This is a genomic window from Pseudomonas boreofloridensis (assembly GCF_030580795.1).
Lineage (GTDB): Bacteria > Pseudomonadota > Gammaproteobacteria > Pseudomonadales > Pseudomonadaceae > Aquipseudomonas > Aquipseudomonas boreofloridensis.
The window spans coordinates 1-43,429 of sequence record NZ_JAUQOQ010000027.1; the positions used below are offsets into that span (position 1 = coordinate 1).

Genomic DNA, 43,429 nt, shown 5'->3' on the forward strand with positions numbered 1-43,429 from the left:
GTGGAAGGTATGTTTGCCGATGTCGATGCCGATCAGGGTCACGTTGCTCATGATGACGGTCTCCGAAGTAAAAACACCCTACGAAAGCGTACGCCTCGTAGGGTGCCGGGGTGACCATCTCATTAAGAGGGTCGCCGTAAAGGCGAAAAGGTGAATCAGCCCCACCCCAAAATCCGGATAATCACATCGCCCCTCAAAAAACCCAAAACCCACCCCTCACCCCACAATCCCCCGCACACAAAAATACAAAACCGAAGGCCCCATCAAACACCCCAACCCCGTATGAAAGGTCGCCGTCAAAGCCCCATAGGGCACCAACCGCCGATCAGTCGCCGCCAACCCCGCCGTCACCCCCGAAACCGTCCCCGCCAGCCCCCCAAACACCATCGCCGAACGCGGGTTATCCAAGGCCAGCACCCGCGCCGAAACCGGCGTGAACACCATGACCAGAATCGCCTTGATCAACCCAGTGGCAATCGACAACGCCATCACCTCGGAACTGGCCCCCAACGCCGCCCCCGTCACCGGCCCGACAATATAGGTCACCGCCCCCGCGCCAATGGTGGTCAAGCTCACCGCGTCGCGATAACCAAAACTCCAGGCCACAACCACCCCGACGATGAACGGCAGCACCGTTCCCAGCAGCAAGGCCACCGCGCCGATCACCCCGGCCTTGCGCGCTTCGGTCGCCTGGACCTCGAATGCCGTCGCGACGATGGCGAAATCGCGCAGCATCGCCCCACCCATCAAGCCAATGCCCGAGAACAAGGTCAGATCGGCCAGGCCCTTCTGCCCGCCGGTCAAGGTGCCCCCCACCCAGGCCAGGACCAGGCCGATGACGATGGCGATCGCCGACCCGTGCACCCGGCCAAACGTCAGGTACTTGGAGAGCATGACCGACACCCACATCACCGCCCCGACCACGGCAAACGCCGTGATCAGGTCGTTGTGCGCCAACGCTTTCTCAATGATCGACCACATCTCAGCGCCCTCCCGCCACAGCTGCCTGAGCAGGTACTGGCGCTTCGAGCGCCGGCAACGGCTCGCCACGGTGGCTGCGGCTGATCAGCGCGATGGTCGCGCCGCACACCAGCACCGCGCCCACCGCAGCCACCAGCGCCACTGGCCCGCCATGCAGTGCGGTCACCACGTTCTGCTGCGCCGCCATGGCCACCACCACCGGGATGTACATCGCGCCCCAGAAACCGACGCCGAACTCGCACTCCTTGCTCATGCCCCCGTTGCGGTGCATGTACAGCCGCGCGCAGATCAGCAGGATCATGGCGATGCCGACCCCGCCCACATTGGATTTGACGCCCAGCAGCACGCCCAGGAAGTCGCCGACGATGACGCCGGCCAGCGTGCAGACCGCCAGCAGAGCCACACCATAGATGATCATTATTGTTGTCCTCAGGTTGTATCGAAGTTGTTTGTTGTTGTCCTTCGAGCGCCAGCGCAGTCATCGGGTGTGAGCCACCTCCTGGCGCAACAGCGCCTCCAGCGTATCTGCACGGGTCGATTCGACGCTCAGCACCTTGCCGGCGTCGAACACCCGCCGCGCCAAGCCGCTGAGCACGCTGCCCGGAGGCAGCTCCAGGTGCAGCCGCACGCCGCGCTCCCAGGCGCTGCGCAAGGTGGCGCGCCAATCGACGCGGCGCGCCATGTTATAGGCCAGGTCTTCGCGCAGGCGTTGCGGGTCGAACAGCGCCCGCGCGCTGCTGCCGCTCAGGTAGGTGAGGCGCGGGCGCTGCAGCGTGACCTCGGCGAAGGCCTGTGCCAGGGTCGCCGCGGGGGCCTGCAGCAATGCACAGTGCGACGGCACGCTGACCGCCAGACGGCGGGCCACGCCCTGCCCCAGCGAGCGCACACGAGCGACCACCGCGCCCATGGCGGCATCGCTGCCGGCAATGACCAGTTGGTTGTCGCTGTTGACGTTGGCCAGGTAGACCTCACCGCCAACCTCGGCCAACACGCGCTCAAGCGTGGCCTGCTCCAGGCCACTGAGGGCGGTCATTCCGTAACCGCTGGGGTATGTCCGCTGCATCAGGTCGCCGCGCAGCGACACCAGGCGCACTGCGTCCTCCAGCTTTAACGCCTCGGCCGTGACTGCCGCTGCATAAGCGCCGATCGACAAGCCGGCCACGCAGGCCGGCGCTGGGCTGCGGCGCAACAGCCAGCGCGCCCAGGCCACCCCAGTCAGCAGCAGACACAGCTGCACCGCGCGGGTGTGCTGCAAGGCCTCGGCGCTGTCAAGCGCCAGTACCTGTTCGCCAAGCACCTCGCTGGCCGCCTCCAGCACGTCGCGGCTGCCTTCGGGTAAATGATGCAGCATGCCGGGCTGCTGGGCGCCTTGGCCGGGGAAGGCGAACAGACTGCTCATGTGGCCACCTCCTCAAGCGACCAGGGATCGCTCACCAATCGCGCTCCCGAAGCCGCTTTCAAGAGCACCTGGCGGGCACCGCTGGCCCATTCGCGCAGCGCGACAGCCCCCTGCGGGGTTTCGAGCTGCACATCGATCCGGCACGCCACTGCCTCCAGCGCGCCCAGCAAGTCACACGCCCGTTCACACGACAGCCGCTGCGGTGCGTGCAGCAGCACATCCAGATCGCTGTCGGCGTGCACCACCTCGATACCGCTGGCCAACTGGAAGCCGACACTGCCGGTTGGCCCCCAGCACCACCCCTGCGCGTCGAGGACAGCGGCGACCTGCGCCACCGCCTGCAATGCGGGTAGATCGGTGTCGCCCTGCCAGCGCAGGCGCTCGGGGGCGATCCGGCGCACGACCTGCGCCAGCGGCATGCGTGCGGCAAAGCGCTGCGCCCGTGATCGCCCGCGCAGACCGACCGCCACCCAGCCCGCCGCCTCCAGCGCGCGGCGCACCACCACCGGCTCACCGGCTGCCAGCGCCTGCCGCGCCCACGCTGGCGCGTCAGCGGGCAGCAGGTCCGGAGTCATGCCCCAGAGCAGGTCGTGGGGGCGCACGGCATTCATCTCAGGCCTCCTGCCACTGCGCCCGTAGACGCTGACGCACCGCGCGCGAGGCGCTGCGGTGCTGTCCCTGCAGACGCACGCTCAAGTCGGTGCACGTGCCAATGTCGCGTACCGCCTCGATCAGCACGTCACGCACCCGCGCCACGTCCTGGGCTGTCGGCGCCTCGGCGCTGGTCACGCCCACCCGCTGATGCAGCAAGCCCAGCGAGGCATAGCTGTCCAGGTCATAGGCCATCGGTGGCACCTCGGCGGCCAGCGCCTCGAGCGCCTCGACGCTGCGCAGGGTGATCCGCGCGGCGGCGGCCTTGCCCATGGCGTGCACCATCACCCCCTCGTCGTCCAGCGCGATCAGGCGCTGGGCCTGGTAACCATGGGCCAAAAACGCGCCGGACATGGCCTTGCCCACCAGCAGCCCGATCACCGGATGACCGGCCAGACGGGCCTGGGCATAGGCCTCGACCGCGCCGGCCAAGGCCTGATGAATGCCCAAGGCTTCCTCCCGCCGACCATAGGCCTGGCTCGGCACGTCGATCAGTGCCACCAGCACGCGCTTGTCGCCCTCACGATCGGCCTGCACCGCGTCATCCACCGCCTTGGCCAGACCCCAGCCTTCGAGCAGGCCCACCTCGCCATTGCGGGCGCGGGGAAAGGGATTGTGCGCATCGGGGACCACCGCGATGAAGCGCGCCGGGCGATTGTCCAGTTCGGCGTCGATTACCTGCACCGATGCTGGCAACCCCGCCAGCGGCTGACCTTCAGCCAGGTGCTGCAACCACTTCTGGGCACGGTTCATCAGGCTTCTCCTCGATACAGGGTACGCACGGCGGCGGCGTCCATTTGCGGGCAATCGCTCCCCAAGCGGGCCAGACGCTCAAGGAACTCGGCATGCCGGCTGGCACGCCGGGCGCTGGGTTGTTCGAGCAGGTGCAGTATCTGCTCACGGATCAGGTCGACGTCATCGGCCACATAGGCATCGGCCAGACCGCTGGCATGGCGCTGCTCACCCCCGGTCAGGCTCCAGATGAACGGTCGGTCGCGCGAATCGTATTCGCCGATACCGGCCTCCTGCTCGATCACCTGCGGCCCGTTCAGCCCCAGGCGCGCCTCGCGGGTCACCAGCAGATGGCTGCACAGTCCGGCGGCGATGGACATGCCGCCAAAGCAGCCGACGGACCCGGCGATGACGCCGATCACCGGCTGATGCGCGCGCAGCGCGACGATCGCGGCCTGGATCTCGGCGATCGCCGCCAGGCCCAGGTTGGCCTCCTGCAAGCGCACACCACCGGTCTCCAGCAGCAGCACAGCGCAGGTCGGGATGCCCTGGCGATTGTCTTCCACGGCCAACTCCAGCGCCGCGGCGATCTTCGCACCGCCCACCTCGCCCATGCTGCCGCCCTGGAACCCGCCTTCGATGGCGGCCACCACGGCGGGGCGCTGATTGAGCAGGCCTTTGGCGATGACCACCCCGTCATCGGCCTGCGGCACGATGCCCTGCAACGGCAGCCAGGGCGACATCAGGCGCTCGAACGGGCCGAGCAGTTCGCGCAGGCTCCCCGGATCGAGCACGGCGCCAGCGCGCTGGCGCGCGCCCAGCTCAACGAAGCTGCGGCTGCGCAGCAGGTGTTCGCGGTCAGTCATGATCGATCTCCTCGAAGCCTTGTTCCAGGCGCAGGCGCACCACGCCGGGGGTGGCACCGAAGTCATGGATGTCGATGTTCAGCGCAGGCCAGGCGCGGCCCTGGAACAGGCGATCGAACAACTGGCTCCAGCGCGCCTGGCTGCCATCGACCGAGGTCAGCACCTGGATCTGCAGACGGCCCGGCTGGCCCGGCTCGATCAAGACTTCCAGGTCGCCCGAGCTGACGCAGCCGACCAGGGCGCGGCCCCGGCCCGGCTGCGCGGCGGGAAATTCGAAGGTCAGGGTTTGCATGTCACAGGCTCCCGGCTTTGTCGAGGAACAGGCAGGCGGCCAGCAAATCGGCGGCCCCGCCCGCAGAGGCATTGAGGTGCAGCAGGCGCGCATCCAACGCGCGCAGGTGGCGACGGCCGGCCAGGCTGGCACTGCCACCGGCCTCCAGCACGGCCCGGGCGCCCTGCTGCAGGACTGCCAGGCCTTGCTCGCCGGCACGCCACAACACGCAGGTGTCGCTGAGCGCGGCCATGATCGCCAGCAAGGCATCCAGCCGCGCAGGGGTCTCGCCGACGCCGGCGGCGCGGCTGCGCAGCAGTTGCGGCAAGCCATGCCCGATGATCGCCGGGAAGCCCTGCTGGGCCTGCTCGCGGGCACCGCCGACACCGTAGCGGCGGCGCACGTGCAAGCCATGGCTGTCCGCGATCGGCGCGGCAGGATCCTCGATCAGCGCCAAGCGCCCTGCCCGCGCCGTCACACTCAGCGGGTCGCTGTCGGCCGGGTTCAAGGCCCACGCCGCCACCAGCAGGCCCAACGCCCAGATTGCGCCACGGTGGGTGTTCACCCCCGCCGTGGTGACCAACATCGCCGCTTCGCCTTCACGCCCCAGACGCCCCAGTTCGGCGCGCAATGGCGTGGCGATGTGGCCAAACCGTTGCGCGGCCTCGGCCATCTGCCGCAGGCACGGCCACAGCGACAGCGCCGAGGCCTGCATCAGCGCCAGGTTCATGTCGCCATGCGCGCCGCTGCCGCGACGGTCCACCAGACCGGGCTTGGGCGACAGCTCGGCCTCGTCGATCAGCGCGTCCACCGCCAGGTCCGCCAGGCGCTCCGCCAGACTCAAAGGGGCAAGCATGTTCGCTTTCATCACCAGCTCCTGAAACGTGCGGGCGGGTTGTAGAGGCCACCAGACCAGTCCACCAAGTCGGCGATGCTGCGCGCGGCCAGCAGCTCGCGGCTAGCGTCGGTGCGGCGAATGCCCAGGTCCTCGGGCAAGGCCACCAACCCTTCGCGGCGCAGGCGCTCGGTGTCCTTGGGGTCGTGACGCAGGCCGATGGCCGTGACGCCGGCCACCGCCGCGATCATCTGCTGGCGTTCTTCGAGGCTGCGCGCCTTGTACAGGTAAGCGATGCCTTCCTCGGTGAGCAGGTGGGTGACGTCGTCGCCATAGATCATCACCGGCGCCAGCGGCATGCCGGCTTTTTTCGCCACCGCCACCGCATCGAGGGTCTCGACGAAGGTCGGCTTGCCGCCTTCCTGGTAGGTCTCGACCATCTGCACCACCAGCTTGCGCCCGCGTTCGAGCAGGGTGTCCGGCACGGTCATGTCCAGCCACGCGGGGGTGGCATGGCGGCGTCCGCGCGGGTCGTGGCCCATGTTCGGCGCACCGCCAAAGCCCGCCAGGCGGCCCCGAGTGACGGTGGAGGAATGACCGTCGCCATCCACTTGCAAGGTGGCGCCGATGAACAGGTCCACCGCGTACTGCCCGGCCAGTTGGCACATCAGGCGATTGGAGCGCATGGAGCCGTCACGGCCGGTGAAGAACACGTCAGGGCGCTGGGCGATGTAGTCCTCCATGCCCAGTTCGGTGCCGAAGCAGTGCACGCTCTGCACCCAACCGGTCTCGATGGCGGGAATCAAGGTGGGGTGTGGGTTGAGTGTCCAGTTGCGGCAGATCTTGCCTTTGAGGCCGAGCGACTCGCCGTAGGTCGGCAGGATCAGCTCGATGGCGGCGGTATTGAAGCCGATGCCATGGTTCAGCGACTGCACCTGATGACGTTCATAGATCCCGCGAATCGCCATCATCGCCATCAGCACGTGCACTGGCTTGATATGCCGTGGGTCGCGGGTGAACAGCGGTTCGATGTAGAACGGCTGGTCGGCGACCACCACGAAATCGATCCAGGACGCCGGAATGTCCACCCTCGGCAGGTCGTCCACCCGGTCGACCAGCTGGTTGACCTGCGCGATGACGATGCCGTCGCTGAACGCGGTGGGCTCGACCAGTGCCGGCGTGTCTTCGGTGCTGGGGCCGGTGTAGAGATTGCCGTCCCGGTCGGCGCAGAAACCTGCCACCAAGGTCACGTTGGGGATCAGGTCCACCAACAGCCGCGAGTAGAGCTCGATGTAGGTGTGAATAGCGCCGACTTCGAGCAGCCCGTCTTCAAGCAACTGGCCGATGCGCTGGCTCTGCGGTCCGGCGAAGGAGAAATCGAGCTTGCGTGCGATGCCCCGCTCGAACAGATCCAGGTGCTCGGCTCGGCTGACGCTGGGCATGATCATGTGCAGGTCGTGCAGGCGCTCGGGATCGACCTTGGCCAGCGAGCGGGAGAGGAAATCGGCCTGCTTCTGGTTGTTGCCTTCGAGCACCACGCGATCGCCTGGGGCGATCAGCAACTCCAGCGCCTCGACGATCCGCTCGCTGGGCAGTACCCGGCCCTCGGCCAAGTGACGCACCCGTTCGAGGCGGCGCTGCTTTTCGCTGCGCCGTCTCGACCAGTGCGGCGGCGGTGGATGCTGTGTTGTGGTCATGGGTGACTCCACGGATTCGCTGTCGTGGAGTCACCTTAGGCCTGGGCGTGGGGGGCATCAATCAAGCACGGCGGCAGTTCATTACGCTGAGCGTAACGGTTGCCAACGTGGTTACGGCGAGATCGGGTCACTCGCCGGGTAGGTTTCGTCCAGCGCATTGTCGACGCTCTTTTCGTCCGGCTGGGTCGCTGCGCCGCAGCCGCAGTCGCCCATGCGGCAGTGCTCGCCGTGCGGGTGACCGCTCGCGCAGGCCTCACAGCAGTAGGCCTTGCCGTCGTGGGAGAAGGCGTTGGCGTCAACCGTGCAGGAACAGTGGTTACAGGCGCAACGTTGCTCATTCATGGCGGTGCTCTCCATCGGCGTTCGAATCGTCATCGGTCCACGGCTTGCCGTCGAGGGGCTTGACGTGGGCCAGTTCGGCTTCGTCCAGGCCATTGCCACCGGCAATTTCATCGGCATCCACTTCGCGCAGGTTCATGTCGGCGGGCCCATCATCCTCGGCCGAATCCTGGGCGTCACGGGCACCCGGAACGCCGTAAAGCGTGTCCAGGCTCAGGTCGTCCATGGTCACGTTGTCCTCGTGCAAGCTCTCGGTCAGCGCCTCGCCCCCGCTCATGCCGCTCTCGGCGACCCGCTCTGGGGAGAAATCCTGCTCCGCCTCGGCATCGGGGCGTTCGTCGCCCACACGCCCACGGCGTTCATCCTTGCGCTCGCTGAAGTCCAGCTCACGGATGCTGCCCATGCGGTCTTCGGTGTCGTCGATTTCCTGGGGGCGGTATTTCTCGTCGTCTGCTTGGGCCATGGCGGCTCTCCGGTCAAGTGCGTTCAAGCGGTCGACTCTGCGCGGCTCGGGAAAATTCAGATTTTCAGCGTGCATGTCGTCGTCATGCGTCCAAGCCAGCGGCCAGTCAGCCCGGTCCGTCGCTCGCCGCGGCGAGAAGTGCTACCAGCATGTCGCTGATAGGGGTGGCAATACCATGGGCTCGCCCGTAACGCGACACGACGCCGTTACGGATGTCCCACTCCAGCGGTCGGTTGGCTTCACTGTCGGTCAGGATGGAGGTCCCCATGTCGCTGGGGAAGGCCTGAAATTGGTCGAGAATCGCTTGGGGCACGTCGTCGCGCAGGTTAGCGCCTTCGGCGCGAGCGACGGCCAGGCACTCCTGCAGATAAGCCAGTGACAACCTGGAGATATCGCTCCTGGCGTACATGCCCGCGCGACGCTGGGTGAGTGCCATCAGACCGGCCAGGGCGTTTTGGAGCAGCTTGCGCCACGCCACCGTCTTGAAGTCGGCGCTCAACTCGACGCCGCATCGCGTGCCACGCAGTGCTCGCACGACCACCTCGGCAGCGGGAATGTCCGGCAGGCTCAGGCGTGCCTCTCCACGCAGGCGAACCGAGCCGTCGGCCTGTGCCTGGGCAGGAAACCAGACCACTGCGGGCACCACACGCGCCTCGGCCAGGTGGGCAGACACGGCCTGCACCTGCTCGACGCCATTTTGCAGGACGCACACGACGGTCTGCGGACCGCTCAGGGCCGACAGCCAAGCGGCCGCTGCGTCGGTTTGGGTCGCTTTGACCGCAAGAAAGACTACATCAAAGCCTGGTCCGATCTGATCGGGACTCGTCTGCACGGGTCCGGGAACGCGGATGCTGCGCTCGCCATCCAGCAGCGTGAGTTCATCGCGCGGCCGTCGACCACATAACACCGGCGTGCGGGCGCATTCGTGCAACATGGCCGCCAGAGTGATACCGATGGCACCAGGGCCGACGATAGCCACAGACACGCAATGATTGTTGGTCATGGACGGATGCTCCTGAAAGCGTTGAAAACTGGGTTGAGTCTTTCGCCATGCCATGTAATAAATAACAAATGGATGAAAAGAATGGTAACGAAATTTCAAATAGCTCGACACGCATCGCCCAGTGGCTAAGCAGCGTTCAGGCCCGAAGCGGGGATCTGGCCGCCAGCGAAAGCAAGGTCATTGCCCTGCTGATGGCCGATCCCTTGTTCGTCGGTACGAGCACAGCTGCGCAGGTCGCCGCCCGCGCGGGCGTCTCTGCGCCAAGCGTGGTACGCGCTGCACGGGCAGTGGGCTTCGGCGGCTTCGCCGAACTCAAGATCGAGATCGCACGGGCACGGGGTACAAACCAATTCTTCGCACCTCCACAGGCGCTCGGAGCCAATGCAACGTCGGTTGACGTGATCCAGTCTTCGATCCATGCCGGCACTCACGCCCTGGATGCGCTGTTGGGCGCGCTGGACATCGCAGCGCTCGACCGAGCGGTTGAAGCGCTGCGCTCTGCCAGGCAAGTGATCGCCTTCGGCGCCGGCCCGTCCTCCATCGTGGCCGCCGACGCCGTCTTCCGCCTGCGTGCGGTGGGCGTAACGACGGTCGGCATCCAGGACCATCTGTCAGCGATGATCGCTACACGCCTGTTAGGGCAGGACGATGTCGTGATCGCCGTCAGCTCGACCGGACGCACAGCCACCACACTCGCCGTTGCCGACGCTGCGTCTTCGGCCGGGGCCTCACTGATCGCCATCACCAATCAGTACGGCACGCCACTGGCCAATCTCGCGGACTCCGCTCTGGTGATCGGCGGCGCACCGCTGCCGGCGCAAATGGCTGCCGCCGGCAGTCGGCTGGCCCAGCTAGTGGTCGTCGACTCGCTGGTCACGGCGCTCGCCATGCGCGACCCTGAGCGCAACCGTCGAGCCGAGCGGGCCGGTATCGACCTGCCCGATATCGACTGATGGGCCTCGACACAATAGCGCTCGTGCTCATCGCAGCCACCGCCCATGCGCTGTGGAACGTCGCCGCGAAGTACAAGCGTGGCGACACTTTGCTGTTCGTCTGGGCCTATACCTGCGCCAGCGCGCTAGTGTGCCTGCCGATCGCCTTGGTACTGATGGCCGAGCAACACCAAGCACTCGATGGCCGGCTCCTGGTCGCATCCGTCGTCTCGGCGCTACTGCACATCGTCTATTCGCTCATCCTCCAAGCTGGCTACGACCGCGCAGAGCTTGGCGTGGTGTATGCAGTCGCCCGTGGCTCGGGTCCACTGCTGACCATGGTGATCGCGGTTACCCTGCTCGGGGAGCGACTAGGCTTGGCAGCGATGTGCGGCGCGTTGCTCATCGTCATCGGGATCTTCGTCGTCGTCGGACAGGTTTTCGGGGGCGCTGGCCGCCTGCTGTCCCCAGGCGTGTTCTGGGGTGTGGCGACCGGGACCAGCATTGCCGGATATACGTTATGGGACAGCCACGCTGTCACCGGGTGGCATTTACCGCCGGTCAGCTACTACGCCGGCACGCTGCTGCTACAGGGCCTGATCCTGACCCCTTTCGCGTTGAGACGCCGGCATGGCATTGCGGTCGCGCTGCGTGCCAACGCAGCGCCGATCCTGGCCGTCGCCCTGCTCTCCCCGCTGGCCTATGTGCTGGTGCTGACCGCCATGCAGCGCGCACCGGTGGCACTGGTCGCGCCGATGCGCGAGTCTTCAATCGTCATCGGTTCATTCCTGGCGTGGTGGTTTTTTCATGAAGGCCACCTCGCACGGCGCATCCTCGGAGGGCTGATCGTGCTGGCCGGAATCACGGTGATCAGTCTTTTTTGAACTCTGCCTGTTCCGATCGCCTCAACCAGAGACCGATCCGCGAACGTCCCGGAGTTCGTCATGGCCAAGCCGCTGCAGGAATACCAGCGCAAGCGCGATTTCAAGGCCACGCCCGAGCCCTCTGGCAAGGGCCGTCGCCAAGCCGCAGACCATGCGCTGCAGTTCTGCATCCAGAAGCACGACGCCAGCCACCTGCATTACGACTTCCGCCTGGAGCTGGACGGTGCACTCAAGAGCTGGGCGGTGCCCAAAGGGCCGTCACTGGACCCCAGCGTGCGTCGCCTGGCCGTACACGTTGAAGATCATCCGCTGGATTACGCCGACTTCGAAGGGCACATTCCCGAGGGTCATTACGGCGCCGGCGATGTGATCGTCTGGGATCGGGGCGTGTGGCAGCCTGAAGGTGATCCGCAGGCGGCCTATGCCAAGGGCAAGCTGCGCTTTCGCCTGCAAGGGGAGAAGCTCGGTGGAACGTGGAATCTTTTTCGCACGCGCCTGGAAGGCAAGAAAGAACAGTGGATGCTGGTCAAGTCCGAGGACGATCACGCCCGTAGCGAGGACGACTACAGCATCGTCGAGGACCAACCCGACAGCGTCGTCAGCGATCGCACCCTGGCGCCGCGCACGCGCAAGACCGCAAAGTCCACACCCGCTCGGGCGAAGAAAGCCAGCCTGCCCCAGACACTGCAACCACAACTGGCCACGCTGGTGGACGCCCCGCCTGCGGGCGACTGGCGCTATGAAGTGAAATTCGACGGCTACCGCATTCTTGCGCGAATCGACGGCCAGGATGTGCGCCTGTTGACCCGCAACGGCCATGACTGGAGCGCGCGCATGCCGCGGCTGGTGGACGCCCTGCGTGCGCTGTCCGTGGACAGCGCCTGGCTCGACGGTGAGGTGGTGGTCAACGGCGATGACGACGTCGCGGATTTCCAGGCGCTGCAAAACGCCTTCGACCGCGATGACGACCACGCCATTCGTTATTACCTGTTCGACCTGCCCTTCCTGGGCGGCAAGGACTTGCGCCCGGTGCCGCTGTCGCAGCGCCGAGACGCGCTGCAACAGCTCCTGGCGAACGATGCATCCGATGTGCTGCATTACTCCGGCGACTTCGATCAACCGCTCGACTCGCTGCTCGACAGCGCCTGTCGTCTGGGGCTCGAAGGCCTGATCGGCAAACGTGCCGACAGCCCCTACAGCGGCCAGCGCAGCCGCGACTGGATCAAGCTCAAATGCACGCGGCGCCAGGAGTTCGTCATCGTCGGCTACACCGACCCCAAGGGCAGCCGCACGGCCTTCGGTGCCCTGCTGCTGGCCCTGCACGACGCCGACAGCGGCGAGTTGCGCTACGCCGGTCGAGTCGGCACCGGGTTCAGCGCCGCCACCCTGAAAACCCTCCATGCCCAGCTCAAGCCCTTGCACAGCGCCAAGCCTGCACTAGCGAAGCCGCCCAGCGGTACCCAGGCCCACGGCGTGCACTGGCTCAAACCACGGTTGCTGGCTGAGGTCGCCTACGCCCAGATGACTCGCGATGGTATCGTGCGCCACGCGGTGTTCCACGGGCTGCGCGACGACAAGCCAGCCACTGCCATCGACCTGGAACAACCCATGCCCAAGCCCGCCGCAAAGCGCCGCAAGGCCGAGCCTGAAGCCCTCGGCGATCTGCACCTGACTCACCCGGACCGCGTCATCGATGCAACCACCGGCGTGACCAAGCGTCAGGTTCTGGAGTACTACGCTCAGGTGTCCGAATGGCTGCTGCCACAACTCAAGGATCGCCCCGTAGCCTTGGTGCGCGCACCTGAAGGACTGAGCGGGGAGCTGTTCTTCCAGAAACATGCCGGGCAACTGCACCTGCCTCACGTGCGCACGTTCGACAAAGCCCAGGCGGGACAGGCTGCCATGGTGCTGAACCGGGTCGACAGCGTGCTGGGCGCCGTGCAGATGAACACCCTGGAATTTCATACCTGGAACGCCACGACCCGGGACTTCGACAAGCCCGACCGCCTGGTGCTCGACCTGGACCCGGATCCGGCGTTGCCCTGGAAAGCCATGGTCGAAGCCACCCAATTGACCCTCACCTTGCTCGAAGAGTTGGGCCTGAAGGTGTTCCTCAAGACCAGCGGCGGCAAAGGCATGCACCTGGTGGTGCCGCTCACCCGACGCGCATCCTGGGAGCAGGTGAAGGCGTTCAGTCATGCCCTGGTGCAACACATGGCGGACGTGTTCCCTGATCGCTTTTCGGCCGTGTCCGGCCCGAAGAATCGGGTGGGTCGGATCTTCATCGACTATCTGCGCAATGCCCAGGGCGCAACCACCGTCAGTGCCTATTCCTTGCGCGCGCGCGATGGACTGCCTGTGTCGGTGCCGATCTGGCCCGAGGAACTGGCGCAGCTCAAAGGCGCTGACCAGTGGACCCTCGTCAACCTGCACGAACGCCTGGCCGACCTCGACGACCCTTGGGCGCAGATGAGCACGACCCGCCAATCGATCACCGCGCGCATGCGCAAGCAACTGGGAATGGACGCCACCGCATGAACAGTGATCCAACCATCGACTCAACACGCTTGGCGTCTGTGCTGCGCGCCTTCGGCGAGCGCAGCCAGGCCCTGCATCTGGACCCTGGATTGGCCACGCTGATGCAGGCAATGCAGGCCGAGGCACTCGATGAGCTGCCCCTGCCCGGCCAAGGCCAGACCTTGCAACGCTGGCAAGTGCTGGCACGCATCGGCGGTTGTGACCTGGCGCTGGCCAAGCTGTACGAGGGCCATACCGATGCCTTGGCGATTCTGGCCGAGTGCGGTGTCGCCCACTTGGCCGGCGATGGCCTCTGGGGCGTGTGGGCAGCGGAGCCGCCCGACGCAAGGGCCCGAATCGTCGCCCGGGACGGCGAGCAGGTCCGACTGCAAGGCGCCAAGGCCTGGTGTTCCGGGGCCTTGCAGATCGACCGGGGGCTGATCACTGCCTGGACTGCAGACGAGAAGCCGCAACTGGTGGCCATCGACCTGCCGCATCCTAGCCAGCGCGTGAGTACCGACCCTTGGCAGGCCCAAGGCATGGCGGCCACCGCCAGCGTGACCCTCAACTTCGACGACTCCCCTGGCATTGCTGTCGGCGCGCCGGGACAGTACCTGTCGCGCCCCGGCTTCTGGCAAGGCGGTGCGGGCATCGCCGCCTGCTGGTACGGGGCCGCCGCAGCGATCGCCGATTACCTGCGCGAACATTGCCGCACGCCCCGTGCCGATGCCCATGCCCACGCGCATCTGGGCGCGGTGGACAGCGCCTTGCTCGGGGCACGTACCGCGCTGCGCGAGTGCGCGGCGTGGATCGATGCCCACCCTGTGGCCGATGCCAGTTACCCAGTGCGTCGCACGCGGGCTCAGGTCGAGCAGGCGGCCGAGCAGGTTCTGCACCATGTCGGGCGCGCACTGGGCGCCACGCCGTTCTGCCGCGACAGTCACTTCGCCCGGCTCAACGTCGATCTACCCGTGTACCTGCGCCAGAGCCACGCCGAGCGCGACCTGGCAGCCCTTGGACAACAGCTGGCGCAGCGCCCAGCAGGAGACTGGCAGCTATGAGCGAGAACCTTATCCAGGCCAGCGCTGGCACGCCCTGGAGCGAATGGCAGAAGTCCGCCCACCTGGCCTGCGCCGCCTGGATCACCCCCGAACAGCTGTGTCCGCCTGGGCGTCGCCTGGTCCTGGTGGCGCCGCATCCGGACGATGAGATCCTCATGGCGGGCGGTCTGCTCAGCCATTTCCAGGGGCGTGAGCAGGACCTGATCCTGATCTCCGCCACCGACGGCGAAGGTAGCCATCCTGGCTCCGAGCACTGGAGCGAGCGACGCTTGCGCCACCAGCGTCCGCTGGAAAGTCAGCATGCCCTGCAGCAGCTCGATCTGCAGTTGCGCGAGCTGGACTGGCGGCGCCTGAACCTCAAGGACGGCGCCCTGCCCCGCGACGAGCCGTTCCTGGTCAATCACCTGAGCCAACTGCTGCAGCCGGGCGACCTGCTGATGTGTCCTTGGCGCCTGGACGGCCACTGCGACCATGACGCCGTGGGCCGCGCCTGCGCCCAGGCGGCCCAGGCGCGCGGTGCGGAGCTGGCCGAGGTGCCGGTCTGGGCCTGGCACTGGGCGCAGGCCGATGACCCGCGCCTGCCATGGCAACGCGCACGGCGGATCCAGTTGAGCGACGCCAGCCTGGCGCGCAAGCGTCAAGCCATCGCTGCCCACGTCAGCCAGTTGCAGGCCGATGACGACCGTCCGCCGGTGCTGTCCGCCAAGCTGCTGGAATGCCTGCTGCAACCCTTTGAACTGGTGTTTCTCTGAAGAAGGATCTGCCATGAGCCTCGATGCCGAGTATTTCGCCGACCTGTACGCCCGCAACGAAGACCCGTGGGCCTTTCGCACCCGCTGGTACGAGAAGCGCAAGCGCGACCTGGTGATGGCCAGCCTGCCGCGCCAGTGCTACGAACGGATCTTCGAACCGGCTTGCGCCAACGGTGAACTCAGCGCGCTGCTGGCCGAGCGCTGCGCCGGGCTGCTGTGCCAGGACCTCGATCAAACGGCGGTCGAGCTGACCCGCGCGCGCCTGGCCGATGCGCCCCATGCCAGCGCTGAACAGGCGCGCCTGCCGGGAGACTGGCCGGGCGGCAGCTTTGACCTCATCGTGCTCAGCGAAGTGGGCTACTACCTCGATGCACGCGCCTGGCGGCAGGTCATCGAGCAGTCGGTGGCCAGCCTGAGCTATGACGGCGGGCTGCTTGCCTGCCACTGGCTTCATCCCATCGCCGGCTGCCCGCAGGATGGCCGCGAAGTGCACGCGCGGCTGGCCGAGTACCTGCCGCTGTACCGCGTGTTCCGCCACGAGGAAGCGGACTTCCTGCTCGAGTACTGGTCGTGCCAACCCAGCGTGGTCGACCTGGACGAGACTTGCCTATGATCGCCGTCATCATTCCCGCGCATAATGAGGCCCGACGCCTGGGCCGCTGTCTGAAAGCGGTGAAAGCCGCCGCACTCGCGGCGCAGACGGCGGGTCACGAGGTGCAGATCCTGGTGGTGCTGGATCGCTGCAGCGACACCAGCGGGCGCATCGCCGAGCGCCACGGCGTCGACACCTTGAGCCTGGACGCGGGCAACGTGGGCTGCGCCCGGCGTGCCGGCGCCGAGGCCATGCTCGAGCGCGGCGCCCACTGGCTGGCCTGCACCGATGCCGACAGCCGCGTGCCCGCGCATTGGCTGATGTGGCAACTGCAATGCGAGGCCGAGGCCGTCTGCGGCACGGTGCACGTGGACCGCTGGGAGCCTTGGCAGGACGCTGCGCTGCGCCGCCTGTACCGCAGCCGCTACGAAGCTCGCGAAGGACACCGACACATTCATGGGGCCAATCTCGGCATCTGTGCCCAGGCCTATCGGCGGGCGGGCGGTTTCCAGCCGTTGCCGGCCCATGAGGACGTGCAGTTGGTGCGCGCGCTGGAAGCCAATGGCGCGCAGATCGCCTGGACCGCACGCAACAGCGTGGCCACCAGCAGTCGTCGGGACAGCCGGGCACGGGAGGGATTTGGGGATTATCTGGCGCAGTTGGCGGGGTCGTGAGTCGATACCGCCAGAAAGAGAGGCTGGGGCCTGGCGATCAGGCCCGCAAGGTAGGCTCAGGGACGCAGCTTCGGCTCCACGTCGCGCAAACGGTCATTGATCTCGCGCGTGTCGTTTTCCAGTTCCTTGACCTCAGTCGGCGTGATGACCTTGTCCACGGTTTCGGTGGCAGGGTTAGGACGCTCCAAGGCAGGACCCTCGTTGCGCTCGCCCTTCTGCAGGCGATCCGAAGACACGGCATCGGGCACTTTATCCTGCGGCTGTTGGGGATCATGGGATTTCATTGCATACCTCCGCGATTCACTGACTGATGTTCAGCAGAACCCGCTGCGCTTGGAAGGTTCGATCGGGTATCGCTGAACGACGCCTGCAACAGCGAGGCGATACGCCCGCCCCCTAGGCCGGCCTGGACCAGGCACTGGTTGGCCGCGGCCAGGTGCGCATCGAGGCGCTGGCGGGTGCCCTTTTCGCCGCACAGGGCAAATAGCGTCGACTTGCCTTGATCCTTCAGGCAGTCCTTGCCGGTGTCGCTGTCGCCATCCTTCAGGTCGTCCAGCAACTGGAACGCCTGCCCGAGTTCCTCGGCGAAGGCATGCAGCGCGCGGCTGACGTCAAGCGAGGCATTGGCCATGCGGCAGGCCATCTCGACGATGGCACCGAACAGCACACCGGTCTTGAGCTGGTTGGTCTCGGCGATCTGCTCGGCGGTGCGCGGCGTCGCGCCATCGCGCAGGTCCTGCAACTGACCTTTGACCAGGCCCTGCACGCCGATGGTTTCCGAGAGCGTCGCCACCAGGGCGTTGCGCACGCGTGGACTGAGGGTTTCCAGCGCCGACAGCAGGCCGAAGGCGCGCGAAAGCAAGGCAATCGCCGCAAGGATCGCCACGTCTTCGCCAAAAGCCCGATGCAGGGTCGGCCGTCCGCGACGCAACGCGGCGTCGTCCATGCACGGCAGGTCGTCCAGCACCAACGAGGCCGCATGCACCATTTCGATGGCGCACCCGGCCTGCAAGGCGGCCTGCGGACAAGCGCCGAGGTCTTCGACCAGCAGCGCCAGCAGCAGCGGACGCAGACGTTTGCCCGGCGCCAGCGTGCAGTGGCGCATGCCTTCGGCCAACAGGTCGCGCTCGTGGCCGACCGCAGGCAACAGTTGCTCAAGGCGCGTTTCGAGGGCCCCACGCAAGTGGGCGAGGTGCTCGGCAAAATCGGTGTCGGTCAGCGCCGCCGCGCAGGTGATGGTCGTCATTCCGGCCTCTGGATGCAGGCGGCACACAGGCCGCGGTGAAAAGGAACGACTGGCAGGTGCCGTTGCCTGATGCTGTGCAGTTTTTTCAGCTTAGCTATACACAGCCCTCTATGTTGTATAGCTCGCTTCAGCACAGACCTCACCTGTGCGCAGATGATTCCATGCTAGGGAGCCGGCATGAACGAAAACATGCTCAGTCAACGCAAGAACGATCACTTGGACATCGTCCTGGCCTCTGCTGCCGGAAACCCGGGCGATGATGGCGCCGGTTGGTCGGCGCTGCGCTTCGAACACTGTGCCCTGCCGGAGCTGGACCTGGACGCCATCGACCTGAGTACCCACCTGTTGGGCAAGGCGTTGCGCGCACCGCTGCTGATCAGTTCCATGACCGGCGGCGCCGACCGCGCCGAGGCCATCAACCGGCACCTGGCAGAAGCCGCCCAGGCGCTGGGCATCGCCATGGGCGTCGGCTCCCAGCGCGTGGGCCTGCGCAGCGGCAATGACCAGGGCCTGACGGCTGAATTGCGGCGCCTGGCGCCGGACATCCTGCTGCTGGCCAACCTCGGTGCGGCGCAATTGCGCGAAGTCGATGGCCTGGAACTGGCGCAGCGGGCGGTGGATAGCGTGCAGGCCGACGCCCTGATCGTGCACCTGAACCCCTTGCAGGAAGCGGTGCAGGCCGAAGGCGACCGCGACTGGCGTGGCGTGCTGGGGCGCATCGAAGCGCTGGCCAAGGCGCTGCCGGTGCCGCTGATCGCCAAGGAAGTGGGCAGCGGCATCTCGCCGACGGTGGCGCGCCAACTGGTCGAAGCGGGCGTCAGTGTCATCGACGTGGCGGGTGTCGGCGGCACCCGTTGGGCCGCAGTGGAGGCTGCGCGTGCCGCCAGCCCGGCCGACCGCGCCGTCGCGCTGGCCTTCGCCGACTGGGGTATACCCACCGCCCAGGCGGTGCTGAGCGTGCGTCGGGCGTTGCCCGGCGTGGGACTGATCGCCTCCGGGGGTGTTCGCGACGGCATCGATGCGGCCAAGGCCATTCGTCTCGGCGCCGACCTGGTCGGCCAGGCCGCAGGGGTGCTGGAGGCGGCCACCCGCTCCAGTGAAGCGGTGGTCGAGCACTTCCACGTGCTGATCCGCCAGTTGCGCATCGCCTGCTTCTGCACCGGCTCGGCCGACCTGGCGCAGTTGCGCCGAGCACGGCTGCTGACTCAGGCGCCGCTGCCGATATGAGCCACTTCGCCGTCGTTGCGCCGACCTACCCCAGCCACTTCAGCGCCTTGCAGGCACTGGGTCTGGCGTTGGTCGAACGCGGCCATCAGGTCACCTTCATGCAGCAGCACGGCGTCGCCGGTTGGCTCGATGACCCAGGCATCGGCTTCGTCGGCTTAGGCCCGCAGGCGCGTGGCGAGGCGGATGTCGCCCAGGCTCTGCGCCTGGCCGGACGCACAGGCAATCCCTGGCACCTGTACCGGCTGATTCGGCAGATGGCCGACAACAGCGCGTTGCTGTGCGAGCACCTGCCGGACGCCTTGCGCAAACATCAGGTCGACGCGTTGATCTGCGACCAGATGGCCCCTGCGGGTGCACTGATCGCCGAGGCGCTGCATCTGCCGAGCGTGTCGGTGGCCTGCGCGTTGCCGGTGAATCGCGAAGCGGGAATACCCTTGCCGGTCGTCCCCTTCGCAGCGGGTACGGATGCCCGCGCGCTGCGCCTGCAAGCCGGCAGCGAGCGCGTGCATGACGGGCTGATGACACCGCTGTCGAAGGTATTGATGCGCGCTTGCCGGCACCATGGGCTGGCGCCCAGAGGCCAATTGCATGCCTTTCTCTCGCCATTGCTGCAACTGAGTCAAATGCCCGCTGGCTTGGACTTCCCACGCCAGCACTGGCCCGCCCATGCACATGCCCTCGGACCGCTGCGCCGCACCACGCGCGAGGCGCCCGGCACCTGGCCGATCAGCGCCGAACGGCCGCTGGTGTTCGCCAGCCTCGGCACCCTGCAAGGGCATCGCTTCGACCTGTTCGAGCGCATCGCCAGCGCCTGTCAGCACCTCGAGGTCCAACTGCTGCTCGCCCATTGCGGCGGACTCGATGCCCAGCAGCAGGCTCGTTTGCAGGCCCGCGGCGCAACCTTCGTCACCGATTTCGCCCCTCAGCAGTGGGCGGTGCGGCGCGCCGATGTGGTGATCAGCCACGGCGGCCTGAACACTGTGCTCGACGCTGCCGTGGCCGGCACCCCGCAACTGGTGCTGCCGATCGCCTTCGACCAACCGGGCGTGGCCGCGAGGGTCGAGCATCATCGTTTCGGCCTGCGTCTGCCGCACCGGGCCAGCCGTGCGCGGATCGCCCAAGCCTTGAATGAACTGCTCCAGGCGCCAGCGGGCCGCTTCAGGTCGCTGGCCGAGGACTCAGCAGCCTTGGACGGCGCACAACGCGGGGCACAGTTGATCGAACAGGCGCTGGCCAGCGGCCGCGCGGTCCTGAACGAGGAGGCAACGTGCGCTTCGATCTGATTCTCGCCGGCGGCGGCTTGGCCAACGGTTTGATCGCCTGGCGCCTGCGCACGCTGCGCCCGGAACTCAACATCCTGTGTCTGGAACAGGCCCAACGCCTGGGCGGCAATCACACCTGGTCATTCCATGACGCCGACCTCAGCGCCGCGCAGCAACGCTGGATCGAGCCGCTGGTGGTCAAGCGCTGGCCGGCCTATCAGGTGCACTTCCCGGCCTTCTCGCGCAACTTGCCCTGTGGCTACGCCAGCCTCGACAGCGAGCGCTTCGCCGAGGTGCTGACCCCAGCGCTGGGCCTGAGCCTGCGCACCGGCTGTGCGGTGGCCAGCGTGGCCGCTGATCACGTGCTGCTGGACGATGGCAGGCGACTGGAGGCGCGTGTGATGATCGATGGCCGTGGCGCTCGACCCAGTGCGCACCGGGTGCTCGGGTATCAGGCTTTCGTCGGTCAACTGCTGCGCCTGGACCGCCCGCATGGCCTGCAGATCCCCGTGTTGATGGACGCACGGGTCACCCAGGGTCAGGGCTACCGGTTCGTCTACCTGCTGCCGTTCAGCGACGACACCGTGCTGGTGGAGGACACCCACTACGTCGATGACGCCGCGCCGTCCGCCGACACCCTGCGCCAGCACATCGCCGAGTACGTGCACCAGCAAGGCTGGTCGGTGGCGGCCTGCCTGCGCGAGGAACAGGGCGTGCTGCCGATCACCCTCGCCGAGGACCTGCCTGGCGCCTGGCGCGAGGCCGGCGGCCTGCCCTGCTCCGGCCTGCGCGCCGGACTGTTCCACAGCACCACTGGCTACTCGCTGCCGGACGCCGTGCGCCTGGCCGACTGGCTGGCGACCCAGCCGCTGGATGACAGCGCCCAACTGGCGACGGCGCTGGGTCAGTACGTGCACCGTCACGGCCAGCGCCAGGGCTTCTACCGACTGCTCAACCGCATGCTGTTTCTCGCCGGCCGCCCGCAGGATCGCTGGGGCGTGCTGCAGCGTTTCCATCGCCTCCCGGCACCGTTGATCGCACGTTTCTACGCCGGTCACAGCACCTGGCGCGATCAACTGCGTATCCTCACCGGCAAGCCACCCGTTCCCGTCGCCGCAGCTATCAAGGCGGCGCTTCGCTCTTCACCCAGGCATTTCAAGGACAATCGATGACCCCAGGCAAATCGGCAGTGGTAATTGGCGCAGGCATCGGCGGGCTGGCCCTGGCGATTCGCCTGCAAAGCGCCGGCGTGCGCACCACGCTGCTGGAGCGACGCGACAAGCCAGGTGGACGGGCTTACGTCTACCACGACCAAGGGTTCACCTTCGACGCCGGGCCCACCGTGATCACCGATCCGGGCGCCCTGGAAGCGCTGTTCACCGGCGCCGGACGGCAGATGGCCGACTACGTCGACATGCTGCCGGTCAGCCCGTTCTACCGATTGTGCTGGGAAGACGGCACCTCTTTGGATTATGGCAACGACCAGGACGACCTGGAGCGGCGTATCCATGCCCTGGAGCCGGCCGACGTGGACGGCTATCGACGCTTTCTCGCCTATTCCCGGCAGGTGCTCGACGCGGGCTACATCAAGCTTGGCGCGGTGCCGTTCCTGTCGTTTCGCGATATGCTCCAGGCCGGTCCGCAGTTGGCCCGCCTGCAGGCGTGGCGCAGCGTGTACAGCAAGGTGGCGCAGTACATTCGCCACCCCAAGCTGCGCCAGGCGTTTTCCTTCCACGCGCTGCTGGTGGGTGGCAACCCGTTCGCGACCTCGTCGATCTACAGCCTGATCCACGCCCTGGAACGTGAATGGGGCGTGTGGTTTCCCCGCGGCGGCACGGGCGCGCTGGTGCAAGGCATGGCCCGGCTGTTCGAGGACCTGGGCGGCACCTTGGCCCTCAATGCCGAGGTCGCGACGTTACAGACCCAGGGTGACCGGCTCACCGGCGTCACCACCCGTGACGGCCGCCAGTTCCAGGCCGACTGTGTGGCCTCCAATGCCGACGTGGTGCACACCTACAAGGATCTGCTGGCCGGTCACCCACGTGGCCAACAGCATGGCCGCCAATTGGCCGGCAAGCGCTTCAGCAATTCGCTGTTCGTCATCCACTTCGGCCTCAAGCGCGCGCAACCACAGTTGCGTCACCACACCGTGTGCTTCGGTCCGCGCTACCGCGAGCTGATCCAGGAAATCTTCAACGGCGACACCTTGGCCGACGACTTCTCGTTGTACCTGCACGCGCCCTGCGCCACCGACCCGAGCCTGGCGCCGCCCGGCTGCTCGGCGCACTACGTGCTGGCGCCGGTGCCGCATCTGGGCAATGCCGACATCGATTGGCAGGTGCAAGGCCCGCGCTACCGCGATCGCATCCTCGACTATCTCGAACGGCACTACATCCCCGGCCTGCGCGAGGATTTGGTGACCTGTCGCATCTTCACCCCCGAAGACTTCCGCGACACCTTGGGCGCTCACCTGGGTTCGGCCTTCTCGCTGGAGCCGGTGCTCACCCAAAGCGCGTGGTTCCGTCCGCACAACCGCGATGCGCAGTTGAGCAACCTGTACCTGGTGGGCGCCGGCACGCACCCCGGTGCGGGCGTGCCCGGTGTGGTGGCGTCGGCCAAGGCGACGGCGCAGTTGATGCTCGAGGACCTGCAGCGATGAGTCATGACGAGCTGCTGGCCCACGCCGAGCGCAGCATCGCCGTCGGTTCGAAGAGCTTCGCCACGGCCTCGCGCCTGTTCGACCCGCACACCCGGCGCAGTGCCGTGCTGCTGTATGCCTGGTGTCGGCATTGCGACGACGTCATCGACGGCCAGGAAGCCGGCCATGGCGCGGTGGTGATCGCGGTCGAGGAAGCCCAGCGGCGCCTGGCAGAGCTGCGCCGCCAGACCGATGTCGCCTTGTCGGCCGGTGAATTGCACGACCCAGCCTTCGCCGCCTTGCGGGACGTGGCGCGGCGCCATGGCTTCGACCCGCACGAGCCCTTCGACCTGCTCGAAGGTTTCGATCAGGACGTGCGCGGCCAGCGCTACCGCAGCCTCGACGACCTGCTCGGCTACTGCTATCACGTGGCCGGGGTGGTGGGCCTGATGATGGCCCGGGTGATGGGCGTGCGCGAGGCTGCTGTCCTCGATCGCGCCTGCGACCTGGGCCTGGCCATGCAACTGACCAACATCGCCCGCGATATCGTCGAGGACGCCGGGGTGCAGCGCTGTTACCTGCCCGAAGATTGGTTGCAGGCCCGGGGCATCGTCCCAGGTCAGGTCGCCGCGTCCGAGCAGCGCGAGGCGTTGGCGTGTATCGCCGGTGACTTGATCGCGGCAGCCGAACCTTACTACGCCAGCGCCGAAGCCGGGCTCGCCGCCCTGCCCTGGCGCTCGGCCTGGGCCGTGGCCACGGCGGCGCGGGTCTACCGCGGCATCGGCTTGAAGGTACGCGCCCGTGGCCGCCACGCCTGGGACGTGCGCTGCTCGACCGGCAAGGCGGAAAAACTGCTGGCGGTGGCCTCAGGCCTGTGGCTGGCGCTCAGCGCTCGCTGGCGGCGCGATCGACCACGCGATCCGGGGCTGTGGCAGCGTCCGCGGCGGGACGCTTCAACGGCCCGCCCTGACGCGCCCGCAGTTGCTCGCGCAGCCGCGCGATAGGCGGGGCATAGAGAAAGCCGAACGACACGCAGCCCTCGCGGCCTTTGACGGCGTGATGCATCAAGTGAGCCTGATACAGGCGCTTGGCGTAGCCACGCCGCGGGACGATACGCAGCGGCCAGCGGTGGTGCACCAGGCCGTCATGGGCGACGAAATACAGTACGCCATAGGCGGTCATGCCCGCGCCGATCCACTGCAACGGATACCACCCGCCTGTGCCCAGGGCGATCAGCACGATGGCCAGCACGGCGAACACGACCGCGTACAGGTCGTTCTTCTCGAACCAGCCCGTGCGCGGCTCGTGGTGCGAGCGGTGCCAGCCCCAACCGAAGCCATGCATCACATGCTTGTGGGCGAAGTACGCCACGCCTTCCATGGCGGCCAGAGTGACCAGGAAGGTCAGCAGGCTGGTGAACATCGTCGAGCTCTCCGGGTGGGTGATGGACGCAGCTTGGAGTATGGACCGGCGCGAGGCGTTCCGTGCGCACCTGGGTCAATTGGAATGAACGTCGCGCCGCGAGCATGGCCCTAACCGATGACACCCACCCAGGAGGTGCACCATGGCAACGCTCCATCAACCGACCCCCGAGCACCCGCTCGACCCTTACGTCGATCCGATTCCGCACAATCCCGGAGATGAAGTACCCGTGCCGGAGACCGAGCCGCAGGCGCCAGAATGGCCGGACGGCCAGGTGCCGCCTGGAGAGCAATCGGACGGTTGATCGGGACGCTGTGACGGGCTCAGCGCCGCCGGCGTAGCGTCTGGCTCGGCAGTTCCTTGAACAACTGGCGATAACTTTCGGAAAACCGCCCCAGGTGCCAGAAGGACCAGCGCATCGCCACCTCTGCCACCGTCACGTCTCCCGCGTCCGGTCGCAGCAGGTCCCGGCGCGCGCCGTTGAGACGGCGCAAGCGCAGCCACTGCGCCGGCGGCATGCCCGTGAACGCTTTGAAAGCGTGCTGCAACTGACGCAGCGACACCCCCGCCACCTGCGCCAACCCCAGTAAATTGAGGGTTTCTTCGGGACAGTCGGCTGCCCAGTCGCCGACCCGTTGCATGATCGCCCGCGCCTGCTCGCGTTGATCCTGCGCCGGGCCCTGCAGCCGTTGGCAGGCGCTGTCGAGGATGAACAGGCAGTCTTCGAGCAGTTGCTCGGCCAGCGCCTGCCCTTGCACGGGACAGTCGGCCTGGGTGAGGCGGGTCAGCGTGGTGCTGAGCCAGCGGCCGAACAGGGCGTTCTGTCCACTGCCCAGCGGCACCATGAACAAGCCCTGCAGATGCTCGAGGTCCAGACCATGCCGGTGCAGGAAGGCCTGGTCGAACACCACGGCGACCTCACGGTAGTTCTCCGGCGTGATCCACAGGTTGCGGCTGTGTTCGTTGAGCAGGTAGAGGCTGTGCTCGACCTGGTCGAAACAGAAGGTCAGCGAGCCGGGCGGCGCGCGAAAGAACTGCTCGACGCGGGTGTTGAGCGATTCTTCGTAGACCTCCACGCCCTCGAGCGCCAGGCAGCGCAACTGGCCGCTGAAATGCCCGGGCGACATCTGCCGATAGTGCTGCTGCCATCCAGGAGTGGCGCGCACTTGCTCACCGACATCGGAGGTGCTGTAAGCCTGGACCTGCAAGGCGGGTTGCCTGTTCACGCGGCGTCCTTCTTGCACTCTTATGGTGCATTTTCTGACGAACAAAACGGATAGATCGCCCTGACGGGCTGCGCCCAAGATAGTCCCCAGCGTGCCCCGTGGGAAGGGGCTTGGCGATGGACGTTCGGCGTTCCACTGCACAGGCAAGTCCGCACCCACCACCAAAACCCAACCAAGAGGTCTGTATGAACGCCCCTTTCGATCAGCTGTCCGCCTGGCTGAAAGAACACCGCATCACCGAAGTGGAATGTGTGGTCAGCGACCTGACCGGCATCGCCCGTGGCAAGATCGCGCCGACCAACAAGTTCCTCAACGAACGCGGCATGCGCCTGCCTGAAAGTGTGCTGTTGCAGACGGTCACCGGCGACTTCGTCGACGACGACCTCTACTACGCCCTGCTCGACCCGGCCGACATCGACATGATCTGTCGCCCGGACCCTACGGCGGTGTTTCAGATTCCCTGGGCGATCGAGCCGACCGCCATCGTCATCCACGACACCTTCGATAAACACGGCAACCCCATCGAGCTGTCGCCGCGCAACGTCTTGAAGAAGGTGCTCAAACTGTACGCCGACAAGGGCTGGCAGCCGATCGTGGCGCCGGAAATGGAGTTCTACCTGACCCAGCGCTGCGAAGACCCGGACTTGCCCTTGCAGGTGCCCGTGGGACGCTCAGGCCGCGCCGAGAGCGGTCGGCAGTCGTTCTCCATCGATGCCGCCAACGAATTCGACCCGCTGTTCGAGGATGTCTACGACTGGTGCGAAATCCAGTGCCTGGACCTGGACACGCTGATCCACGAGGACGGCCCGGCGCAGATGGAAATCAACTTCCGTCACGGCGATGCGCTGGACCTGGCCGACCAGATCACCGTGTTCAAACGCACCATGCGCGAGGCTGCCCTCAAGCACAACGTCACCGCCACCTTCATGGCCAAGCCGATCACCGACGAGCCGGGCAGTGCCATGCACCTGCACCAGAGCGTGGTCGACATCGCCACCGGCAAGCCGGTGTTCGCCAACGAAGATGGCAGCATGAGCGAGCTGTTCCTGCACCACATCGGCGGGCTGCAGAAGTACATCCCCCAGGTGTTGCCGATGTTCGCGCCCAACGTCAATTCGTTCCGCCGCTTCCTGCCGGACACCTCGGCCCCGGTGAACGTCGAGTGGGGCGAGGAAAACCGCACCGCCGGCCTGCGCGTACCCACCTCCAGTCCCGAGGCGATGCGGGTGGAGAACCGCCTCCCAGGCGCTGACGCCAACCCCTACCTGGCCATCGCCGCCAGCTTGCTGTGCGGCTACCTGGGCATGGTCGAACGCATCGCCCCGAGCGCGCCGGTGCAGGGTCGCGCCTACGAGCGGCGCAACCTGCGCCTGCCGATCACCATCGAGGACGCGTTGCAGCACATGGAGGACTGCCAGGTGCTGGAACAGTACCTGGGTCGCCAGTTCGTGCAGGGCTACGTGGCGGTCAAGCGCGCCGAGCACGAAAACTTCAAGCGGGTGATCAGTTCCTGGGAGCGGGAGTTCCTGCTGCTGAGCGTTTGAGCCGGCAGATCCCGCGCTCTCCTCCATTCGAATAACAAGAGGTGTCGACATGCGTCATCTGCAAACCCTGATTCCTACCGCCTTCGCCTTGCTGTTCGGTGCGGCGGCCCAGGCCGAGCCGACGGTCAGCGTCTACAACTGGACCGACTATATCGGTGACACCACCCTGGCCGACTTCCAAGCCAGCACCGGCATCAAGGTGGTCTATGACGTGTTCGACTCCAACGAGACCCTCGAAGGCAAACTGCTGGCCGGACGCACCGGGTACGACGTGGTGGTGCCATCGAACCACTTCCTCGCCCGCCAAGCCCAGGCCGGGGCCTTCCTGCCGCTGGACCGCAGCAAGCTGCCGAACTGGAAGCACCTGGACCCGAAGCTGCTCAAGCAACTGGAGCAGAACGATCCGGGCAACCGCTATGCGGTGCCTTACCTGTGGGGCACCAATGGCATCGGCTACAACGTGGACAAGGTCAAGGCCGTGCTGGGCATCGACAAGATCGATTCCTGGGCGGTGCTGTTCGAGCCCGAGAACCTGAAGAAGCTCAAGCAGTGCGGCGTGGCGTTCATGGACTCGCCCGACGAACTCTTCCCAGCGGTCCTCAACTACCTGGGCATGAACCCGCGTAGCGAAAACCCCAAGGACTTCGCCAAGGCCGAGGCGCGCTTGCTGCAGTTGCGGCCCTACATCACCTACTTCCATTCCTCCAAGTACGTTTCGGACCTGGCCAATGGCGATGTCTGCGTGGCCTTCGGCTACTCCGGCGACGTGTTCCAGGCTGCCCACCGTGCCGAGGAAGCCCATAACGGGGTGAAGATCGCCTACAGCATTCCCAAGGAAGGCAGCAACCTGTGGTTCGACCTGCTGGCCATTCCCAAGGACGCCAGCAACCCGGAGCAGGCCCTGGCCTTCATCAACTACCTGCTCGACCCGCAGGTGATCGCCAAGGTGAGCACCACCGTCGGCTATGCCAACGCCAATCCGCAGGCCAAGGCGTTCATGGACAAGTCGCTGGTCGACAACCCCGAGATCTACCCGCCCCAGGAGGTGCTGGATCGTTTGTACGTGTCCAGCATGCAGAGTCCGCCAATCATGCGGCTCATGACCCGTTCCTGGAGCAAGATCAAGTCCAACCGCTGATTTCGAGTGTCGCCGATGCCCCCTCAAACCGAACACACTGCTTCCTACTACGCGGCCACCGCCCGGGCCAAAACCCACTACCCCACGCTCCAGGGCGATCTGCACGCGGACGTGTGCGTGGTCGGTGGCGGTCTGACCGGCGTCAACACCGCACTGGAGCTGGCCGAGCGCGGTCTCTCGGTGATCCTGCTCGAAGCCCGCCGCATCGGCTGGGGCGCCAGCGGACGCAATGGCGGGCAATTGATTCGTGGCATCGGTCACGACGTGTCGGGTTTCGCCCGGCATGTTGGCCAGGACGGTGTGCGCTATCTCAAGCAGGCAGGCTTGGACTCGGTGACGCTGGTGGCCGAGCGCATCGCCCGCTATGGCATCGAGTGCGACCTGCGCTGGGGCTTCTGCGAGCTGGCCAATACCCCAGCGCAGTTCGCCGCGTTCGACGACGAACTGCGCGACCTCGCCGACTTGGAATACGCCCACGAAACCCGCCTGATCGGCCCGCAGGATATCCACGAGATCGTCGCCAGCGACCAGTATGCGGGCGGTCTGGTGGACATGGGCTCTGGCCATCTGCATCCGCTTGACCTGGTCCAAGGCGAGGCGCGTGCGGCCAGCACCCTGGGGGTAAGGGTGTTCGAGCAGAGTCCGGTGCAGCGGATCGAGCACGGCGACACCGTCACCCTGCACTGTTCCGGGGGGACGGTGCGGGCCGGGCGTCTGGTGCTGGGGTGCAATGCGCATCTGGATGAGCTGGAACCGCGGCTCAGCGGCAAGGTGCTGCCAGCCGGCAGCTACGTGGTGGCCACCGAACCACTGTCCGAGGCACGGGCGCGCAGCCTGATCCCGCAGAATATGGCGCTGTGCGACCAGAAGGTCGGCCTGGACTACTACCGCCTCACCGCGGACCGGCGCCTGCTGTTCGGCGGCGCCTGTCACTATTCAGGCCGCGATCCGCAGGACATCGCCGCCTACATGCGTCCGAAGGTGCTCAAGGTGTTCCCGCAGTTGGCCGATGTGCGCCTGGACTTCCAATGGGGCGGCATGATCGGCATCACCGCCAACCGCTTTCCCCAAGTCGGCAGGCTGCGACAGCAGCCGAACGTCTACTACGCCCAGGGCTATTCAGGCCATGGTCTGAACGTCACCCACTGGACCGCGCGCCTGCTGGCCGAAGCCATCGCCACTGGTCACAGCACCGGCCTGGACATCTTCAGCGCCGTGCCGCACCTGACCTTCCCCGGCGGCAAGGCCCTGCGCTCACCGCTGCTGGCGTTGGGCATGTTGTGGTATCGGATGCGGGAGCGGTTGGGGTGATTCACACGAGGTTGCTCAGGCGCTGGCCATGAGTGCCCTCAACACTCGACGAACGCCACCGCCAATCCACCACGCGAGGTTTCCTTGTAGTTGGCGTGCATATCAGCCCCGGTGTCGCGCATGGTGCGGATGACCCTGTCGAGGGAGATGAAGTGCTCGCCATCGCCACGCAGCGCCATCTGCACGGCGTTGATGGCCTTCACCGCGGCGATGGCATTGCGCTCGATGCACGGCACTTGGACCAGGCCGCCGACCGGGTCGCAGGTCAGGCCGAGGTTGTGTTCCAGGGCGATCTCGGCAGCGTTTTCCAGCTGCGGTGGCGTGGCGCCGAGCACCTCGGCCAAGCCTGCGGCCGCCATCGAGCAGGCCGAGCCGACCTCACCCTGGCAGCCGACTTCCGCCCCGGAGATCGATGCGTTCTTCTTGCACAGGATGCCGACTGCAGCGGCGGCCAGCAGGAAAGTCACCACGTCGTCATCGCAGACGGTGGGGTTGAATTTCATGTAGTAGTGCAGCACCGCAGGGATGATTCCGGCAGCACCATTGGTCGGTGCAGTGACCATGCGCCCGCCCGCGGCGTTCTCTTCGTTGACCGCCAGGGCGAACAGGTTCACCCACTCCATGGCACTGAGCGTGGAGCCGATCACGTTGGGCTTGCCCAGTTCCTGCAAGCTTCGATGCAGTCGCGCAGCCCGGCGCTTGACCTTCAGGCCGCCCGGCAGGATGCCTTCGTTGCGCAGGCCGTTTTCCACGCACTCACGCATGGCCGCCCAGATGGCCAGCAGACCTGCGCGAATGTCTTCGTCACTGCGCCAGGCACGCTCATTGGCCATCATCAGCTGGCTGACGCTCAGGCCGTGGGTCTTGCACAGCGCCAGCAGTTCGGCGCCGGAGGAAAACTCATAGGGCAGCGTGACCTCGCCCTCGGCGCAGGCCGGTGCGTCGATCTCGCGCTGCTCGACGATGAATCCGCCACCGACGGAGTAGTAGGTCTCGGTCAACAGGCTGCCCGCCTCGCCCTGGGCCTCCAGGCTCATGGCATTGGGGTGGTAGGCGAGGTTCTCGTCGAGCAGGCGCATATCGCGCGGGTAGTCGAAGGGTATGGGATGCGTGCCATCGAGGATCAAGCACTGCTCCTGCAGCAATTGCTCGATACGCGGCTCGATGCTGTGCGGATCGATCCGGTCCGGCCATTGGCCCATCAACCCAAGCAAACAGGCGCGGTCGGTGGCATGACCCACGCCGGTGGCCGACAACGAGCCATACAGACGCACTTCGACCCGCGTCACCTGGGCCAGCAGACCCGCTTCGCGCAGGTGCTGAGCGAAGGTCGCAGCAGCGCGCATTGGCCCCACGGTGTGGGAGCTGGACGGGCCGATGCCGATCTTGAAGAGGTCGAAAACGCTGATAGCCATACTAATATCTAGCCGGTGCGCCCATAGTCGGCACCGCCCAGTCCTCGCGGGTAATTGGTGAGAATCGCTTGCATGAGTAATACTGACGCGCGAGTCGCAGCATGACCAACGAAACTTTCTACACAAGCCATTAGCAGGACTAAACGATGAAAGGCCAATTGAATGGTCAGGTGTTCGTCTGGCTCCACGTGTTTGCCTGCGCAGCCCGGCACTTGTCGTTCACCCGATGCGCCGAAGAGCTGCATATCACGCCCGGCGCGGTGAGCCAGCAGATGCGCCAGCTCGAGGAGCGCTTGGGGTTTGCGCTGTTCCTGCGGCGCGCCCGGGGGGTGGAGCTGACCGCTGAAGGTCAGCGACTGGCGCTGACGGTTGCCGAAGCCTATGGCAGCATCGAGGCCGAACTGTTGCGCCTGGACGCAGGCGAGATCCGTGGCACCCTGCGCTTGCGCTCGATTCCCTCATTCTTGGCCAAATGGCTCACGCCGCGCCTGCCGCGCTTCCAGCAGCGTTATCCGGACATCGAACTGCGCTTGGTGGCCGAGGACAGTAAGCAGGCGCTGAACGAAGGCGACTTCGACCTGGCCATCGACCTCAATGACGGCAGCTACCCAGGCATGCTCTCGACGCCGTTGCTGGACGAGCAGATCTTTCCAGTGTGCTCGCCAAGCCTGCTGCGCGGTCGTCCGCCGCTGCACGGTCCGGCGGACCTGGTGCACTATCCGTTGCTGCATGACATCACCGCTTGGCGGGGCAGTTCGGAATATGCGGAGTGGGAGTTCTATCTTGAGGGGATTGGGGCCGGGGGACTGGATGTGCGGCGGGGGCATACCTTCAATCGCAACCATCTCACCATCGAGGCGGCGATTGCCGGGATTGGGGTGGCGATTGCCAGGCGCACGTTGCTCAACGATGAGCTTGAGCGGGGGGCGTTGATCGTGCCGTTTGGGGTGGCCATTCCTAATCACAAGCGGTACGTGCTGTTGTATCCGCCTGGGGGGTTGACTCAGCCGGGGGCACGGGCGGTGCATGATTGGCTGGTGGAGGAGGCTCGGGTTTTTCGGGGGGGTGGGGTTTTGGGGTGATCTGGTTTTTTTGGGGGCGGTTTTGATTTGGGGGCTTATCCGTTGGCTGTGGTGAGGCTGATTCACCTTTTCGCCCTTACGGCGACCCCCTTTTTTTCTTGGAAAAAAGGGGGGCAAAAACCGCTTGCTCCCGCATACGGCCCCTGCGCTGCGCGCAGGGGTTCCCTCGCGCCGGCGTCGCTCCGGGAGGACCGCGCTTAGGGACCCTCCTGGTCCCAAGCGCTTGACGGGCATCCATGCCCGTCACCTCCCTGCGCAACGCCTCTGCTCGGCCTCCTGAGGTCGCGGTTGGCGGTGTTTGAGCTACCGCGCACTAAGATCAACGGCAACGGCAACGGCAACGGCGGTTTAATCGCGCAGCGCTCGGATAAATCTGCCCCACCGCCCTGCTTCTAAGCGCGCGTCAGTTCAGACGCCGCCCATCGCGACCTCAGGAGGCCGAGCAGAGGTGGCATGGAGGGGGTTGACGGGCATGGATGCCCGTCAAGCGCTTGGGGCCATGGATGGCCCCTAAGCGCGGTACCCCCGGAGTGCCACCGGCGCGAGGGAACCCCGCAGCGCAGCGAAGGGGCCGGATTCGGGAGCAGGCGGTTTTTGCCCCCCTTTTTTCCAAGAAAAAAAGGGGGTCGCCGTAAGGGCGAAAAGGTGACCAAGCATCACCTCAGAATCCGGATATCCCCCCCAAAAAATATCCCCCCAAATCACCGTCAAAAAAGCAAAAGCTGCCGCCCCGTCAACCCCGCAAAATCATCCCCCACAAATGGCAAGATCGCATCCGCCACCGGCTGCAACTGCCGACTCAGATAATGCTCATGATCCACAGGCGAGCGCCGCTCCTCCAAAGGCTCCGGCCCCGCCACGGTCATGACGTAACTGATCCATCCCCCCCGCTGATACTGCAAAGGCCGCCCAACCCGCCGGTTGTACTCATCAGCCAACCGCGCCGCCCGCACATGCGGCGGTACGTTGTGCTGATAGTCGCTCAAAGGCCGGCGCAACCGCTTGCGATACACCAGCAACTCATCCAGCTCCCCCGCCAACGTACGCCCCACGAACTCGCGCACATACTCGCGATACGGCTGATCGCGAAAGATCCGCCCATACAGCTCCTGCTGAAACAACCGCGCCAACGGCGACCAGTCGGTGCGCACCGATTCCAGTCCCTTGTACACCACCTCGTCGTGCCCCTCGCCACGCTGCACCAGACCGGCATAGCGCTTCTTGCTACCCTCCTCCGTGCCACGGATGGTGGGCATCAGAAACCGCCGGTAATGCGTCTCGAACTGCAGCTCCAGCGCGCTGTCTAGCCCCATCTCAGTGCTCAAGTGCTCGCGCCACCACTGGTTGACCTGCGCCACCAGGGCGCGGCCGATCTGCGCCGCCGCCTCCTCGCCATGGGCACCCTTGAGCCAGACGAACGTCGAGTCGGTATCGCCATAGATCACCTCCAACCCTTGCGCCTCGATCAGTGCCCGGGTCTGGCGCATGATCTGGTGCCCGCGCAAGGTGATCGACGACGCCAGGCGCGGGTCGAAAAAGCGGCAACCGCTGGAGCCCAATACCCCGTAGAACGCATTCATGATGATTTTCAGCGCCTGGGACAGCGGCGCGTTGCCCACCTGCTTGGCCGCCTCGCGGCCCTGCCAGACCCGCTCGACGATGGCGGGCAGGCAGTGTCGGGTACGGGAAAACCGCGCCCCTCGAAAGCCTTCCACCGAATGCAACTCATCCGGCTCGCGCAGGCCCTCGATCAAGCCCACCGGATCGATCAGAAAGGTGCGGATGATCGACGGATAGAGACTCTTGTAGTCCAGCACCAGCACCGACTCGTACAGCCCGGGTCGCGAATCCATGACGAATCCGCCCGGACTGGCCTCGCCGTCGCGCTCGCCCAGGTTCGGCGCGACGAAACCCTGGCGGTGCATGGCCGGGATGTACAGATGACCGAACGCCGCCACCGAGCCGCCGCTGCGGTCGGCCGGCAGACCTGTGACCGAAGCACGCTCGAGCAGAAAGTCCAGCAGCCGGGTGTGCTCGAAGATCGCCGTGACCAGCTCGCAGTCCTTGAGGTTGTAGCGCGCCAGCGCCGGCTTGTCCTCGGCGAACATACGGTTGATTTCGTCCATGCGCTGGTACGGTGTGGAAATCGCCTTGCCCTCACCGAGCAAGGTCTGGGCGACGTTCTCCAGGCTGAACGACGGAAAACTCCAGGTCGCCGAGCGCAGCGCCTCGACGCCATCGATCAGCAAGCGGCCGGGCGCGTCGGCGAAGAAGTGGGTGCGGCTGCCATGCTCGCGCAAGGTCATGGGCGCACCGTCACGGCCCAGGTACAACGGCACCTTCAAACGCTGGGCATGCTCGTGGAGCACGCGCAGGTCGAACTGGATGACGTTCCAGCCGATGATCGCGTCCGGGTCATGGTGAGCCAACCACTGGTTGAGGCAGTCGAGCAACGCGGCGCGGTCGTCGCAGTAGTGCAGCTCGAAGTCCACCGACTGTGCGTCGCCATTGGGCGGGCCGAGCATGTACACCACGCGCTGCCCGCAACCGTGCAGGCCGATGCTGTAGAGCTCGCCGCGCTCGGTGGTCTCGATGTCCAGCGATATCAGCCGCAGCCGTGGCCGATAGTGCGGATGCGGTTTGAGTTGGGCGTGCTCCAGCGTGCCTTGACCGTCGTCGTGGCCACCGAACAGCACCGGCGCGGTGATGAAGCGCTCCATCAGGTAGCGTTCCGGTGGGCGGATATCGGCTTCGAAGACCTCGACGCCGGCCTCGCGCAGGCGTCGCTCCAACGCCATCAACTGCCGGTGCTGTTGGCAATACAGGCCCATGACCGGACGCTGCTGAAAGTCGCGCAACTGCAGCGGGCGCAACTGCGCGCCCGGCTCGTCGGCCAGCAGCGCGCGAGCATGGGCGGCCTGCTCGGCCGGCACGAAGGCCACCGAGGTCTGCGGCGCCAGACGCACTCGGCGCGGCCCCTGGTCGGTGGCCAGCCAGAACTCCACGCAGGTGCCCTCGGGCGTGTCGTGCCAATGGCGGGTCAGGACGAACCCCTGCTGCAGCGTCACAGCCACCTCGAAATAGTCATCAGGTCGGCGAGTCTAACGGCTTTGCGCCACTACCGGGATCTTTATGCCCACCGACCGGACCGTTGGGCAGTTGTGAAAAATTCGTCGAAATCGATACCCTCACCGCTTCCGCACCACGACAAATCCTGACACACTTATTGCTAATCGTTCTCATACGTACTCGCAATAAGGACAACTCCGGCATGATCCCCGCTGCCCCGCCCCGCCGCTTCGCGCCCAACCTGCTGGCCCTCGCCCTGTGCACCACACCGCTGGCCAATGCCATGGCCGAAGACGCCCCTACCGCCGGTGTTCTGGAACTCGGCGCCACCGAAATCAGCGACAACCGCCTGGGCAGCACCACCGAAGGCACCACGTCGTACACCACCGGTGCCATGGAAACCGCTACCAAGCTGCCCCTGAGCCTGCGCGAGACGCCACAGGCCGTGACCGTGGTCACGCGCCAGCGCATGGACGACCAGAACATGACCAGCATCAACGACGTGGCCCGCTACACGCCGGGCCTGTTCCTCAACCAGTCCAGCGGCCCCGGTCGGCAGACCTACACCGCCCGTGGCTTCGATGTCGACAACCTGATGTACGACGGCATCCCCAGCGCCTACAGCGGCTGGGTGGTCGGCGCTCAGCCCAACCTGGCCATGTTCGACCGTGTCGAGGTGGTGCGCGGCGCCACCGGGCTGGTCACCGGCGCCGGTACACCCTCGGCCGCCATCAACCTGGTGCGCAAGCGCCCGCTACCTGGCCAGGCCGTGACCCTCACCGGCGCTGCCGGCACCTGGGACAACTACCGTGGCGAACTGGACGCTTCCAGCCCGCTCAACGACAGCGGCACCCTCCGCGGGCGCGTGGTGACCTCCTGGCAGGACAGCAATGGCTTCCGTGATGGCCAGCAGGAGAACCATGGCCTGTTCTACGCCGTCAGCGAAGCCGACCTGAGCGATGACACCACCCTGACCCTGGGCTTCTCGCACCAGAAGGACAAGACCAACGTGTTCTGGGGCTCGATCCCCACCGACCTCAATGGTCATCACCAACGCCTGTCGCGCTCATACAACCCAGGCAGCGACTGGGAAGACAAGGACCAGGAAATCAACACGCTGTTCGCCGAGGTGCGGCATCAACTGGCCAATGATTGGAAACTGCAGGTCAACGCCAACTACAGCGAACAGAACGCGCTGTTCCGAGGCTCCTACCAATCACGCTGGCGGGCGGACAAGGCGTTGCAGCGTACCGTCTACCAGTCTGCCCACGACGAGAACCAGCTAGGTCTGGACGCCTTCGCCAGTGGCCCATTCGAGCTGCTGGGACGCGAGCACGAACTGGTGCTCGGCGCGGCCAAGCGCATCTACGACATGGATGAGCGCGACTACAGCCCGTATGACCCCAACTACCCGCTCAACGGCGGCAAGCCGGACTTCGTCCATACCAGCAACAATCGCTACCAGATCAATCAGGAAGGCGTCTACGCCACCACCCGCCTGAGCCTGGCCGACCCGCTCACGCTTATCCTCGGCGGACGTCTGGACTGGTACGACTACGACAAGCGCGGCAGCAACGACGGCGACTACAAGGTCACCCGCAACGTCACCCGTTACGGCGGGCTTATCTACGAGCTGGACGAGCACCACTCGGTGTATGCCAGCTACACCGACATCTTCACCCCGCAGGACGGCAAGGACACCTCCGGCAAGCCGATCATCCCCATCGTCGGCAAGAACTACGAAGTGGGTATCAAGGGTGAATACTTCGACGGTGCGCTCAATGCCAGCCTCGCCGTGTTCCGCATCGACCAGGAAAACCGCCAGGTCGAAGTGAGCCTGGCCAACTGCCCACAACTGACCTGCTACCAGGCCTCCGGGGAAGTGCGCAGCCAGGGTATCGACTTCGAGCTGCAGGGCGCCCTCACCGACCAGTGGCAGCTCGGCACCGGCTATACCTACGCCCGCGTGCACACGATCAAGGACGACAACAACCCGGCCGCCGTCAACAAACCGCTAAACTCCGACACGCCCGAGCATCAGTTCAAGCTGTTCACCACCTACCGCTTCCAAGGTCCGCTGGACAAGCTGCGCGTGGGCGGCGGCGTCACCTGGCAAAGCCGGATGTACAACGACATCCCGGTCAACGGCAGCACCTATCGCCTACAGCAGGGCAGCTACGCGGTCACCGACCTGATGGCCGGCTACCAGGTCAATCGCCACCTCGACCTGCAGCTCAACGCCAACAACGTCTTCGACCGCCGCTACTACTCGTCGATCTCCAAGTCGGTGGACTACGGCGGCGACAACTTCGGCGATCCACGCAACCTGATGCTCACCGCCAAATACAGCTTCTAATTCCACCTCGGCGCACGGACGCGCCAGCCCGCCGCGTAGCGTCTAGCCCTCCTCGACCAACAAGCGCCCCACTCGCTCGAGCAGATCACCGATCTTGAACGGTTTGATCAGCAAATCCATGCGCGGCGCCAGGAACGACTGGCGGTCCTGGGCAGTTTCGGCATAACCGGTCATGAACAGCACCGGCAGTTCAGGGCGCACCTCGCGGGCCAGGTCGGCCAGTTCCCGACCGCTGAGCACCGGCAGGCCGACATCGGTCAACAGCAGGTCGAACGGGGTCTGGCCACGCAGCAGCTCCAGTGCCTGCTCGACCCCGGCCACCGTGGTGCAGCGATAACCGGCATCGGCCAGCGCTTCGGCCAGCGGCATGCGCACTGCGGCGACATCGTCGACGATCAGCAGGTGCTCACCGCTGCCGCGCAGCTCGGGCTGCTGCGGCGGCTCGACGTCGATGGCCAGGTCGTCCGTGGCCGGTAGCATCAGGCGTACTTCGGTGCCATGACCGACCACGCTGTCGAGATGGACGTGACCACCGGACTGACGGGCGAAACCATAAATGGTCGACAGGCCCAGCCCTGTGCCCTGCCCCAGTGGCTTGGTGGTGAAGAACGGGTCGAATACCTTGTCCAGCACACTGGGGTCGATGCCCTGGCCGTCATCGCGCACGCTGATCGCCAGGTACGGGCCGTCCAGCAGGTTGGGGTCGCCGTGCGACCACACCGAACTGGTGGTGATCCAGATCTGTCCGCCACGCGGCAAGGCGTCGCGGGCGTTGATCACCAGGTTGAGCACCGCACTTTCCAACTGCACCGGGTCGACCAGCGCGGTGGCCGGCTTGTTCGACAACTGCAGCCTGAGCGTCACGCGCTCGCCGATGGTGCGGTTGAGCAACTCCTCCAACGACCGTACGTGGGCGTTGACATCCACCGGCCGGGTGTCGAGCGGCTGCTGGCGGGCGAACGCCAGCAACCGGTGGGTCAGCGCCGCCCCGCTCATGGCCGAGTTCAACGCGGCTTCGGCATAGATCGGCACCCGCTCCGGGCGACCGTCGGCGATCCGTTTGCGGATTAGCTCCAGGCTGGTGATGATGCCGGTCAGCAGGTTGTTGAAGTCATGGGCGATGCCGCCTGTGAGACTACCTAGCGCGTCCATCTTCTGCAGTTGCAGCAACTGTGCTTCGGTGCGCGCATGTTCGGCGACCTTCTCCGCCAGTTGCAGGGTGGTGGCGTCCAGGCGCTCCAGGTGCGAACGCTCGCGGTGCCGGTGTTCGGTGATGTCCTCGACGAAGACCAGGCACAGGCCAGGCGCCTGGTAAGGCGACAACTGCCACTCGGTCTCGCGCAACTGGCCCTCGACGCTCATCAGCAAGGTGCCACGCCAACGCTCGCCTTCGACCAGGTGCTGGCAGAGGTTAGCGATGGCTGCCTCCTGGCCGGGCGCAAAGCACTCGCGCAACTGGCGCCGGTCTTGGTTGTCCTGGGTCAGGCGCACGAACGCCTCGTTGCATTCGGCCACGCCCAACTGGCAATCGAGCACCGCGATCGGTGCCGACACGTTGTTGAAGATCTCGCGAAAGCGCGCTTCGCTGTGCCGCAGGGCCTGCTCGGCATCGCGCACACGCAGCAGCGTACGCAGGGTGGCCAGGAGCACGTCTGGGTCCACCGGATGCACCAGATACGCATCGGCACCGGCGTCCAGGCCGGTGATGATGTCGCCGCTGTGGATCGACGCCGCCGACACATGAATCACCGGCAACAAAACCGTGGCCGGATCCTTGCGCAGCAGCCGGACGATGTCGAAACCGCTCATGTCCGGCAGGTTGACGTCCAGGATCAGCGCATCGATGGCCTCACTGGCGATCAGCGCCAGGCCCTCGCCGCCGGTGGCAGCCTCCAGTACCTGATAGCCGTGCAACGCCAAGCGACGGCGCAAGGCATAGCGGGTGGCATAGTTGTCATCGACGATGAGCAAGCGGGTCTCAGCACGCATCGGCATCCCCCTGCGCCAGGGCCAGTGGAATGGTGACGAAGAACGAGGATCCGACGCCCGGCGAACTCTCCATGCCCACCTCACCGCCCAGCAGTTCGGCGAACCGCTTGCACAGCGACAGGCCCAGCCCGGTGCCACGCAGACGTTTCTGCAGCGGCGAGTCGATCTGGTTGAAATCTTCGAACAGCACATCGTGCAGATCGGCGGCGATACCGATGCCGGTATCGCTGACCGAGAAGCGCACCCGATCATTGCCCTCCAGGCGCGCGCAGACGCGCACTTCGCCACGAAGAGTGAACTTCAGGGCGTTGGAAATGAAGTTACGCAGAATCTGCGCCAGCTTCTTGTCGTCGGTGTACAGCTGTGGCAACCCTGCCGGCTCTTCGAAGATCAGGTCCACCGCCGAGCCTTCGACGATGGGCCGGAACATGCCGCGCAAGGCCGAGAACAGGTCGAGCATGTCGAACCAGGCCGGCGAGATGGTGATGCGTCCGGCCTCGATCTTGGCCAGGTCCAACAGGTCGTCGACCATGTCCGACAGCTCGCGCGAGGCCATGCTGATGAACGCCACCTGCTTGTGCTGCTCGGGCGACAGTGGGCCGTCGAGTTCGTCGCTGAGCAGGCTGGTGATGCTCAGGATCGACCCCAGCGGGGTGCGAAACTCATGGCTCATGTACGACAGGAAGCGACTCTTGAGGTCCGAGGCCTCGCGCAGTTGCTCGGCCTGGGTGTCCAATTCGGCGTAGAGCGCCAAGACGCCTTGGTTGGTCTCTTCCAGTTCCGCACGCAGGGCGTGGTTCTCCGCCTGCAATCGGGCGATGGCAGCGCCTTGTTCGGGGCGGTCGGGGTGAAGCTGTTCAGGCATGAACGCCCTCCAGGTCGATGACCATGATCGTTACATCGTCGCGGCCACGGCAGAAATCACGGTGCAGCACCGCCGCCACCAGGGCGGGATGACGGTAGGCCAGGCCTGGATAGTCCTTCAGGTCCCACCTGGACTGCAGGCCATCGCTGTAGAGAATCAACAGGTTGTCGTTCACCTGAGGGTAGTCGAACACCTGTACCTTGCGGTATTGCCCGCCGACGATGCCAGGCATCGAGGCCAGTCCACGGGCGCGCTCGCCCCCCAGCAGCACGCCGCCGATATTGCCGATGCCGGCGAACGTCAGGCGCTCGAGTGCGGCGTCATGCTGGATCACGGCCACCGCCCCGCCGCGCGTCGACCCCATGGCGCCATGCAAACGCTCGACCACCCGCGCCGGCGCGTCGTAGGGCGCCTGAGCAAAGGCCGTCTCGCCCGCGTCCGCTGCCGTACGCGCGTGCTCGCCATGGCCGAGGCCGTCGATCATCAGCACGCTCAAGTGACCCTCCTGCTTGGCCACGTACCAGCCGTCGCCGCACACCGTCTCGCCTGGCAGGGTGTGCTGGCACACGCCGATACGCAGATCGCGACGGTCCTGGCGTGGGCCGTGCACGCGGGCCAGCAGCGCCGTGCCACGCGCATCGCTGTACAGGTCGAACGTGTCGGCCAGGCGCTCGATGGCGCCCAGACCGATCCCCTGGGTGCCACTGGTGGAGAAGCCGTCGGTCAGGCACGCGGCGCGATCAAACCCCTGGGCGCGATCGATGGCCAGCAGTTCCAGCACCGCCCCTTCGGCGTGCGGCCAGGCGCGCAGGTGCAAGGCCCCGCGCTCGGCATGCTTGATGATGTTGCTGGCCAGCTCGGTGGCCAGCAGCGCCGCGCGCTCGCCATCAACCTCGGCCAGTGCATGGCGCTGGGCCAGTTCGCGCACCTGACGCCGGGCGTGGCCGACGTGGCTGGGGTCATCGATGACGATGAGCTGGGTGAGACTACCGCGCAGGTTCATGTCCATCGCGTGATCGTCACCCGTGTGCCCTCACCCACCGCCGTATCCAGCTCGAACTCGTCGACCAACCGACGCGCACCGGTCAGGCCCAGACCCAGGCCGTTGCCGGAGGTCCAACCGTCGGTGAGCGCCAGACCGAGGTCGGCGATGCCCGGGCCTTCATCGCGAAACAGCACGCGCACGCCCACGCGGGCGCCGTCGTCCAGCACCTGCCAATCCATGTCGCCGCCCCCGCCGTAAACCACGGTATTGCGCGCCAGCTCGCTGACGGCGGTCACCAGCTTGGTCAAGTCGACCAGGCGCATGCCGCATTCGCTGGCCAGCTTGCGCACCAGTTGCCGGGCCAGCACCACGTCTTGCTCGATACGCACCGGATGGCTGCCGCTGTCGCGCACGTTCATGAGCGCTGGGTCCGCTGACGCAGCACCTGCATGCCGCGCTCGACATTCAGCGCCGTGCTGACCCCCGGCAAACTCAAGCCGAGCTCGACCAGGGTGATGGCCACGGCCGGCTGCATGCCAACCACCATGGTCTGCGCGTCCATCAGCCCCGACAGACTGGCGATCTGCGCGATCATGCGGCCGATGAAGGAGTCGACCATGTCCAGCGCGGAAATGTCGATGAGCACGCCGCGCGCGGAGGTGCGGCTGATACGGTCGGTGAGATCGTCCTGCAGGCGCAGGGCGAGCTGGTCATGCATGTCGACCTGGATGGTCACCAGCAGGAACTCGCCCATCTGGAGAATCGGGATGCGCTCCATAGTGTCAGCCGCGCCCGACCAGGCTCACGCCCAGGCGCGAGAGGGCCAGTTGCAGGGCATCGGCGAGGTTGGCCTTGGTGGTCAAGGTGCCCAGATCCAGGCCCAGGTGCACGATGGTCTGCGCGATCTGCGGGCGCACGCCGCTGATGATGCAGTCCGCGCCCATGAGGCGGATGGCGGTGACGGTCTTGAGCAGATGCTGGGCAACCAGGGTATCGACAGTCGGCACGCCGGTGATGTCGATGATGGCGATCTCCGAGCCGGTGTCGACGATGCGCTGCAACAGCGACTCCATGACGGTCTGGCTGCGTTGGGAGTCCAGGGTGCCGATCAGCGGCAGGGCCAGCACACCGTCCCACAGCTTGACGACCGGAGTAGACAGCTCGAGCAGCTCTTCCTGCTGGCGCTTGATCACTTCTTCGCGGGTTTTCTGGTAGACGCGCATGGTGTACATGCCGAGCGTGTCGAGCAGCCCGGAGATTTCCCAGAGCTGCTCGGCGAGCAGTTGCGGCTGATCGGCGTAGACCGATTGCAGCAGGCCGAACAGGGGCGATTTGAGGGCGAAGATGAAGAAGGTGGTCTGGTGCGAGTCGTGTCCGAGACGGGCGCGGCTGGCCGAGAGGCGATCGAGGAAACGGCGGACCTCTTCCCAGCCGGCAGCGTAGACATCGGCCCCATGCTTGGCACGGGTGGTCAGGGTCAGGATCTGGAGAAACTCCTGGGCTTCCTGGGTGAGTTCCTGTTCCTTGATATTGCGGGTAGCGCCCGTGGCTTGCAGGGCCTTGAGCCAACCCTCGAGCAGTTGCTGCTGGTGGGTTTCCATCGCATTCAACGTGCTGTCTTGCAGTGCTGCCATTGTGGGCTCCTGAGGGCTGAAAGGGGGGTGTCTTGTGATTTGCACCTGGGCCCCTGAATACCGACCACCCTGGGGCTCAATAGTTGTATGCGTTGAGGTGGGGGTGGTCGCGATTGGCCATCTTAAGCTGAATTGGGCGGGGGGTTTGGGTATTTTTGGGGGATTGGAGGGGGGATTGGGTTTGGGGGGATTATCTGGTGGCTGTGGTGAGGCTGAATCACCTTTTCGCCTTTACGGCGACCCCCTTAATGAGATGGTCACCCCGGCACCCTACGAGGCGTACGCTTTCGTAGGGTGTTTTTACTTCGGAGACCGTCATCATGAGCAACGTGACCCTGATCGGCATCGACATCGGCAAACATACCTTCCAC

At 65.9% G+C, this 43,429-nt stretch carries 42 protein-coding genes; 18 read left to right on the forward strand and 24 right to left on the reverse strand.

The genetic code is table 11. The features are described 5' to 3' along the window. Positions 1-216: 216 nt before the first annotated feature. The 12 genes from madM to Q6A47_RS21555 all read right to left on the reverse strand — a co-directional run bounded on the left by madM (position 217) and on the right by Q6A47_RS21555 (position 9,237). Complete coding sequence (madM, locus tag Q6A47_RS21500; RefSeq protein WP_116888103.1) at positions 217-981, reverse strand: malonate transporter subunit MadM; 765 nt, start codon at positions 979-981, stop codon at positions 217-219. 1 nt (position 982) lies between these two features. Further along, the gene (madL, locus tag Q6A47_RS21505; RefSeq protein WP_304485321.1) at positions 983-1,399 is read right to left on the reverse strand and encodes a malonate transporter subunit MadL; all 417 of its coding nucleotides are present in this window, start codon (positions 1,397-1,399) and stop codon (positions 983-985) included. A gap of 60 nt (positions 1,400-1,459) precedes the next feature. Continuing rightward, positions 1,460-2,380, reverse strand: a complete 921-nt coding sequence (gene mdcH / locus Q6A47_RS21510) for a malonate decarboxylase subunit epsilon (RefSeq protein WP_304485322.1) — start codon at positions 2,378-2,380, stop codon at positions 1,460-1,462. Next, entirely contained in the window at positions 2,377-2,991 is a 615-nt protein-coding gene (locus tag Q6A47_RS21515) for a malonate decarboxylase holo-ACP synthase (protein ID WP_304485323.1), read from the reverse strand. The genes mdcH and Q6A47_RS21515 overlap by 4 nt, the downstream gene beginning before the upstream one ends. Before the next feature lies 1 nt (position 2,992). After that, positions 2,993-3,784: a biotin-independent malonate decarboxylase subunit gamma gene (gene mdcE / locus Q6A47_RS21520; RefSeq protein ID WP_295486928.1), complete on the reverse strand. Its 792-nt coding sequence runs from the start codon at positions 3,782-3,784 to the stop codon at positions 2,993-2,995. Further along, positions 3,784-4,629 carry a biotin-independent malonate decarboxylase subunit beta gene (locus tag Q6A47_RS21525; RefSeq protein ID WP_304485324.1) on the reverse strand — a complete coding sequence of 282 codons (846 nt, stop codon included), beginning with the start codon at positions 4,627-4,629 and terminating at the stop codon, positions 3,784-3,786. The genes mdcE and Q6A47_RS21525 overlap by 1 nt, the downstream gene beginning before the upstream one ends. Next, on the reverse strand, positions 4,622-4,921 hold the full coding sequence (locus Q6A47_RS21530; RefSeq protein ID WP_039577386.1) for a malonate decarboxylase subunit delta: 300 nt from the start codon (positions 4,919-4,921) through the stop codon (positions 4,622-4,624). The genes Q6A47_RS21525 and Q6A47_RS21530 overlap by 8 nt, the downstream gene beginning before the upstream one ends. A 1-nt stretch (position 4,922) precedes the next feature. Continuing rightward, complete coding sequence (locus tag Q6A47_RS21535; protein WP_304485325.1) at positions 4,923-5,768, reverse strand: triphosphoribosyl-dephospho-CoA synthase; 846 nt, start codon at positions 5,766-5,768, stop codon at positions 4,923-4,925. After that, positions 5,768-7,432, reverse strand: a complete 1,665-nt coding sequence (gene mdcA, locus Q6A47_RS21540) for a malonate decarboxylase subunit alpha (RefSeq protein WP_304485326.1) — start codon at positions 7,430-7,432, stop codon at positions 5,768-5,770. Before mdcA ends, Q6A47_RS21535 begins: the two co-directional genes overlap by 1 nt. Before the next feature lie 111 nt (positions 7,433-7,543). Next, positions 7,544-7,774, reverse strand: a complete 231-nt coding sequence (locus tag Q6A47_RS21545) for a metallothionein (RefSeq protein WP_029612109.1) — start codon at positions 7,772-7,774, stop codon at positions 7,544-7,546. Next, positions 7,767-8,234, reverse strand: a complete 468-nt coding sequence (locus tag Q6A47_RS21550; RefSeq protein ID WP_039577376.1) for a hypothetical protein — start codon at positions 8,232-8,234, stop codon at positions 7,767-7,769. The genes Q6A47_RS21545 and Q6A47_RS21550 overlap by 8 nt, the downstream gene beginning before the upstream one ends. Before the next feature lie 106 nt (positions 8,235-8,340). After that, a complete protein-coding gene (locus tag Q6A47_RS21555) occupies positions 8,341-9,237 on the reverse strand; it encodes an oxidoreductase (protein WP_304485327.1) in 897 nt (298 codons plus the stop codon). Positions 9,238-9,305: 68 nt separating this feature from the next. On the opposite strand from Q6A47_RS21555, the gene Q6A47_RS21560 reads away from it, so the two are divergent. Genes Q6A47_RS21560 through Q6A47_RS21590 form a run of 7 tightly spaced genes read left to right on the forward strand, consistent with a single transcriptional unit; the run spans position 9,306 to position 16,649 of the window. Continuing rightward, a complete protein-coding gene (locus Q6A47_RS21560; RefSeq protein WP_304485328.1) occupies positions 9,306-10,190 on the forward strand; it encodes a MurR/RpiR family transcriptional regulator in 885 nt (294 codons plus the stop codon). Further along, positions 10,190-11,053, forward strand: coding sequence for a DMT family transporter (locus Q6A47_RS21565; protein WP_304485329.1), 864 nt, complete (start codon positions 10,190-10,192; stop codon positions 11,051-11,053). Before Q6A47_RS21560 ends, Q6A47_RS21565 begins: the two co-directional genes overlap by 1 nt. A gap of 60 nt (positions 11,054-11,113) precedes the next feature. Further along, positions 11,114-13,591, forward strand: coding sequence for a DNA ligase D (gene ligD, locus Q6A47_RS21570; RefSeq protein WP_304485330.1), 2,478 nt, complete (start codon positions 11,114-11,116; stop codon positions 13,589-13,591). Further along, positions 13,588-14,631, forward strand: coding sequence for an acyl-CoA dehydrogenase family protein (locus Q6A47_RS21575; protein WP_304485331.1), 1,044 nt, complete (start codon positions 13,588-13,590; stop codon positions 14,629-14,631). The genes ligD and Q6A47_RS21575 overlap by 4 nt, the downstream gene beginning before the upstream one ends. Next, entirely contained in the window at positions 14,628-15,383 is a 756-nt protein-coding gene (locus Q6A47_RS21580) for a PIG-L deacetylase family protein (RefSeq protein ID WP_304485332.1), read from the forward strand. Before Q6A47_RS21575 ends, Q6A47_RS21580 begins: the two co-directional genes overlap by 4 nt. A 13-nt stretch (positions 15,384-15,396) precedes the next feature. Continuing rightward, positions 15,397-15,996 carry a class I SAM-dependent methyltransferase gene (locus tag Q6A47_RS21585; protein ID WP_039577365.1) on the forward strand — a complete coding sequence of 200 codons (600 nt, stop codon included), beginning with the start codon at positions 15,397-15,399 and terminating at the stop codon, positions 15,994-15,996. Next, on the forward strand, positions 15,993-16,649 hold the full coding sequence (locus tag Q6A47_RS21590) for a glycosyltransferase family 2 protein (RefSeq protein ID WP_304485333.1): 657 nt from the start codon (positions 15,993-15,995) through the stop codon (positions 16,647-16,649). The genes Q6A47_RS21585 and Q6A47_RS21590 overlap by 4 nt, the downstream gene beginning before the upstream one ends. A 56-nt stretch (positions 16,650-16,705) precedes the next feature. Here Q6A47_RS21590 and Q6A47_RS21595 read toward each other — a convergent pair whose 3' ends face one another. Together Q6A47_RS21595 and Q6A47_RS21600 are read right to left on the reverse strand one after the other, a co-directional pair. Further along, the gene (locus Q6A47_RS21595) at positions 16,706-16,933 is read right to left on the reverse strand and encodes a hypothetical protein (RefSeq protein WP_304485334.1); all 228 of its coding nucleotides are present in this window, start codon (positions 16,931-16,933) and stop codon (positions 16,706-16,708) included. Next, positions 16,930-17,895: a polyprenyl synthetase family protein gene (locus tag Q6A47_RS21600; RefSeq protein ID WP_080754725.1), complete on the reverse strand. Its 966-nt coding sequence runs from the start codon at positions 17,893-17,895 to the stop codon at positions 16,930-16,932. The genes Q6A47_RS21595 and Q6A47_RS21600 overlap by 4 nt, the downstream gene beginning before the upstream one ends. Positions 17,896-18,072: 177 nt before the next feature. On the opposite strand from Q6A47_RS21600, the gene fni reads away from it, so the two are divergent. The 5 genes from fni to Q6A47_RS21625 are packed head-to-tail and all read left to right on the forward strand — an operon-like array spanning position 18,073 to position 24,026. Next, a complete protein-coding gene (gene fni, locus Q6A47_RS21605; RefSeq protein ID WP_304485335.1) occupies positions 18,073-19,122 on the forward strand; it encodes a type 2 isopentenyl-diphosphate Delta-isomerase in 1,050 nt (349 codons plus the stop codon). After that, positions 19,119-20,405: a glycosyltransferase gene (locus Q6A47_RS21610; RefSeq protein ID WP_304485336.1), complete on the forward strand. Its 1,287-nt coding sequence runs from the start codon at positions 19,119-19,121 to the stop codon at positions 20,403-20,405. The genes fni and Q6A47_RS21610 overlap by 4 nt, the downstream gene beginning before the upstream one ends. Beyond that, on the forward strand, positions 20,390-21,556 hold the full coding sequence (crtY, locus tag Q6A47_RS21615) for a lycopene beta-cyclase CrtY (protein WP_304485337.1): 1,167 nt from the start codon (positions 20,390-20,392) through the stop codon (positions 21,554-21,556). The genes Q6A47_RS21610 and crtY overlap by 16 nt, the downstream gene beginning before the upstream one ends. Further along, positions 21,553-23,043 carry a phytoene desaturase gene (locus Q6A47_RS21620; protein ID WP_039577344.1) on the forward strand — a complete coding sequence of 497 codons (1,491 nt, stop codon included), beginning with the start codon at positions 21,553-21,555 and terminating at the stop codon, positions 23,041-23,043. The genes crtY and Q6A47_RS21620 overlap by 4 nt, the downstream gene beginning before the upstream one ends. After that, on the forward strand, positions 23,040-24,026 hold the full coding sequence (locus tag Q6A47_RS21625; RefSeq protein ID WP_304485338.1) for a phytoene/squalene synthase family protein: 987 nt from the start codon (positions 23,040-23,042) through the stop codon (positions 24,024-24,026). Before Q6A47_RS21620 ends, Q6A47_RS21625 begins: the two co-directional genes overlap by 4 nt. On the opposite strand, the gene Q6A47_RS21630 is transcribed toward Q6A47_RS21625, so the two are convergent. Then, positions 23,908-24,444, reverse strand: coding sequence for a sterol desaturase family protein (locus Q6A47_RS21630; RefSeq protein ID WP_039577343.1), 537 nt, complete (start codon positions 24,442-24,444; stop codon positions 23,908-23,910). The two genes, Q6A47_RS21625 and Q6A47_RS21630, sit on opposite strands and share 119 nt — an antisense overlap. Before the next feature lie 142 nt (positions 24,445-24,586). Between Q6A47_RS21630 and Q6A47_RS21635 the strand changes: the two genes are divergently transcribed. Continuing rightward, positions 24,587-24,748, forward strand: coding sequence for a hypothetical protein (locus Q6A47_RS21635; RefSeq protein ID WP_304485339.1), 162 nt, complete (start codon positions 24,587-24,589; stop codon positions 24,746-24,748). 19 nt (positions 24,749-24,767) lie between these two features. Here Q6A47_RS21635 and Q6A47_RS21640 read toward each other — a convergent pair whose 3' ends face one another. Then, the gene (locus Q6A47_RS21640; protein WP_304485340.1) at positions 24,768-25,670 is read right to left on the reverse strand and encodes a helix-turn-helix domain-containing protein; all 903 of its coding nucleotides are present in this window, start codon (positions 25,668-25,670) and stop codon (positions 24,768-24,770) included. 185 nt (positions 25,671-25,855) lie between these two features. On the opposite strand from Q6A47_RS21640, the gene Q6A47_RS21645 reads away from it, so the two are divergent. From Q6A47_RS21645 to Q6A47_RS21655, 3 genes are read left to right on the forward strand one after another with little or no spacing between them, the layout of a single operon-like run. After that, positions 25,856-27,214 (forward strand): glutamine synthetase family protein, encoded by a 1,359-nt coding sequence (locus Q6A47_RS21645; RefSeq protein WP_304485341.1) that lies wholly within the window; start codon positions 25,856-25,858, stop codon positions 27,212-27,214. A gap of 49 nt (positions 27,215-27,263) precedes the next feature. Beyond that, a complete protein-coding gene (locus tag Q6A47_RS21650) occupies positions 27,264-28,352 on the forward strand; it encodes a polyamine ABC transporter substrate-binding protein (protein WP_039577337.1) in 1,089 nt (362 codons plus the stop codon). A 15-nt stretch (positions 28,353-28,367) separates the two neighbouring features. Beyond that, positions 28,368-29,663 (forward strand): NAD(P)/FAD-dependent oxidoreductase, encoded by a 1,296-nt coding sequence (locus Q6A47_RS21655; RefSeq protein WP_304485342.1) that lies wholly within the window; start codon positions 28,368-28,370, stop codon positions 29,661-29,663. Positions 29,664-29,701: 38 nt separating this feature from the next. Here the strand turns inward: Q6A47_RS21655 and Q6A47_RS21660 are convergent, their stop codons facing one another. Continuing rightward, a complete protein-coding gene (locus Q6A47_RS21660; RefSeq protein ID WP_304485343.1) occupies positions 29,702-31,078 on the reverse strand; it encodes an L-serine ammonia-lyase in 1,377 nt (458 codons plus the stop codon). A gap of 146 nt (positions 31,079-31,224) precedes the next feature. Here Q6A47_RS21660 and Q6A47_RS21665 point away from each other — a divergent pair, with 146 nt between their 5' ends. Then, positions 31,225-32,160 carry a LysR substrate-binding domain-containing protein gene (locus Q6A47_RS21665; RefSeq protein WP_116888088.1) on the forward strand — a complete coding sequence of 312 codons (936 nt, stop codon included), beginning with the start codon at positions 31,225-31,227 and terminating at the stop codon, positions 32,158-32,160. A gap of 707 nt (positions 32,161-32,867) precedes the next feature. On the opposite strand, the gene Q6A47_RS21670 is transcribed toward Q6A47_RS21665, so the two are convergent. Then, positions 32,868-35,228 carry a DNA polymerase II gene (locus Q6A47_RS21670; protein WP_304485344.1) on the reverse strand — a complete coding sequence of 787 codons (2,361 nt, stop codon included), beginning with the start codon at positions 35,226-35,228 and terminating at the stop codon, positions 32,868-32,870. Positions 35,229-35,431: 203 nt separating this feature from the next. Between Q6A47_RS21670 and Q6A47_RS21675 the strand changes: the two genes are divergently transcribed. After that, positions 35,432-37,585, forward strand: coding sequence for a TonB-dependent siderophore receptor (locus Q6A47_RS21675; protein WP_304485345.1), 2,154 nt, complete (start codon positions 35,432-35,434; stop codon positions 37,583-37,585). Between the two features lie 42 nt (positions 37,586-37,627). Here Q6A47_RS21675 and Q6A47_RS21680 read toward each other — a convergent pair whose 3' ends face one another. Genes Q6A47_RS21680 through Q6A47_RS21705 form a run of 6 tightly spaced genes read right to left on the reverse strand, consistent with a single transcriptional unit; the run spans position 37,628 to position 43,058 of the window. Then, on the reverse strand, positions 37,628-39,574 hold the full coding sequence (locus Q6A47_RS21680; protein ID WP_039583138.1) for a PAS domain-containing hybrid sensor histidine kinase/response regulator: 1,947 nt from the start codon (positions 39,572-39,574) through the stop codon (positions 37,628-37,630). Continuing rightward, the gene (locus Q6A47_RS21685) at positions 39,564-40,439 is read right to left on the reverse strand and encodes a sensor histidine kinase (protein WP_304485346.1); all 876 of its coding nucleotides are present in this window, start codon (positions 40,437-40,439) and stop codon (positions 39,564-39,566) included. The genes Q6A47_RS21680 and Q6A47_RS21685 overlap by 11 nt, the downstream gene beginning before the upstream one ends. Beyond that, the gene (locus tag Q6A47_RS21690) at positions 40,432-41,442 is read right to left on the reverse strand and encodes an ATP-binding protein (RefSeq protein ID WP_304485349.1); all 1,011 of its coding nucleotides are present in this window, start codon (positions 41,440-41,442) and stop codon (positions 40,432-40,434) included. The genes Q6A47_RS21685 and Q6A47_RS21690 overlap by 8 nt, the downstream gene beginning before the upstream one ends. Next, positions 41,439-41,843 carry an anti-sigma regulatory factor gene (locus Q6A47_RS21695; protein WP_039577327.1) on the reverse strand — a complete coding sequence of 135 codons (405 nt, stop codon included), beginning with the start codon at positions 41,841-41,843 and terminating at the stop codon, positions 41,439-41,441. Before Q6A47_RS21695 ends, Q6A47_RS21690 begins: the two co-directional genes overlap by 4 nt. After that, the gene (locus Q6A47_RS21700) at positions 41,840-42,202 is read right to left on the reverse strand and encodes an STAS domain-containing protein (protein WP_304485347.1); all 363 of its coding nucleotides are present in this window, start codon (positions 42,200-42,202) and stop codon (positions 41,840-41,842) included. Before Q6A47_RS21700 ends, Q6A47_RS21695 begins: the two co-directional genes overlap by 4 nt. Before the next feature lie 4 nt (positions 42,203-42,206). Continuing rightward, entirely contained in the window at positions 42,207-43,058 is an 852-nt protein-coding gene (locus Q6A47_RS21705) for an STAS domain-containing protein (RefSeq protein ID WP_304485348.1), read from the reverse strand. Between the last annotated feature and the right edge of the window lie 371 nt (positions 43,059-43,429).

Excerpts from the sequence above, each read along its gene's own strand:
- Q6A47_RS21645 (WP_304485341.1), top strand. The coding sequence starts at position 25,856 with ATGAACGCCCCTTTCGATCAGCTGTCCGCCTGGCTGAAAGAACACCGC.
- Q6A47_RS21560 (WP_304485328.1), top strand. The coding sequence starts at position 9,306 with ATGGATGAAAAGAATGGTAACGAAATTTCAAATAGCTCGACACGCATC.
- Q6A47_RS21680 (WP_039583138.1), bottom strand. The coding sequence starts at position 39,574 with ATGCGTGCTGAGACCCGCTTGCTCATCGTCGATGACAACTATGCCACC.
- Q6A47_RS21585 (WP_039577365.1), top strand. The coding sequence starts at position 15,397 with ATGAGCCTCGATGCCGAGTATTTCGCCGACCTGTACGCCCGCAACGAA.
- Q6A47_RS21705 (WP_304485348.1), bottom strand. The coding sequence starts at position 43,058 with ATGGCAGCACTGCAAGACAGCACGTTGAATGCGATGGAAACCCACCAG.
- Q6A47_RS21655 (WP_304485342.1), top strand. The coding sequence starts at position 28,368 with ATGCCCCCTCAAACCGAACACACTGCTTCCTACTACGCGGCCACCGCC.
- Q6A47_RS21595 (WP_304485334.1), bottom strand. The coding sequence starts at position 16,933 with ATGAAATCCCATGATCCCCAACAGCCGCAGGATAAAGTGCCCGATGCC.
- Q6A47_RS21610 (WP_304485336.1), top strand. The coding sequence starts at position 19,119 with ATGAGCCACTTCGCCGTCGTTGCGCCGACCTACCCCAGCCACTTCAGC.
- Q6A47_RS21535 (WP_304485325.1), bottom strand. The coding sequence starts at position 5,768 with ATGAAAGCGAACATGCTTGCCCCTTTGAGTCTGGCGGAGCGCCTGGCG.
- Q6A47_RS21675 (WP_304485345.1), top strand. The coding sequence starts at position 35,432 with ATGATCCCCGCTGCCCCGCCCCGCCGCTTCGCGCCCAACCTGCTGGCC.
- mdcH (WP_304485322.1), bottom strand. The coding sequence starts at position 2,380 with ATGAGCAGTCTGTTCGCCTTCCCCGGCCAAGGCGCCCAGCAGCCCGGC.
- Q6A47_RS21545 (WP_029612109.1), bottom strand. The coding sequence starts at position 7,774 with ATGAATGAGCAACGTTGCGCCTGTAACCACTGTTCCTGCACGGTTGAC.
- Q6A47_RS21700 (WP_304485347.1), bottom strand. The coding sequence starts at position 42,202 with ATGGAGCGCATCCCGATTCTCCAGATGGGCGAGTTCCTGCTGGTGACC.
- madM (WP_116888103.1), bottom strand. The coding sequence starts at position 981 with ATGTGGTCGATCATTGAGAAAGCGTTGGCGCACAACGACCTGATCACG.
- Q6A47_RS21630 (WP_039577343.1), bottom strand. The coding sequence starts at position 24,444 with ATGTTCACCAGCCTGCTGACCTTCCTGGTCACTCTGGCCGCCATGGAA.
- Q6A47_RS21660 (WP_304485343.1), bottom strand. The coding sequence starts at position 31,078 with ATGGCTATCAGCGTTTTCGACCTCTTCAAGATCGGCATCGGCCCGTCC.
- Q6A47_RS21635 (WP_304485339.1), top strand. The coding sequence starts at position 24,587 with ATGGCAACGCTCCATCAACCGACCCCCGAGCACCCGCTCGACCCTTAC.
- Q6A47_RS21625 (WP_304485338.1), top strand. The coding sequence starts at position 23,040 with ATGAGTCATGACGAGCTGCTGGCCCACGCCGAGCGCAGCATCGCCGTC.
- Q6A47_RS21665 (WP_116888088.1), top strand. The coding sequence starts at position 31,225 with ATGAAAGGCCAATTGAATGGTCAGGTGTTCGTCTGGCTCCACGTGTTT.
- Q6A47_RS21575 (WP_304485331.1), top strand. The coding sequence starts at position 13,588 with ATGAACAGTGATCCAACCATCGACTCAACACGCTTGGCGTCTGTGCTG.
- Q6A47_RS21580 (WP_304485332.1), top strand. The coding sequence starts at position 14,628 with ATGAGCGAGAACCTTATCCAGGCCAGCGCTGGCACGCCCTGGAGCGAA.
- Q6A47_RS21550 (WP_039577376.1), bottom strand. The coding sequence starts at position 8,234 with ATGGCCCAAGCAGACGACGAGAAATACCGCCCCCAGGAAATCGACGAC.
- mdcA (WP_304485326.1), bottom strand. The coding sequence starts at position 7,432 with ATGACCACAACACAGCATCCACCGCCGCCGCACTGGTCGAGACGGCGC.
- Q6A47_RS21695 (WP_039577327.1), bottom strand. The coding sequence starts at position 41,843 with ATGAACGTGCGCGACAGCGGCAGCCATCCGGTGCGTATCGAGCAAGAC.
- Q6A47_RS21650 (WP_039577337.1), top strand. The coding sequence starts at position 27,264 with ATGCGTCATCTGCAAACCCTGATTCCTACCGCCTTCGCCTTGCTGTTC.
- Q6A47_RS21590 (WP_304485333.1), top strand. The coding sequence starts at position 15,993 with ATGATCGCCGTCATCATTCCCGCGCATAATGAGGCCCGACGCCTGGGC.
- Q6A47_RS21620 (WP_039577344.1), top strand. The coding sequence starts at position 21,553 with ATGACCCCAGGCAAATCGGCAGTGGTAATTGGCGCAGGCATCGGCGGG.
- Q6A47_RS21565 (WP_304485329.1), top strand. The coding sequence starts at position 10,190 with ATGGGCCTCGACACAATAGCGCTCGTGCTCATCGCAGCCACCGCCCAT.
- Q6A47_RS21690 (WP_304485349.1), bottom strand. The coding sequence starts at position 41,442 with ATGAACCTGCGCGGTAGTCTCACCCAGCTCATCGTCATCGATGACCCC.
- Q6A47_RS21555 (WP_304485327.1), bottom strand. The coding sequence starts at position 9,237 with ATGACCAACAATCATTGCGTGTCTGTGGCTATCGTCGGCCCTGGTGCC.
- mdcE (WP_295486928.1), bottom strand. The coding sequence starts at position 3,784 with ATGAACCGTGCCCAGAAGTGGTTGCAGCACCTGGCTGAAGGTCAGCCG.
- Q6A47_RS21530 (WP_039577386.1), bottom strand. The coding sequence starts at position 4,921 with ATGCAAACCCTGACCTTCGAATTTCCCGCCGCGCAGCCGGGCCGGGGC.
- Q6A47_RS21515 (WP_304485323.1), bottom strand. The coding sequence starts at position 2,991 with ATGAATGCCGTGCGCCCCCACGACCTGCTCTGGGGCATGACTCCGGAC.
- madL (WP_304485321.1), bottom strand. The coding sequence starts at position 1,399 with ATGATCATCTATGGTGTGGCTCTGCTGGCGGTCTGCACGCTGGCCGGC.
- fni (WP_304485335.1), top strand. The coding sequence starts at position 18,073 with ATGAACGAAAACATGCTCAGTCAACGCAAGAACGATCACTTGGACATC.
- Q6A47_RS21600 (WP_080754725.1), bottom strand. The coding sequence starts at position 17,895 with ATGACGACCATCACCTGCGCGGCGGCGCTGACCGACACCGATTTTGCC.
- ligD (WP_304485330.1), top strand. The coding sequence starts at position 11,114 with ATGGCCAAGCCGCTGCAGGAATACCAGCGCAAGCGCGATTTCAAGGCC.
- Q6A47_RS21525 (WP_304485324.1), bottom strand. The coding sequence starts at position 4,629 with ATGACTGACCGCGAACACCTGCTGCGCAGCCGCAGCTTCGTTGAGCTG.
- Q6A47_RS21685 (WP_304485346.1), bottom strand. The coding sequence starts at position 40,439 with ATGCCTGAACAGCTTCACCCCGACCGCCCCGAACAAGGCGCTGCCATC.